This window comes from Stutzerimonas nosocomialis (genome assembly GCF_005876855.1).
Lineage (GTDB): Bacteria > Pseudomonadota > Gammaproteobacteria > Pseudomonadales > Pseudomonadaceae > Stutzerimonas > Stutzerimonas nosocomialis.
Window position 1 is genome coordinate 112,766 of record NZ_QLAE01000009.1, and the last position, 42,514, is coordinate 155,279.

General features: G+C 68.0%; 42 protein-coding genes (1 of these 42 only partly in view). 22 read left to right on the plus strand and 20 right to left on the minus strand.

Annotated elements, in window-relative coordinates; genetic code table 11:
* Positions 1-1,552: the 3' portion of a dihydroxy-acid dehydratase gene (ilvD, locus tag DN824_RS07985; protein WP_138407820.1), read on the plus strand. It extends 287 nt beyond the left edge of the window; only the last 1,552 of its 1,839 coding nucleotides appear in the window; its start codon lies beyond the left edge, outside the window; the stop codon is at positions 1,550-1,552.
* Between the two features lie 273 nt (positions 1,553-1,825).
* Positions 1,826-2,305 (plus strand): metallophosphoesterase family protein, encoded by a 480-nt coding sequence (locus DN824_RS07990; protein WP_138407821.1) that lies wholly within the window; start codon positions 1,826-1,828, stop codon positions 2,303-2,305.
* A gap of 3 nt (positions 2,306-2,308) precedes the next feature.
* Here DN824_RS07990 and DN824_RS07995 read toward each other — a convergent pair whose 3' ends face one another.
* Positions 2,309-2,824: a dihydrofolate reductase gene (locus tag DN824_RS07995; protein ID WP_138407822.1), complete on the minus strand. Its 516-nt coding sequence runs from the start codon at positions 2,822-2,824 to the stop codon at positions 2,309-2,311.
* Between the two features lie 145 nt (positions 2,825-2,969).
* On the opposite strand from DN824_RS07995, the gene DN824_RS08000 reads away from it, so the two are divergent.
* The 4 genes from DN824_RS08000 to DN824_RS08015 all read left to right on the plus strand — a co-directional run bounded on the left by DN824_RS08000 (position 2,970) and on the right by DN824_RS08015 (position 7,884).
* Positions 2,970-4,091, plus strand: a complete 1,122-nt coding sequence (locus tag DN824_RS08000) for a glycerophosphodiester phosphodiesterase (protein WP_138407823.1) — start codon at positions 2,970-2,972, stop codon at positions 4,089-4,091.
* A gap of 168 nt (positions 4,092-4,259) precedes the next feature.
* Complete coding sequence (locus tag DN824_RS08005; protein WP_138407824.1) at positions 4,260-5,639, plus strand: DUF2868 domain-containing protein; 1,380 nt, start codon at positions 4,260-4,262, stop codon at positions 5,637-5,639.
* Between the two features lie 21 nt (positions 5,640-5,660).
* Positions 5,661-7,034, plus strand: coding sequence for a GTPase/DUF3482 domain-containing protein (locus DN824_RS08010; protein ID WP_138407825.1), 1,374 nt, complete (start codon positions 5,661-5,663; stop codon positions 7,032-7,034).
* A 61-nt stretch (positions 7,035-7,095) separates the two neighbouring features.
* On the plus strand, positions 7,096-7,884 hold the full coding sequence (locus DN824_RS08015) for a universal stress protein (RefSeq protein WP_138407826.1): 789 nt from the start codon (positions 7,096-7,098) through the stop codon (positions 7,882-7,884).
* Here the strand turns inward: DN824_RS08015 and DN824_RS08020 are convergent.
* Positions 7,881-8,651, minus strand: a complete 771-nt coding sequence (locus DN824_RS08020; RefSeq protein WP_138407863.1) for a ParA family protein — start codon at positions 8,649-8,651, stop codon at positions 7,881-7,883. The two genes, DN824_RS08015 and DN824_RS08020, sit on opposite strands and share 4 nt — an antisense overlap.
* A gap of 433 nt (positions 8,652-9,084) precedes the next feature.
* Here DN824_RS08020 and DN824_RS08025 point away from each other — a divergent pair, with 433 nt between their 5' ends.
* From DN824_RS08025 to DN824_RS08045, 5 genes are read left to right on the plus strand one after another with little or no spacing between them, the layout of a single operon-like run.
* Complete coding sequence (locus DN824_RS08025; RefSeq protein ID WP_138407827.1) at positions 9,085-10,293, plus strand: ABC transporter substrate-binding protein; 1,209 nt, start codon at positions 9,085-9,087, stop codon at positions 10,291-10,293.
* Positions 10,290-11,102, plus strand: coding sequence for an ABC transporter ATP-binding protein (locus DN824_RS08030; protein WP_138407828.1), 813 nt, complete (start codon positions 10,290-10,292; stop codon positions 11,100-11,102). The genes DN824_RS08025 and DN824_RS08030 overlap by 4 nt, the downstream gene beginning before the upstream one ends.
* A complete protein-coding gene (locus DN824_RS08035) occupies positions 11,095-11,805 on the plus strand; it encodes an ABC transporter ATP-binding protein (RefSeq protein WP_138407829.1) in 711 nt (236 codons plus the stop codon). Before DN824_RS08030 ends, DN824_RS08035 begins: the two co-directional genes overlap by 8 nt.
* Positions 11,805-12,692, plus strand: a complete 888-nt coding sequence (locus DN824_RS08040; RefSeq protein WP_138407830.1) for a branched-chain amino acid ABC transporter permease — start codon at positions 11,805-11,807, stop codon at positions 12,690-12,692. The genes DN824_RS08035 and DN824_RS08040 overlap by 1 nt, the downstream gene beginning before the upstream one ends.
* Positions 12,693-12,703: 11 nt before the next feature.
* Complete coding sequence (locus DN824_RS08045; RefSeq protein WP_414718401.1) at positions 12,704-13,666, plus strand: branched-chain amino acid ABC transporter permease; 963 nt, start codon at positions 12,704-12,706, stop codon at positions 13,664-13,666.
* A 19-nt stretch (positions 13,667-13,685) separates the two neighbouring features.
* Here DN824_RS08045 and DN824_RS08050 read toward each other — a convergent pair whose 3' ends face one another.
* Entirely contained in the window at positions 13,686-14,693 is a 1,008-nt protein-coding gene (locus DN824_RS08050) for a zinc-dependent alcohol dehydrogenase family protein (RefSeq protein ID WP_138407832.1), read from the minus strand.
* Positions 14,694-14,721: 28 nt separating this feature from the next.
* Positions 14,722-15,657: a DMT family transporter gene (locus DN824_RS08055; RefSeq protein ID WP_241666672.1), complete on the minus strand. Its 936-nt coding sequence runs from the start codon at positions 15,655-15,657 to the stop codon at positions 14,722-14,724.
* Positions 15,658-15,746: 89 nt separating this feature from the next.
* Here DN824_RS08055 and DN824_RS08060 point away from each other — a divergent pair, with 89 nt between their 5' ends.
* Positions 15,747-16,661 (plus strand): LysR family transcriptional regulator, encoded by a 915-nt coding sequence (locus DN824_RS08060; RefSeq protein ID WP_138407833.1) that lies wholly within the window; start codon positions 15,747-15,749, stop codon positions 16,659-16,661.
* A 1-nt stretch (position 16,662) separates the two neighbouring features.
* Here the strand turns inward: DN824_RS08060 and DN824_RS08065 are convergent, their stop codons facing one another.
* The 3 genes from DN824_RS08065 to DN824_RS08075 form a co-directional block, all read right to left on the minus strand.
* Positions 16,663-17,457, minus strand: coding sequence for a thymidylate synthase (locus DN824_RS08065; RefSeq protein ID WP_138407834.1), 795 nt, complete (start codon positions 17,455-17,457; stop codon positions 16,663-16,665).
* 82 nt (positions 17,458-17,539) lie between these two features.
* The gene (gene lgt / locus DN824_RS08070) at positions 17,540-18,346 is read right to left on the minus strand and encodes a prolipoprotein diacylglyceryl transferase (RefSeq protein WP_138407835.1); all 807 of its coding nucleotides are present in this window, start codon (positions 18,344-18,346) and stop codon (positions 17,540-17,542) included.
* Positions 18,347-18,356: 10 nt separating this feature from the next.
* Positions 18,357-19,139, minus strand: coding sequence for a sulfite exporter TauE/SafE family protein (locus DN824_RS08075; RefSeq protein ID WP_138407836.1), 783 nt, complete (start codon positions 19,137-19,139; stop codon positions 18,357-18,359).
* Between the two features lie 140 nt (positions 19,140-19,279).
* Here DN824_RS08075 and DN824_RS08080 point away from each other — a divergent pair, with 140 nt between their 5' ends.
* Positions 19,280-20,080, plus strand: coding sequence for an NRDE family protein (locus DN824_RS08080; protein ID WP_138407837.1), 801 nt, complete (start codon positions 19,280-19,282; stop codon positions 20,078-20,080).
* Here DN824_RS08080 and ptsP read toward each other — a convergent pair.
* Together ptsP and DN824_RS08090 are read right to left on the minus strand one after the other, a co-directional pair.
* Positions 20,052-22,331, minus strand: coding sequence for a phosphoenolpyruvate--protein phosphotransferase (gene ptsP, locus DN824_RS08085; protein WP_138407838.1), 2,280 nt, complete (start codon positions 22,329-22,331; stop codon positions 20,052-20,054). The genes DN824_RS08080 and ptsP overlap by 29 nt on opposite strands.
* A 19-nt stretch (positions 22,332-22,350) precedes the next feature.
* Complete coding sequence (locus tag DN824_RS08090; RefSeq protein ID WP_174236484.1) at positions 22,351-22,830, minus strand: RNA pyrophosphohydrolase; 480 nt, start codon at positions 22,828-22,830, stop codon at positions 22,351-22,353.
* 217 nt (positions 22,831-23,047) lie between these two features.
* Between DN824_RS08090 and DN824_RS08095 the strand changes: the two genes are divergently transcribed.
* Entirely contained in the window at positions 23,048-23,704 is a 657-nt protein-coding gene (locus DN824_RS08095; RefSeq protein WP_138407840.1) for a histidinol-phosphatase, read from the plus strand.
* A 4-nt stretch (positions 23,705-23,708) separates the two neighbouring features.
* Here the strand turns inward: DN824_RS08095 and DN824_RS08100 are convergent, their stop codons facing one another.
* The 3 genes from DN824_RS08100 to ilvA form a co-directional block, all read right to left on the minus strand.
* The gene (locus DN824_RS08100) at positions 23,709-24,479 is read right to left on the minus strand and encodes an endonuclease (RefSeq protein WP_138407841.1); all 771 of its coding nucleotides are present in this window, start codon (positions 24,477-24,479) and stop codon (positions 23,709-23,711) included.
* 67 nt (positions 24,480-24,546) lie between these two features.
* Complete coding sequence (locus tag DN824_RS08105) at positions 24,547-25,749, minus strand: MFS transporter (protein ID WP_138407842.1); 1,203 nt, start codon at positions 25,747-25,749, stop codon at positions 24,547-24,549.
* A gap of 82 nt (positions 25,750-25,831) precedes the next feature.
* Positions 25,832-27,346, minus strand: a complete 1,515-nt coding sequence (ilvA, locus tag DN824_RS08110; protein ID WP_138407843.1) for a threonine ammonia-lyase, biosynthetic — start codon at positions 27,344-27,346, stop codon at positions 25,832-25,834.
* A gap of 157 nt (positions 27,347-27,503) precedes the next feature.
* Here ilvA and rpiA point away from each other — a divergent pair, with 157 nt between their 5' ends.
* On the plus strand, positions 27,504-28,175 hold the full coding sequence (gene rpiA, locus DN824_RS08115) for a ribose-5-phosphate isomerase RpiA (protein WP_138407844.1): 672 nt from the start codon (positions 27,504-27,506) through the stop codon (positions 28,173-28,175).
* A gap of 80 nt (positions 28,176-28,255) precedes the next feature.
* Here the strand turns inward: rpiA and DN824_RS08120 are convergent, their stop codons facing one another.
* From DN824_RS08120 to DN824_RS08130, 3 genes are all read right to left on the minus strand, one after another.
* Positions 28,256-29,173, minus strand: coding sequence for an SdiA-regulated domain-containing protein (locus DN824_RS08120; RefSeq protein ID WP_138407845.1), 918 nt, complete (start codon positions 29,171-29,173; stop codon positions 28,256-28,258).
* A 155-nt stretch (positions 29,174-29,328) separates the two neighbouring features.
* Positions 29,329-29,994, minus strand: coding sequence for a fumarylacetoacetate hydrolase family protein (locus DN824_RS08125; protein WP_138407846.1), 666 nt, complete (start codon positions 29,992-29,994; stop codon positions 29,329-29,331).
* Positions 29,995-30,065: 71 nt separating this feature from the next.
* A complete protein-coding gene (locus tag DN824_RS08130; RefSeq protein ID WP_174236482.1) occupies positions 30,066-31,457 on the minus strand; it encodes an FAD-binding oxidoreductase in 1,392 nt (463 codons plus the stop codon).
* 199 nt (positions 31,458-31,656) lie between these two features.
* Here DN824_RS08130 and serA point away from each other — a divergent pair, with 199 nt between their 5' ends.
* A complete protein-coding gene (gene serA, locus DN824_RS08135) occupies positions 31,657-32,886 on the plus strand; it encodes a phosphoglycerate dehydrogenase (protein ID WP_138407848.1) in 1,230 nt (409 codons plus the stop codon).
* 65 nt (positions 32,887-32,951) lie between these two features.
* Here the strand turns inward: serA and DN824_RS08140 are convergent, their stop codons facing one another.
* The 5 genes from DN824_RS08140 to DN824_RS08160 form a co-directional block, all read right to left on the minus strand.
* Complete coding sequence (locus DN824_RS08140) at positions 32,952-33,257, minus strand: hypothetical protein (protein ID WP_138407849.1); 306 nt, start codon at positions 33,255-33,257, stop codon at positions 32,952-32,954.
* Positions 33,258-33,322: 65 nt separating this feature from the next.
* Complete coding sequence (locus DN824_RS08145; protein WP_138407850.1) at positions 33,323-35,242, minus strand: autotransporter domain-containing SGNH/GDSL hydrolase family protein; 1,920 nt, start codon at positions 35,240-35,242, stop codon at positions 33,323-33,325.
* A gap of 228 nt (positions 35,243-35,470) precedes the next feature.
* Positions 35,471-35,800, minus strand: coding sequence for a hypothetical protein (locus DN824_RS22615; RefSeq protein WP_194150423.1), 330 nt, complete (start codon positions 35,798-35,800; stop codon positions 35,471-35,473).
* Positions 35,801-35,936: 136 nt separating this feature from the next.
* Positions 35,937-37,010: an AI-2E family transporter gene (locus DN824_RS08155; protein ID WP_138407851.1), complete on the minus strand. Its 1,074-nt coding sequence runs from the start codon at positions 37,008-37,010 to the stop codon at positions 35,937-35,939.
* 100 nt (positions 37,011-37,110) lie between these two features.
* Positions 37,111-38,805, minus strand: a complete 1,695-nt coding sequence (locus tag DN824_RS08160; RefSeq protein ID WP_138407852.1) for an OPT family oligopeptide transporter — start codon at positions 38,803-38,805, stop codon at positions 37,111-37,113.
* 321 nt (positions 38,806-39,126) lie between these two features.
* Between DN824_RS08160 and DN824_RS08165 the strand changes: the two genes are divergently transcribed.
* The 6 genes from DN824_RS08165 (at position 39,127) to csgH (ending at position 42,513) form a co-directional block, all read left to right on the plus strand.
* Positions 39,127-39,708, plus strand: coding sequence for a helix-turn-helix transcriptional regulator (locus DN824_RS08165; RefSeq protein WP_138407865.1), 582 nt, complete (start codon positions 39,127-39,129; stop codon positions 39,706-39,708).
* Positions 39,705-40,094 (plus strand): curli production assembly/transport protein CsgE, encoded by a 390-nt coding sequence (gene csgE / locus DN824_RS08170; protein ID WP_414718404.1) that lies wholly within the window; start codon positions 39,705-39,707, stop codon positions 40,092-40,094. The genes DN824_RS08165 and csgE overlap by 4 nt, the downstream gene beginning before the upstream one ends.
* Positions 40,091-40,507, plus strand: a complete 417-nt coding sequence (locus tag DN824_RS08175; RefSeq protein ID WP_138407854.1) for a curli assembly protein CsgF — start codon at positions 40,091-40,093, stop codon at positions 40,505-40,507. The genes csgE and DN824_RS08175 overlap by 4 nt, the downstream gene beginning before the upstream one ends.
* Before the next feature lie 25 nt (positions 40,508-40,532).
* Positions 40,533-41,387 carry a CsgG/HfaB family protein gene (locus DN824_RS08180; protein ID WP_138407855.1) on the plus strand — a complete coding sequence of 285 codons (855 nt, stop codon included), beginning with the start codon at positions 40,533-40,535 and terminating at the stop codon, positions 41,385-41,387.
* A 102-nt stretch (positions 41,388-41,489) separates the two neighbouring features.
* A complete protein-coding gene (locus DN824_RS08185) occupies positions 41,490-41,981 on the plus strand; it encodes a hypothetical protein (protein WP_138407856.1) in 492 nt (163 codons plus the stop codon).
* Positions 41,982-42,162: 181 nt separating this feature from the next.
* A complete protein-coding gene (csgH, locus tag DN824_RS08190; protein ID WP_138407857.1) occupies positions 42,163-42,513 on the plus strand; it encodes a curli-like amyloid fiber formation chaperone CsgH in 351 nt (116 codons plus the stop codon).
* Position 42,514 lies beyond the last annotated feature (1 nt).

Here is a 42,514-nt window from a genome sequence, read left to right on the forward strand (position 1 = left end):
GCGCGAGATCATCGCCGACTCGGTGGAGTACATGGTCAACGCCCACTGCGCCGACGCCATCGTCTGCATCTCCAACTGCGACAAGATCACCCCCGGCATGCTGATGGCCGCCCTGCGCCTGAACATCCCGGTGGTGTTCGTCTCCGGCGGCCCGATGGAAGCCGGCAAGACCAAGCTCGCCAGCCACGGCCTTGACCTGGTCGACGCGATGGTCATCGCGGCCGACAGCAACGCCTCCGACGAGACGGTCGCCGAGTACGAGCGCAGCGCCTGCCCGACCTGCGGCAGCTGCTCGGGGATGTTCACCGCCAACTCGATGAACTGCCTGACCGAGGCCCTGGGCCTGGCGCTGCCGGGCAACGGCTCGCTGCTCGCCACCCATGCCGACCGCGAACAGCTGTTCCTGCAGGCCGGCCGCACCGCGGTCGAGCTGTGCAAGCGCTATTACGGCGAGGGCGACGAGTCGGTCCTGCCGCGCAACATCGCCAGCTACCAGGCGTTCGAGAACGCCATGACGCTGGACATCGCCATGGGTGGCTCGACCAACACCATCCTGCACCTGCTCGCCGCCGCCCAGGAGGCCGAGGTCGACTTCGACCTGCGCGCCATCGACGCGCTGTCGCGCAAGGTGCCGCAGCTGTGCAAGGTCGCGCCGAACATCCAGAAGTACCACATGGAAGACGTGCACCGCGCCGGCGGCATCATCGGCATCCTCGGCGAGCTGGCCCGTGGCGGCCTGCTCAACACCGACCTGCCCACCGTGCACAGCCGCACCCTGGGCGAAGCCATCGAGAAATGGGACGTCACCGTCACCCAGGACGAAGCCGTGAAGACCTTCTTCAAGGCCGGCCCGGCAGGCATCCCGACCCAGACGGCGTTCAGCCAGTCGACCCGCTGGGACACCCTGGACGACGACCGCCAGAACGGCTGCATCCGCAGCGTCGCGCATGCCTACTCCCAGGAGGGCGGCCTGGCCGTGCTCTACGGCAACATCGCGCTGGACGGCTGCGTGGTGAAGACCGCCGGGGTGGACGAATCCATCCTGGTCTTCGAAGGCAACGCCAAGATCTTCGAAAGCCAGGACAGCGCGGTGAAGGGCATCCTCAACGACGAGGTGAAAGCCGGCGACATCGTCATCATCCGCTACGAAGGCCCGAAGGGCGGCCCGGGCATGCAGGAAATGCTGTATCCGACCAGCTACCTGAAGTCCAAGGGCCTGGGCAAGGCGTGCGCCCTGCTCACCGACGGCCGCTTCTCCGGCGGCACCTCGGGCCTGTCCATCGGCCACGCCTCGCCTGAAGCGGCGGCCGGCGGCGCCATCGGCCTGGTTCAGGACGGCGACAAGGTGCTGATCGACATCCCCAACCGCAGCATCAACCTGCTGGTCAGCGACGAAGAGCTGTCCCACCGCCGCATCGAGCAGGACAAGAAGGGCTGGAAGCCGGCCGCGCCACGCGCGCGCAAGGTGACCACCGCGCTCAAGGCCTACGCCCTGCTCGCCACCAGCGCCGACAAGGGCGCGGTACGCAACAAGGCCATGCTGGACGATTGACGACCCACCGGCCGCTTCCCCCACGGGAGCGGCCCGCCGGCGCGTCGCCCGTGACAGGCGACGCCCGCCTTCCAGCCGACTCGCAGAGACGCCCGCCTCCGATCGGCCATCGAAACTGTCCGAATCGAGCCTGCCGGACGCCGTCCGGGCGTCGTTCGCCGGGTATCGCGCCTGGCTGCGAGCCGCACGCGTCGTTGGGCTTGCATCGCTGCGCTTTAGGGCGTTTCATGCATAGCCATTGGCTACCTCTCCCCCGGCAAGACGGAGCTTCCCATGGATCTTCCGACCCACCGAGCGCTGCGCATCGGACTGATCGCCGACACCCACGGCCTGCTGCGACCCGAGGCCCTGGAACGCCTGAGCGGCTGCGATCACATCGTCCATGCCGGTGACATCGGCAAGCCGGAAATCCTGCAGGCGCTCGAACGCCTCGCGCCGCTCTCGGTCGTGCGCGGCAACAACGATCAGCAGGACTGGGCACAAGCGATTCCGGAGCGTCTGGTCATCCACTTCGGCCGGGTCTCGCTCTACCTGCTGCACGACCTCAAGGAACTGGACATCGATCCCGCCGCCGAGGGGATTCGCGTGGTCATCAGTGGCCATTCCCACAAGCCGGCGGTGGAAGAGCGCGACGGGGTGATCTACCTCAACCCCGGCAGCGCGGGACCGCGGCGCTTCAAGCTGCCGATCAGCCTGGCGCTGCTGCATATCCAGGGCCGCGACGTGAAACCCGAGCTGCTGACGCTGGGCTGAGCCTCAGCGGCGCTCCCACACCTCGCAGGCGTAGCCCGGACGGTCGTCCTCGGCGGCGTGTTCGTCGCGGCTGACGCAGCGCCACTGCGCCTCGTCCCAGGCTGGAAAGAAGGCATCGCCCTCCGGCGCCAGGTCCACCCGCGTCAGATAGAGACGCTGCACCTGCGGCAGCGCCTGCGTATAGAGCTGCGCCCCGCCGATCAGCATCTGCTCGCTGGCGCCCTGCTCGCGCCCCCAGGCATCGCCACGCGCCAGCGCCTCGTCGAGGCTGGCGAAGGCTTCGGCGCCTTCCGGCGAATAGCCCGTCTGGCGGCTGATCACCAGGTTGAGGCGGCCGGGCAGCGGGCGACCGAGGGATTCCCAGGTCTTGCGGCCCATGAGCACGGGCTTGCCGAGGGTGACGGACTTGAAGTACTTCAGCTCGGCGGGCAGGTGCCAGGGCAGGCGGTTGTCAACGCCGATGACGCCGTTACGGGCCACGGCAACGATGAGGGCGAGAGGCAGACGAGTGGTATTCATCGCGCGAGAATAGCAGAGTAGAGCGGGTGGCGAAGCGACGGGAAGCCGTCGCGTTCGTCAGAATGCAATGAACGCTCGTAAAAGCGTCAAGGGTTCGTCATCTTGCTGAGGCAGCCTTTGGGTTCCCACCCCAGGAGACGCCACCATGGCCGACAAGAAAAACGCTGTGCTCCGCAACTGGCTGGCCGCCTTCGGCCTGCTGCTACCGCTCGCCACCTTCGCCGCGCCCGGCGACAACGCCGCGGCCCTGCACAAGGACCGCGCGGACGCCGAACCTCTGATCGTCGCCCACCGCGGAGCCAGTGGCTACGTGCCCGAACACACACTGGCGTCCTACGCGCTGGCGGTGATGCAGGGTGCCGATTACGTGGAACCGGACCTGGTCATGACCCGGGACGGCCAGCTCGTCGCCCGTCACGACAACGAACTGGGGTTGACCACCGACGTCTCGCAGCGCCCGGAATTCGCCGACCGCAAGCGCACCCAGACGGTCGACGGCGTGAGCCTCACCGGCTGGTTCAGCGAGGATTTCACCCTGGCCGAGCTCAAGACCCTGCGCGCCATCGAACGTATCCCGCAGATCCGCCCCGGTAACGCCCGCCTGGACGGCGGCCTGGAGATTCCGACCCTCCAGGAGATCATCGACCTGGTCAAATCGCTGCAGCTGAGCCAGCAGCGCGTCATCGGCCTGTACCCGGAACTCAAGCACGGGACCCACTTCCAGCAGCTGGGCCTGGCGATGGAAAAGCCGCTGGTGCGCATTCTCCAGCGCAACGGCTACAACAGCCCCCGCTCGCCGGTGTACATCCAGTCGTTCGAAGTCGACAACCTCAAGGCCCTGAGCCGCATGACCTCGATCCGCCTGGTGCAGCTGTTCGGTTCCGGACAGCCCTATGACCAGCAGGTGCGCGGCACCGGCCTGACCTACGCGCAGATGGCCACCCCGGCCGGCCTCAGGGAAATCGCCCGCTACGCCGCCGGCGTCGGCCCGGACAAGAGCTACATCATCCCGCGCGATGCCAACGGCAACCTCGGCACCCCTACCCGCTTCGTCGCCGACGCCCATGCCGCCGGGCTGAAGGTCCATCCGTACACCTTCCGCGCCGAGAACGCCTTCCTGCCGACGAACCTGCGCAACGGCACCGAGCCGCAGGATCGCGGCGACATCGAAGCGGAAATCCGCGCCTTCCTCGATACCGGCATCGATGGCCTGTTCATCGACCAGCCGGACGTCGCGGTGCAGCTGCGTCAACGCCTGAACCCTTGACCGTCCCGTCGCGGCCAGGGACGGCCGCGCAGCGCTGGCCCGCCTGACGCCCTGTCGCCGGGCGCGACAAGCGCGGCGCGTACCACGTACTCTTTCGGCTGACCGGTGTCGGGACGATCACCTTCTCCCGACGGCGGTCCAACCGGACTACAGCCTGCGAGAGTACGCGTGCCCCATACCCCGCTCACTCCCCTTGATCGTCTCTGGCTGACCGAAGCCGTGCGCCTGCGCGAGGAGCATGCCGGTCCGCTGGAAGATGCCGAAGCCAACCGTCAGGCGCGCACCCTGGGTGGCGACCTGCCCACGCTGATCGAAAGCCGGGCGCTCTGGCTGGCACGCCGCGACGGCCTCGTCGAGGCGTTACGGCACTGGCGCCAGGGCGCCCGCCTGGCCGGCTTCGGCCTGGTGCTGCTGGCCCTGATGACCGGCGCCGGGCTCGGGCTTGCCGCGCTCGGAGACGGCCAGCGGCCGGTCAACGTGTTCTGGGCGCTGGGCAGCCTGCTCGGGCTCAACCTGCTGACGCTGATCGGCTGGGCGCTGGGCCTGTTCCTTGCCGGCGACGGCGGTGCCCTCGGCAGGCTCTGGCTGTGGCTCAGCGAAAAGCTGGCGCGCGATGCCCGCGCCGCCCAGCTCGCCCCTGCACTGTTGTCGGTGCTGCACCAGCGCCGCCTCGGGCGCTGGGTGCTGGGCCTCGGTGTCCACGGCCTCTGGACCCTGGCGATGGGCAGCGCCCTGGTCACCCTGCTCGCCCTGCTGGCGACGCGGCGCTACGGTTTCGTCTGGGAAACCACCATCCTCGGCGAAGCCACCTTCATCTCGCTGACCCAGGCCCTCGGTGCGCTCCCGGCCCTGCTCGGCTTCAGCCTGCCGGACATCGGGCAGATCCGCGCCAGCGGCGGCACCGGCGGGGTGGAAAGCGCGCGCCAGGCCTGGGCCGGCTGGCTGGTGGGCGTGGTGCTGATCTATGGCCTGCTGCCGCGCCTGCTGCTCGCGCTGCTGTGCCTGTGGCGCTGGCGGCGGGGCCGCAAGGCGCTGCACCTCGATCTGCAGCTGCCGGCCTACCGCCTGCTGCGCGAGCGCCTGCAGCCGCCGAGCGAGCGCCTGGGCATCAACGACGAGGCCCCCTCGCAGCTTCACGTGCCCACCGCCGGCAGCCACCTGGGCGGCGAGGCGGGCGCGCTGCTGGTGGCGATCGAGCTGGACGACAGCCGGCCCTGGCCGCCCCCGCTGCCCGCGGGCGTGGCTGACGCCGGCATCCTCGACGACCGCGAGCAGCGGCGCCGCCTGCTGGAGCAGATGAGCCGCTTCGTCCCGGCGCGCCTGGTGATCGCCTGCGATCCGCTTCGCTCGCCGGATCGCGGCACCCTGGCCCTGATCGGCGAGCTGTCGCGCTGCGCCGGCAGCACCCGGGTCTGGCTGCTGCAGGCACCCACCGGACAGGCGCTGGACAGCGACCGCCTGAGCGACTGGCACCAGGCGCTCGACACCCTGGGCCTGCCTCATGCGAGCACCTCTCCCCTGACCTGGCTGGAGACCGGCCATGACTAGACCCGTCGAAGGCGAACGCCCATGAGCCGCCCGCTGAAACTCGCCCTGGTCGGCCACACCAATGCCGGCAAGACCTCGCTGCTGCGCACCCTGACGCGGGACGTCGGCTTCGGCGAGGTCTCGCATCGCCCCAGCACCACCCGCCACGTCGAAGGTGCGCGGCTGTCGGTGGACGGCGAGCCGCTGCTCGAACTCTACGACACGCCCGGCCTGGAAGATGCCATCGCCCTGCTCGATTACCTGGAACGGCTGGAGCGACCGGGCGAGCGGCTCGACGGCCCCGCACGGGTCGCCCGCTTCCTCGAAGGCAGCGAGGCTCGGCAGCGCTTCGAGCAGGAAGCCAAGGTGCTGCGCCAGCTGCTGGCCTCCGACGCCGGGCTCTATGTGGTCGATGCCCGCGAGCCGGTGCTGGCCAAGTACCGCGACGAGCTGGCCGTGCTCGCCGCCTGCGGCAAGCCGCTGTTGCCGATCCTCAACTTCGTCGCGCTGCCGGGCCATCGCGAAGAACAGTGGCGCGAGGCATTGGCGCGCCTGGGCCTGCATGCCCTGGTGCGCTTCGACAGCGTGGCGCCGCCGCTCGACGGCGAACGCCGCCTGTACGAAAGCCTTGCGCTGCTGCTGGAGACGTCGCGCCCGCAGCTGCAGCGGCTGATCGAGGACCACGAGGCGCAGGCCGCCGCGCGCCAGGCCGAAGGCGAGCGCCTGATCGCCGAGCTTCTGATCGACGCGGCGGCCTGCCGGCGCAGCGTCGCCGTCCAGCCCGAGCTGGAACGCCAGGCCATCGGCGAGCTGCACGACGCGGTACGCGGCCGCGAACAGCGCTGCGTCGAGGCCCTGCTGCGGCTGTATGGGTTCCGTCCGCAGGACGCCTCGGCCAGCGACCTGCCGCTGCTCGACGGGCGCTGGGGGGACGACCTGTTCAACCCGGAAACGCTGCGCCAGCTTGGCGTCAGGATCGGTGGCGGCGTGGCGGCCGGCGCGGCGGCCGGCGCCGGGGTCGACCTGCTGGTCGGCGGCATCACCCTCGGCGCGGCGGCGCTGCTCGGCGCGGTGGTCGGCGGCGGCGCGCAGACCGCGCGCCATTACGGCAACCGGTTGCTGGGCAAGCTCAAGGGCCAGCGCGAGCTGACCGTGGACGACGCCGTACTGCGCCTGCTCGCCCTGCGCCAGCGCCAGCTGCTGCAGGCGCTGGCCCGCCGCGGCCATGCCGCGATCGACGCCGTGCGCCTGGAGGCGCCGCAGGACAAGGTCTGGCGCGAAGGCAAGCTGCCCGCCGCATTGCAGCGCGCCCGCGCGCACCCACGCTGGTCCTCGCTCAACCCCGGAGCCACGCTGCAACAGGCCGAACGCCAGGCCGCGCTGGGGGAACTGGCCGGCGAACTCGCCCGCGCCTGAGACGGTCGCATCGTTCAGGGCCTGGCCGAAGCCCGACACTCCGTCCGTCATGAGGTCTTGCATGGTTCAGCACATTCTCGTCGCCCACGACCTCAGCGCCGAAGCCGATCTCGCCCTGCGCCGCGCCGCCCAGCTGGCCCGCCAGGCCGGCGCCCGGCTGAGCCTGGTGCACGTCCTGGACGAGGCCACGAACCCCGCCTCGGCGCAGGCGTATCTGCGCGGTTGCCTGCGTGACTATGGCCTGCCCGAGGAGGAGCCGCGGATTCGCCAGGGGCGCCCGGTGGAGGAAATCCTCGCCCAGACCGCCGGGCTCGAGGCGGACCTGCTGGTGCTCGGCGCGCACCACCGGCAATCGAGCCAGGGGTTTGCCGGCACCACCCTCGAACGGGTGCTGCTGCGCTGTCCGGCCGCCGTCCTGCTGGCCATCAGCCCCAACCTCGCGCCCTACCAGCGCGCCGTCGCCGCGCTGGACTTCTCCGGTAGCGCCAGCCGCGCCTTGCGCTGCGCCTGGCGCCTTTTGCCGGCCACCGGCGTGCTGCATGCGCTCAACGTGCACGAGGTCGCGGAAGTCCATGGCGCCGACGAGGACGGCCTGGCACTGCAGCGCGAACTCTTCGGCCAGCTGATCGAGGATCTGGCCGCCGAGCTGGACGCCCCCCCGGGCCGCCTGACCCACGCGGTCCGCCAGGGCGAGCGCAGCAACTGCCTGGACGCCAGCCTCGCCGAACAGCGCCCGCAGCTGCTGGCCCTGGGCGGCCACAGCCGCGGCGAGCTGAGCAGCGCCCTGCTCGGCAGCCTCGTCCGGCAAATGCTGGAGCGGCCGCCGTGCGACCTGCTGATCGCGCCCTAGTGGCTTTCCAGCAGGTCGTGCAGCTCGACGAACTGCCGGGTCAGCTTGTGCCCCGGGTCCAGGTGCACCAGCGGCAGGCAGGCCTGGTGCGACTCGCGCATGCGCACCGAGCTCATCAGGTACACCGGCAGGACGGGCAGCCCCTCGGCCAATAGCTCGTCGATGATCTGCCGGGGCAGCGCGGCGCGTGGCTGGAACTGGTTGACCACGATGCCCTCGACCTCCAGCGCTTCGTTGTGGTCTTCCTTGAGGTCGTCGATCTCGGCCAGCAGGCTGTACAGCGCCTGGCGGGAGAAGCTGTCGCAGTCGAAGGGCACCAGGCACCGATCGGCGGCTATCAGCGCCGAAACGGTGAAGAAATTGAGCGCTGGCGGCGTGTCGATGTAGATCCGCTCGTAGTCGGCGGAGAGTTCGTCGAGCAGCTTTCGCAGCTTGTTGATCTTGTGCTTGGCCTCGAGCTTGGGCTGCAGGTCGGCCAGCTCCGCGGTGGCGGTGACGATGTGCAGCAGGTCGAAGGGCGTCTCGTAGATATCCGGACGGGCCTTCTTGGCCGCAGGCCCGGAGGACAGCGTCAGCTTGAAGAAATCGGCGATGCCGGTGGGGATGTCGTCCCCGGTCAGGCCGGTCAGGTAGTGGCTGGAATTGGCCTGGGCGTCCAGGTCCACCAGCAGCGTGCGGTAACCCTGGGACGCGCTGACCGCGGCCAGGTTGCAGGCAATGCTGGACTTGCCGACACCGCCTTTCTGATTGAACACCACGCGGCGCATGGTCATCTCCCCTTCGTCTGCGTTCCTGGAGTCTATACACACCACACGACAGCGATACGACCATGCGCCCGGTTGCACCCGGCAAAACCCCTGCTACGTTTATTCAGACCAATAACAATAATAGGGAACACCCCATGACCATCACGCCCCGCGAGCCCCGGCGACAGCCGCGCTACATCCCCAAGGCGCCAAGCCCCCGCCGTTCCGTCCCGCTCTTTCCTCCGCACTGCCCCCAGACCTGACGCCTCCGGCATGCGCACTCGATGCGTAACGCCCTCCGCCACCTGCGCGCCTGCGCCCGGCGGCCCGGCCCTGCCCGCGAACCGCTCCGACGAGCGGCGCGCAGGCCACGTTCATCCGAAACATCCCGCGGCAACCCCACGAACCGGGCTGCCGCGCCCTCTGTGTGTGCGGTTCATCTAAGGAGACACCCATGAAGCTTCTGGCAATCGCAACGGCAAGCGTGATCGCGGCAACCGGCGTCAGCGCCCAGGCCGCCGAGATTTCCGACGGCAAGGTGAAGATCGGCATCCTCAACGACCAGTCCGGGGTCTACGCCGACTTCGGCGGCAAGTGGTCGGTCGAGGCGGCGCGAATGGCCGCCGAGGACTTCGGCGGTTCGGTGCAGGGCGCGCCGATCGAGATCGTCACCGCCGACCATCAGAACAAGCCCGACATCGCCTCCAACATCGCCCGCCAGTGGTACGACCGCGAGCAGGTCGACGCCATCATGGAGCTGACCACCTCCTCGGTGGCCCTCGCCGTGCAGGGCATCTCCAGGGACAAGAAGAAGATCGACGTGGTGACCGGCGCCGCGACCGCCGAGCTGACCGGCAAGCAGTGCTCGCCCTACGGCTTCCACTGGGCCTACGACACCCATGCGCTGGCGGTCGGCACCGGCGGCGCGCTGGTGTCCCAGGGCGGCGACACCTGGTACTTCCTGACCGCCGACTACGCCTTCGGCTATTCGCTGGAGGAGCAGACCACCACCTTCGTCAACGCCAACGGCGGCAAGGTGCTGGGCTCGGTGCGCCATCCCCTGTCGAGCACCGACTACTCGTCCTTCCTGCTCCAGGCGCAGTCGTCCGGCGCCAAGGTCATCGGCCTCGCCAACGCCGGGCTGGACACCGCCAACGCGATCAAGCAGGCCGCCGAGTTCGGCATCGTCGCCGGCGGCCAGCGCCTGGCGGCGCTGCTGTTCACCCTTGCCGAGGTCCACGGGCTGGGCCTGGAAGCGGCGCAGGGGCTGACCCTCACCGAGAGCTTCTACTGGGACCGCGACGAGCAGTCGCGCGAGTTCTCCCAGCGCTTCTTCAAGCGCACCGGCCGGATGCCGAACATGGTCCATGCCGGCACCTACTCGGGCGTGCTGCAGTACCTCAAGGCCATCGACAAGGCCGGAACCGACGCCACCGAAGCGGTCGCCGCGGCGATGCACGAGATGCCGGTCGAGGACGTCTTCGCCCGCAACGGTCGCGTCGGCGCCAATGGCCGGCTGATCAGCGACGTCTACCTGATGGAGGTGAAGACGCCCGAGGAAAGCAAGCAGCCCTGGGACTACTACAAGGTGCTCGCCACCGTGCCGGGCGACCAGGCCTACATCAAGCCGGCCGACAGCGGTTGCCCGCTGGTCACGCCATGAGCCTGGCCAGCGTGAGCGACGCGGCGGTGCTGCCGCGGGACACCGCCTCGCCGCAGCCCTCCCGGGTGGTCCTCTCGGCGCGCGGTCTGCGCCGGGAGTTCGGCGGATTCGTCGCGGTGAACAACGTCGACATCGACGTCGAGCACGCGCGCGTCCACGCCCTGATCGGCCCCAACGGCGCCGGCAAGACGACGGTGTTCAACCTGCTGACCAAGTTCCTCCAGCCCACCAGCGGCAGCATCCGCCTGCTCGATCAGGACATCACCCGCAGCGACCCGGCGAAGGTCGCGCGGATGGGGCTGGTGCGCTCGTTCCAGATCTCGGCGGTGTTTCCGCACCTCTCGGTGCTGGACAACGTACGCGTCGCCCTGCAGCGCCAGAACGGGCTGGCCACGCAGTTCTGGCTGCCGCTGCGGGCGCTGGACCGGCTGAACGAGCGGGCCCTGCAGCTGCTCGAGTCGGTCGGCCTGCAGGAGGCGCGTCACCGCGCGGCGGCCGACCTCTCCTACGGCCGCAAGCGGGTGCTGGAGATCGCCACCACCCTGGCGCTGGAACCCAAGGTGCTGCTGCTCGACGAGCCGATGGCGGGGATGGGCCACGAGGACGTGCACACGGTCTCGGCGATCATCCGCGAGGTGGCGCGCGAGCGGGCGGTGCTGATGGTGGAGCACAACCTGAAGGTGGTCGCCGAACTGTGCGACCGGGTGACGGTGCTGCAACGCGGCGAAATCCTCACGTCCGGCGACTACCGCACGGTCAGCCAGGACGAGCGCGTCCGCACCGCCTACATGGGGACCGAAGATGACTGAGACCAGCCCGCTGCTCAAGGTCCGCGCGCTCAACGCCTGGTACGGCGAAGGACATGCCCTGCAGGGCATCGATCTGGACGTGCGGGCCGGCGAGACCGTGACCCTGCTCGGCCGCAACGGCGTGGGCAAGACCACCGCCCTGCGCACCATCATGGGCATCATCCGCAGCCGCACCGGCAGCATCGAGTTCGACGGCCGGGACATGATGCGCGTGCCGCTGCACCGCACCGCCCACGCCGGCATCGGCTACGTGCCCGAGGAGCGCGGCATCTTCGCCACCCTCACGGTGGACGAGAACCTCAACCTGCCACCGGTGGTCGCCCCCGGCGGCATGTCGCTGGAGGAGATCTACACGCTGTTCCCCAACCTCAAGGAGCGGCGCAACAGTGCGGGCACCAAGCTCTCCGGCGGCGAACAGCAGATGCTCGCCATCGCCCGCATCCTGCGCACGGGGGCCCGGCTGCTCCTGCTCGACGAACCCACCGAGGGCCTGGCGCCGGTGATCGTCCAGCGCATCGGCGAGGTGCTGGTCACGCTCAAGCAGCGCGGCATGACCATCCTCCTGGTGGAGCAGAACTTCCGTTTCGCCAGCAAGGTGGCCGACCGCTTCTACGTCGTCGACCACGGCCAGGTGATCGACCACTTCGCCGTCGAGCAATTGCCCGACCGCATGTCCATGCTCAACGAAGCCCTGGGGGTCTGATGACGACAATCTTCGGCGTACCGCTGCAGGCGTTTCTTGGACAGCTGCTGATCGGCCTGATCAACGGCTCCTTCTACGCCATGCTCAGCCTGGGCCTGGCGATCATTTTCGGCCTGCTCAAGGTGATCAACTTCGCCCACGGGGCGCAGTACATGCTCGGCGCCTTCGCCGGCTACCTGCTGCTGACCTGGCTGGGCATCGGCTACTGGCCGGCGCTGCTGCTGGCGCCCTTGCTGGTGGGGCTCGCCAGCGCGGCGATCGAGCGTTTCGCGCTGTCGCGGCTGTACAACCTCGACCACCTCTACGGGCTGCTCTTCACCTTCGGCCTCGCGCTCGCCCTGGAAGGCACCCTGCGCTACTTCTATGGCTCCTCCGGACAGCCCTATGCCGTCCCCAAGGAACTCGCCGGCGGCTACAACCTGGGCTTCATGTTCCTGCCCAAGTACCGCGCCTGGGTCGTGCTGGCCTCGCTGGTGATCTGCCTGGGCACCTGGCTGCTGATCGAGAAGACCCGCCTGGGCGCCACCCTGCGCGCGGCGACGGAAAACCCCACGCTGGTGCGCGCCTTCGGCATCAACGTGCCGCTGCTGCTGACCTTCACCTACGGGCTGGGCGCCGGGCTGGCGGGCCTCGCCGGGATTCTGGCCGCACCGATCTACCAGGTCAGCCCGCTGATGGGCTCGAACCTGATCATCGTGGTGTTCGCCGTGGTGGTGGTCGGCGGCATGGGCTCTATCCTCGGCGCGATCATCACCGGCTACCTGCTGGGCATTCTCGAGGGGCTGACCAAGGTGTTCTATCCGGAAGCCTCGAACATCGTGATCTTCGTGATCATGGCCATCGTACTGCTGGTCAGGCCTGCGGGCCTCATGGGGAGGGACGCCTGATGGATACCGTCATGACCGCTCCACGGCGTCGCCTGCGCGCGGAAACGGTGCTGATCGCCCTGGGCATCGTCGCCCTGGTGCTCGCACCGCTGTATTTCTACCCGGTGTTCCTGATGAAGGTGCTGTGCTTCGCGCTCTTCGCCTGCGCCTTCAACCTGCTGCTGGGCTACACCGGCATCCTCTCCTTCGGCCACGCGGCGTTCTTCGGCGGCGCGGCCTACTTCACCGCCCATGCGGTCAAGGAATGGGGGCTCTCGCCGGAGCTGGGGATTCTGGTGGGCGTCGCGGGCGCGGCGCTGCTGGGGCTGGTGATCGGCTTCCTGGCGATACGCAGGCAGGGCATCTATTCGACGATGATCACCCTGGCGCTGGCGCAGATGTTTTTCTTCTTCTGCCTGCAGGCGCCGTTCACCCATGGCGAGGATGGCATCCAGGGCGTGCCCCGGGGCCATCTGCTGGGGCTGATTGACCTGAACGAGCCGCTGAACATGTACTTCTTCGTGCTCGCGGTGTTCCTGCTCGGCCTGCTGCTGATCTGGCGCATCATCAATTCGCCCTACGGGATGATCCTCAAGTCGATCCGCGAGAACGAGAACCGCGCCATCTCCCTCGGCTATTCGGTGTATCGCTACAAGCTCGGCGCCTTCGTCATCTCCGCCGCCCTGGCCGGGCTTGCCGGCGGGCTGAAGGCGCTGGTTTTCCAGTTCGCGACACTGACCGACGTGAGCTGGCAGATGTCCGGCGAAGTGGTGCTGATGACGCTGCTCGGCGGCATCGGCACCCTGATCGGACCGGTGTTCGGCGCCGCCCTGGTGACCACCCTGGGCAACTACTTCGCGACCTCGGAGCTGCCGGTGACGCTGGTCACCGGCATCATCTTCATGCTCTGCGTGCTGGTGTTCCGGCGCGGCATCGTCGGCGAGTTCTACGCCTCGAAGCTGGGCCGCAAGCTCGAGCGCCGCGCGGGCGACTAGGTGTCGCCTGCGGCGCGGATCAGAACTCCAGGCAGATCTTGCCGAAGTGGGCGCCCTGCTCCTGGTGGCGGAACGCCTCGGCGATCTCCTCCAGGGCGAAGCGGCGGTCGATCACCGGCCTGAGCCCCATGGCATCGATGCCGCGGACGAAGTCCTGCTGCTCGCGGCGGCTGCCCACGATCAGGCCCTGCAGACGGGCCTGCCTGGCCATCAGCAGGGACGTGGGCACCTCGCCGCCGCGCCCGGTGAGCACGCCGATCAGCGAAATGTGTCCACCGATGCGCACCGCTTCGATCGACTGCGGCAGGGTGCCCGGCCCGCCCACCTCGACCACGTGGTCGACGCCGCGCCCGTCGGTCAGCGCCCGCACCCGCTTGCCCCATTCAGGCTCGGCCTTGTAGTTGATGCCGTGGTCGGCGCCCAGCTCGCGCAGGCGCTGGAGCTTTTCATCCGAAGACGAGGTGGCGATCACCCGCGCGCCCATCGCCTTGGCGATCTGCAGGGCGAACACCGAGACCCCGCCACTGCCCAGCACCAGCACCGTGTCGCCGGCCTTTAGCGCGCCATCGACCACCAGCGCCCGCCAGGCGGTGAGCCCTGCGGTGGTCAGCGTCGCCGCCTCGGCATGGCTGAAACCCTGAGGCGCACGGGTGAACCAGCTGGCCGGGCAGACCACCGCCTCGCGCGCATAGCCGTCGATGCCGTCGCCCGGAACCTGGCTGAAGTCCCCTACCGCCGGTGGCCCGTCCTGCCAGCGCGGGAAGAAGCACGACACCACCGAATCGCCGGTGGAAAATTCGCTCACGCCCTCGCCCACGGCTTCGATCACGCCGGCGCCGTCGGCCATCGGAATCCGACCGTCGGCGGCCGGCGACTTGCCGGAGACGACCAGGTAATCGTGGAAATTGAGCGAGCTGGCGTGTAGGCGAACACGAATCTCGCCAGGGCCGGGCTGACCCGGCTCGGGATGCTCGACCAGGCGCAGGCGGTCAAGACCGCCCGGCGCCTCGATGCTGATGGCTTTCATCGGCTTTCCTCCGTAAGGGTGGAAAGATTCAGACCGCGGCCCGGGCCCTGATGCTTTTCTTCTTCCGCCCGCCGGTGTCCTTTAGCCGCTCGCCAGGATGCGCGGGCGCGGCGGTGAGCCGCACCGCCCAGAGCGAAGCCAGCACCAGCAGCACGCCGCCGGCCCAGCCACTGGCGCCGAGCCGCTCGTCCAGCCACAGCGAGGCGAACAGGGCGCCGAACAGCGGCTCGGTGCCCATCAGCATCGACACCCGGGTCGGGCTGGAGGCGCGCAACGCGAAGTTCTGCACGAAGAACGCCAGCAAGGTGGCGAACAGCACCAGGTAAACCACCGCCAGCCAGAACACGCCACTGCTCGGCAACGCCGGCAGCCCGCCGGGCAGGACGAACGCGAGCGCCAGGCAGCCGACCGCCACCACCGCGCTCTGCACTGCCGTCAGCGCCAGCGCCGGAACCTCGCGGCCGGCGGTCAGGCGCTGGGTGAGGCAGACGAACCCCGCGCGCAGCAGCGCCGCGCCGAGCATCAGGCCATCGCCGAGCCCGAAGCGGATCGCCGCCCCGCCGGTCAGCAGCCAGACGCCGACCACCGCCAACGCGCAGGCGGCCAGCAACAGGGGCCGGGGACGACGGCCGAACAGCGCCCACTCGACGAAGGGCGTGAACAGCACGCAGAGGCTGATCAACAAGGCCGCGTTGCTCGCGCTGGTCAGCAACACCCCGTAGGTCTCGCACAGGAAGATCGCCAGCAGCAACAGCCCCAGCGGCAACCCCGGACGCAGCGCCGCTGCACCCGCACCACGCAGTGTCGGGGCCAGCAACAGGCAGGTCAGGCCGAAGCGCGCGGCGATGAAGCCGAGCACCGGATAGAACAGCAGCGCCTGCTTGGCCACCGCGTAGCTGCTGCCCCAGATCACCGCCACCAGCAGCAGCGCCAGTTCAGCGGCCTGCCGAGTCCCCATACGCATCATCGCGCCCTCGCACATGAACGGAACGCGATTGTTCCCCAGCCAGGCGGGCGCGATAATCCGACATTTCGGAACAGGATTTATTCCCCGTGAGCACAGATGAACTGGCCGCCCTGCTGCCGGGGTTGGCGGTCCTGGTGCAGGTGGTCGAGACGGGCAGCTTCTCGGCCGTCGCCCGCCAGCAGGGCAGCACCGCCTCGGCAGTGAGCCGGCAGATCGCCCGCCTCGAGCAGGCCCTGTCGCTGCGGCTGCTCGAACGCACCACGCGCAAGCTGCGCCTGACCGACGCGGGCGAGGAGGTCTACGGCCACGCGCTGGAACTGATGGCCGCCGCCCGCGCGGTGGCCGACGTCGGCGAGCGGCTGATGCAGAGCCCGCGCGGGCGGGTTCGGCTGAGCGTGCCGAAGGCGCTCGGGCGCTTCGTGATCAACCCGCTGCTGCCGCAATTCCTGCGCCGCTACCCGGACGTCGACCTGCAGGTGCAGCTCAGCGACCGCAGCCCGGATCTGATCGACGACCATTTCGACCTGGTGGTGAGGGTCGGCGACCAGCCCCCGGAAGGGCTGGCCGGCCGCCCGATCACCCAGGTACGCCAGCTGCTCTGCGCCAGCCCGGACTATCTCGACGCACACGGCGAGCCGCATCACCCGCAGGAGCTGTTGCGCCACAGCTGCCTGTTCCTCGCGGAAACGGCGGACGACCACCGCTGGCATTTCCGCCGCGGCGACGAGCAGGAGGTGGTGGCGGTGCGTGGCCGGTACGCCTGCAACCACAGCGAGGCGCGGATGCTGCTGGCTCGCGAGGGCCTGGGCATCACCTGCCTGCCGCACTTCACCGCGGCCGAGGCGTTGGCATGCGGCGAACTGCGCGAGGTGCTCCCCGAGTGGCGCTACACCGGCTCCTACCAGGGTGCGGCCTGGCTGCTGTGGCGGCCGAACCGGCAGTTGCCGCCGAGCCTGCGCGCGCTGATCGACTACCTGGCGCAGCAGCTCGACGGGCGCTGACTCAGACGGCGACCGGCGCCTTGATGTGCGGGTGGGCCTCGTAACCGACCAGTTCGAAGTCCTCGAAGCGGAAGGCGAACAGGTCCTTCACTGCCGGGTTGAGCTTCATGGCCGGCAGCGGCAGCGGCTCGCGGGTCAGTTGCAGGTCGGCCTGTTCCAGGTGGTTGGCGTACAGGTGGCAGTCGCCGCCGGTCCAGATGAAGTCGCCGGGCTGCAGGTCGCAGACCTGGGCGAGCATCAGGGTCAGCAGCGCGTAGCTGGCGATGTTGAAGGGCACGCCCAGGAAGATGTCCGCCGAGCGCTGGTACAGCTGGCAGGACAGCTTGCCGTCGGCCACGTAGAACTGGAACAGCGCGTGGCACGGCGGCAGGGCCATCTCGTCCACCAGGGCCGGGTTCCACGCCGAGACGATCAGGCGGCGCGAGTCCGGGTTCTTCCTGATCATCTCGACGAGCTTGGCGATCTGGTCGATGGACTCGCCATTGGGCGCCGGCCAGTTGCGCCACTGGTACCCGTAGACCGGCCCCAGGTCGCCGTTCTCATCGGCCCACTCGTCCCAGATCCGCACGCCGTGCTCCTTGAGGTAGGCAATGTTGGTCGAGCCCTGCAGGAACCACAACAGCTCGTGGATGATGGACTTGAGGTGGCATTTCTTGGTGGTGACCAGCGGGAAGCCTTCGCCGAGGTCGAAGCGCATCTGGTAGCCGAACACGCTGTAGGTGCCGGTGCCGGTGCGGTCGCTCTTGAAGGTGCCGTGCTCGCGCACGTGGCGCATCAGGTCGAGGTACTGTTTCATCGAGGGCACTCGGGAAAAGGGGCTGGGCGAATAGTAAGGCGCCCGGCCCCGGTTGTCGCGCGCAGGGGCCGGGCGGCGCGGCTCAGGCGATGGCCTTGGGTGCGTTGTGGCGGTAGCCCCAGAGCATCATCCCGGCGCCGAGCAGAATCATCGGCACGCAGAGTACCTGGCCCATGGTCAGCCAGCCGAAGGCGAGGTAGCCGAGCTGGGCATCCGGGACGCGGACGAACTCGACGATGAAGCGAAAGATGCCGTAGCAGATGGCGAACAGGCCGGAAACCGCCATGGTCGGTCGCGGCTTGCGCGAATAGATCCAGAGAATCACGAACAGGGCGACGCCTTCGAGGGCGAACTGATAGAGCTGCGAAGGGTGCCGCGGCAGCTGGGCCGGATCGCTGAAGCGCGGGAATACCATCGCCCAGGGCAGGTCCGTGGCCTTGCCCCAGAGTTCGGCGTTGATGAAGTTGCCGATCCGGCCGGCCCCCAGGCCGATCGGCACCAGCGGTGCGATGAAGTCCATCAGTTCGAAGAAGCGCTTGCCGTTGCGCCTGGCGAAGATCCAGGTACACAGCAGCACCCCGATCAGGCCGCCGTGGAACGACATGCCGCCCTTCCAGATCTGCAGGATCAGCGTCGGGTCGTTGAGGTAGGCGGCCAGATCGTAGAACAGCACGTAGCCCAGGCGCCCGCCGGCGATCACCCCCAGCGCCACCCAGAACACCAGGTCGGAGAGTTTCTCCTTGCTCCAGGTCGGATCGAACGCCGCCAGCCGGCGCGAGGCCAGCCACCAGGCACCGCCGATACCGATCAGGTACATCAGGCCGTACCAGTGAATCTGCAACGGGCCGAGGGATACGGCAACCGGGTCGATATTGGGATAAGGCAGCATCCCGCTCTCCTCAGATCAAGAAATTGATGCCCACGCCAAGCAGCAGCAGGGCGAACAGACGCTTGAGCACCCGCGACGACAGGCGATGGGCCAGGTTGGCGCCGATACGGGCGAAAAACATGCTGGTACAGGCGATGCCGACCACGGCCGGCAGGTAGACGAAGCCCAGGCTCCAGGACGGCAACCGCGGGTCTTGCCAGCCTACTACCATGAAACTCAAGGCACCGGCGATCGCGATCGGCAGGCCTGTGGCCGCGGAGGTCGCCACGGCCTGCTGCATCGGCACGCTGCGCCAGGACAGGAACGGCACGGTCAGCGAGCCGCCACCGATGCCGAAGATCGCCGACGCCCAGCCGATCACCACGCCCGCGGCGCTCAGGGCCGGCCGGCCCGGTACGTCCCGCGTGCCGCGCGGTTTGAAGTCGAGCCCCATCTGGATGGCCATGGCGATGGCGAACACACCGATGATCTTCTGCAGCATCGGGCCCTGGATGGCCGCCGCGGTGAGGCTGCCGAGCGCGGCGCCGACCACGATGCCCAGGCTCATCCAGAGCACCAGCGGCCACCGCACCGCGCCCTTGCGGTGGTGCGCGAGGATCGAGTTGATCGAGGTGAAGACGATGGTGGCCAGTGAGGTGCCGACCGCCAGGTGGGTGAGCACTGCGGGGGCGAAGCCGTGGGCGCTGAAACTGAAAACCAGAACAGGGACGATGATGAGCCCGCCACCGACGCCGAACAGCCCGGCCAGTACGCCGGCGAAGCCCCCCAGCACCAGGTAAAGCACGAACTCCATGGAGCGCCCCCAAAAAGCAAAGCGGCATGTTAGCGGAAACCGGCGTCCGGGGCTGCTGCCGATCGCTTCGCCAGCCGCTGGGCTGGCGCGTGCCGCCGGTTTTCGTCTAGCCTCGGGCTTTCCCTCCGATGGCCGTGCCCATGTGCCTGATCGTTTTCGCCTGGCGCCCTGACCACCCGCTGCCACTGGTGGTCGCGGGCAATCGCGACGAGTTCCGTGCCCGCCCGACGCAGCCGCTGGCGGTCTGGGACGACGCCCCTCAGGTCGTCGCCGGGCGGGACCTGCGGGCCGGCGGCACCTGGATGGGCGTCGCGCCGGGCGGCCGCTTCGCCGCACTGACCAACATCCGCGGATCGGGCCGGCAAAGCGGCCCGCTGTCGCGGGGCGACCTGCCCGAGCGCTTCCTGCGGGGCGACCAGGCTCCGCTGGCCTATCTGCAGGAAGTCGCCAGCCAGCGGGAGCAGTACGCCGGCTTCAACCTGCTGGTCGGCGATGCCGGGACGCTGTGCTACCTCAATGCCCAGGAAGGCATCCCGCGAGCGCTGCTGCCCGGGGTGTACGGGCTTTCCAATGCCGCGCTGGACACCCCCTGGCCGAAGCTGCTGAACGCCCGCGAGGCGCTGCACAGGTGTCTGGCCGAACCGCGCCTCGAACACCTGCTGGAGCTGCTGGCGGACTCGCGCAAGATCGCCGATGCGCAATTGCCGCAGACCGGCGTCGGCCTGGAGATGGAGCGGCTGCTGTCGAGCGTGTTCATCGACAGCCCCGACTACGGCACCCGCACCAGCACGGCGCTGATTCGCCATGGCGCGGATCGCTTCGAGATCATCGAACGCAGCTTCGCCAGTGGCGGCAGGGTCACCGGTGAGGTCGGCTTCGACAGCGCATGGGGGTCGGAGGCAACGGCCCTGTCTAGCTCTGGATCACCACGGACGGCTTGACCAGCCGGCTCAGGCCCAGGCTGCGCAGCGCCAGCTGCAGGGTGCTGTAGATGACCTGAGGGTTGTCGATGCACATGACCTTGGCCAGCAGGGCATGGGCCGTGGGCATGTCGACCTGGCGCAGCAGCCACTTCACCTTCGGCAGGTTAGTGGCGTTCATCGACAGGCTGTCGAACCCCATCGCCATCAGCAGCACGGCCGCCGCCGGGTCGCCGGCCATCTCGCCACAAATGCTCACCGGCTTGCCTTCGGCATGGGCGCCGTCGACCACCAGCTTGAGCGCCTGCAGCACCGCCGGATGCAGGAAGTCGTAGAGGTCGGCGACCCGCGGGTTGTTGCGATCGACCGCCAGCAGGTACTGGGTCAGGTCGTTGGAGCCCACCGAGATGAAATCCACCTGCTGCGCCAGCTCGCGGATCTGGTAGACCGCCGCCGGCACCTCGATCATCACGCCGATCGGCGGCAACGGCACGTCGGTGCCCTCGTCGCGTACCTCGCCCCAGGCCCGGTGGATCAGGTGCAGCGCCTCTTCCAGTTCGTGGGTGCCGGAAATCATCGGCAGCAGGATGCGCAGGTTGTTCAGCCCTTCGCTGGCCTTGAGCATGGCGCGGGTCTGCACCAGGAAGATTTCCGGATGATCGAGCGTGACCCGGATGCCCCGCCAGCCGAGGAAGGGGTTCTGCTCGTTGATCGGGAAATAGGACAGGCACTTGTCGCCACCGATGTCCAGGCTGCGCATGGTCACTGGCAGCGGGTGGAAGGCAGCGAGCTGCTCGCGGTAGATCGCCAGCTGTTCCTTCTCGCTGGGGAAGCGCTCCTTGATCATGAAGGGCACTTCGGTGCGGTACAGCCCGACACCCTCGGCGCCGCGCTCCTGGGCCCGCACCACGTCGGCCATCAGCCCGGTGTTGACCCACAGCGGCATGCGGTGGCCGTCCGGCGTCTCGCACGGCAGGGTCCGCAGCACGTCGAGCCCTTCGGAGATCTGCCGCTCCTGCTCCACCACCGCGGCGTACTGGTCGCGCAGGACCGCGCCGGGATTGGTGATGATCTCGCCCCGGTAGCCGTCGACGATCAGGTTGATGCCGTCGACCTTCGAATACGGCAGGTCGACCACGCCCATGACGGTCGGCACGCCCATCGCCCGGGCCAGGATGGCGACGTGGGAGTTGCTCGAGCCGAGTACCGAGACCAGGCCGACGAGCTTGCCCTCGGGCACCTCGCCGAGCATGGTCGGCGACAGCTCCTCGCTGACCAGGATGGTCTTGTCCGGGTAGGTGAGGCTCTGCTGGCGCTCCTGCTGCAGGTAGGCGAGCAGGCGGCGGCCGATGTCCTTGACGTCGGCGGCGCGCTCGCGCAGGTAGGCGTCGTCCATCAGCTCGAAGCGCTTGACGTGATCGGTCACCACCTGGCGCAGCGCGCCCTGGGCCCACTGGCCGGTGCGTATCACCTTGCTCACTTCGCCGCCCAGGGCGGAATCGTCGAGCATCATCAGGTAGACGTCGAACAGCGCGCGCTCTTCCTTGCGCATCTGCGTGGCGAGCTTGTCGGAAAGGATGCGCATGTCGGCGCGCACCGCCTCGAGGGCGGTATTGAACAGGGCGAGCTCGGCCTCGATGTCGCTGACCGTCTTGTCCGGCACCACTTCCAGATCCGCGGGCGGCAGCACCACCACGGCGGTGCCCACGGCGGCCCCTGGCGCACCCGGCACGCCGACGAAGCGCGCTTCCTGGATGCCCTTGCCCTGGCGGCCCAGGCCGCGGATCGAACCGGTCGCCTCGGCATGGGCGATGACCCCGGCGAGCTGCGCGCTCATGGTCACCAGGAAGGCTTCCTCGCCTTCGTCGAACTGACGGCGCTCCTTCTGCTGGATGACCAGTACGCCCATCACGCGGCGGTGGTGGATGATCGGCGCGCCGAGGAAGGAGGCGTAGCGCTCCTCGCCGGTCTCGGAGAAATAGCGGTAGCGGGGATGTTCGGAGGCATGCTCGAGGTTGAGCGGCTCCTCGCGCGAGCCCACCAGGCCGACCAGGCCTTCGTTGGGCGCCATGCTGACCTTGCCGATGGCCTTCTTGTTCAGGCCCTCGGTCGCCATCAGCACGAAACGGTTGGTTTCCGGATCCAGCAGGTAGACCGAGCAGACCTGGCTGCCCATGGCCTCCTTGACCCTCAGCACGATGATGCCCAACGCCGCCTTGAGGTCCTTGGCGGCGTTAACTTCCTGGACGATCTTGCGCAGCGTGCCGAGCATGCTCAGGGCGATTCTCCCGTCAGTCCCGAGCCAGCAGGCGCGGAGCGAGTTCTTTTAAGGCGCGCCGATAGACCTCGCGCTTGAAGGTGACTACCTGGCCCAGCGGGTACCAGTAGCTGACCCAGCGCCAACCATCGAACTCGGGCTTTCCGGTGACGTCCATGCGCACGCGCTGCTCGTCGGAGAGCAGCCGCAGCAGGAACCACTTCTGTTTCTGGCCGATGCACAGGGGCTGGCTGTGGGTGCGCACCAGCCGCTGCGGCAGACGATAACGCAACCAGCCGCGGGTGCAGGCGAGTATTTTCACATCCTGCCGCTCCAGCCCGACTTCCTCGTTGAGCTCGCGGTACAACGCCTCTTCGGGCGTCTCGCGGTCGTTGATGCCACCCTGGGGGAACTGCCAGGCGTCCTGGTTGATCCTCCGCGCCCACAACACCTGACCGACATCATTGGTCAGGATGATGCCGACATTGGGGCGAAAACCATCGGAATCGATCACCGCTGCAACCTCGGAAAAACGCATGTTCCGGCATTGTTCCACAAAAATGCGCGAAGTCGGAAGCACAGATATGGCCGCCCGGCCGAGCGTCTGACGGAGCGTGCCGACGCGCGCTCCGGAGCCTGGCGTCGACAGACGCGACGCAGCCGGTGGAGGAGTCTTCAGCCGCCCCGGCCGAGCCGTTATGCTTAGCCACTTTGCCCCCGAGGAATCCTCCGTGCGCCTGGCTCTTTTCGATCTCGACAACACCCTCCTGGCTGGGGACAGCGACCACGCCTGGGGCGAGTACCTGTGCAACAGCGGCCTGGTCGACGCCCAGGCCTACCGCGCGCGCAACGATGCCTTCTACCAGGACTACCTGGCGGGCACGCTGGACGTGCTGGCCTACCAGAACTTCTGCCAGGAACTGCTGGGACGCAGCGAGATGGCGCAGCTGGAACAATGGCACCAGGCGTTCATGCGCGAGTACGTCGAACCCATCGTCCTGGCCAAGGGCGAAGCGCTGCTGCGCAAGCACCACGACGCGGGCGACCAGGTGGTGATCATCACCGCCACCAACCGCTTCATCACCGGGCCGATCGCCGCGCGCCTGGGCGTCGACACCCTGCTGGCCACCGAATGCGAGATGGCCGACGGGCGCTACACCGGCCGTTCGACCGACGTGCCCTGCTTCCAGGAGGGCAAGGTCACGCGCCTGGAGCGCTGGCTGCGCGAGACCGGCCACAGCCTGGACGGCAGCTACTTCTATAGCGATTCGCGCAACGACCTGCCGCTGCTCGAGCGGGTCAGCCATCCGGTGGCGGTCGATCCGGACCCGGTGCTCAGGGAAATCGCCCAGTCGCGCGGCTGGGAAATCCTGACCCTGCGCGACTGACGGCTCAGCGCAGCTGGCGCAACGCGTCGAGCAGCAGCTCGCGCAGCCGATCGACGACATTGGCGCCAGCGCAGCGGGACGGATCGTAGGGGCCGACGTAGGGATTCTCGCGCCCCATCACGCAGCTCACCTCCTGGTTGCGCCAGCGTTCCCAGTCGCTCACCGGATACAGGCGGTTCCAGGCTTCGTAGGTGCGCCGGTCACGCGAGGACAGCCGCAGATCGTACTGGTCGGCCATGTACAGGTAGATGCGCGCCGCCGGCCCGCGCGCCTGCTCGGGCGGCATGGCGACCTTCTCGCCGAACGACACCACCATCGGGCAGGCGCCGTACTGGCTGGGTTTGGCGTCAATCATGCCCAGGGCGAAGTTGGAGCGGTCGCCGTTCACCTCGCCGATGCTCGGCACCAGGTTGTGCAGGTCGGCCTCGGCGGCGCTGAACACCGGGTCGCCCGCCGCGCAGCTCTTGCGGCCGCCCTCCTTCCAGCACTGGCGCTGTCGGCCGATCACCCAGGCGGGCACCACGTGCTCCCATTCGAGCTGCTGCGCGCGCACCGGCTGCTTGCGCGGGGTGTAGCCGCAGCTGGCCAGGTCCACCGTGCTGCCGCTGTAGCGGCAACCGCAGTAGAAGGTGACGGGCTGCTCGTCATAGATCGACCGGGCGATCTGCTTGGCCTCGTTGAAGGTGCGCGGCGGCTCCGGCTTCTCTGCGATGAACAGGACGGTGAGAACCGAGAGGCCGAGGCCAATCAGCGTGGTAAGGGTCGCACGGCGCATGGGGGAGCCTTCCAAAAAAGTGGCGCATGATAGCGCCCGCTCCGCTTGCTGCAACCTCGGCGGCCGCTCAGCGCCTGCCGACCAGCCAGAGCCCCGCCAGCACGGCGAACAGCAGCGCGCCGCCGCCATACAGCCAGGCGAAACCCGCCGCATGCCCCACAAGCAGGAAGGCCATTGCCGGGCCCAGGGCGGCCCCCAGGTCCTGGCCGATGGAATAGCGCGTCATCATCCGCGAGACGTCGCCGCGCCGGGCGAGATCGGCGGCCAGCGCATCGTTGAGCGTGGTGAGCGCGGTGCAGAGGAGCATCGCCAGCAGGCACAGCGGCAGCCAGACCGGCAGCGGCAGGCCGACCCCCAGCGAGGCGAAGACCACCGCCATGGCGCCCAGGGAGCCGACCAGCAGCGGAACGCGCCCGCGTGGCCCGTCGCTCCAGGCGCCGAGCCGCGCGCCGAGCCAGGTTTCCCAGCTCCAGCGCGCGGCCTGCAGCAGGCCGGCCAGCGCCGCCGCGCTGAGCAGCAACCCGAGAAGGTCGATCTCACTGCCGTAGTAGTGCTCGATCAGCGCGCTCAGGGTCGCGGCCAGCACGCCCTGCACCAGCAGCGCGATGCAGAATCCGCCCAGCTGGATGCGCCGCCAGGCCAGCGCCGACACCTGTCCCGGCGCCAGCGGCGCGTGGGCCGAAACCGCCGCCGGGCGATCCGGCAGGCGGAAGTACATCAGCAACAGCGGCACGCCGAGCAGCGATACCGCGGCGAATGCCAGCGCCAGCGCCTGCAGTCCGTAAACCGGGACGAGCAGGCCGCCGATCAGCATCCCGGCCAGACTGCCCAGTCGATACAGGCCGTTATACAGGCCCATCGCCCGCCCGCGCTGGTGGTCCGCGGCGCAATGCACCACCGCCGACAGGCCGCCGATGCGAAAGAACGACCAGCCGATGCCCCAGAGCGCGCGCAGCAGCAGCCAGGCCAGGAAGCTGCTGGCCAATGCATAGCCGAACATGGAGACGATCCCGATGACCACCGCCAGCACAAGCCCGGTGCGCACCGAGAAATGCCGGTAGAACAACCCGACCAGCGGGTTGAACGGCAGGCGGATCAGCCGGTTGATCGACAGCAGCACGCCCACCTGCCACAGCGCATCGAGCCCGGCCTCGCGCCAGTAGAGCGGCAGGGCGATATAGAGCATCGAATCGCCGGTCAGGCACAGCGCCGTGGCCAGCGCCACGGTGACTATCGAGGATGAGCCGTCCGGCTGCGCGGCCCGGGCCATCAGCCGGCGCGCCCCCAGAGGCGAGCCGCACGGGATGTCGCGCCGGCGCCGACCCTCGCGGCGCCGTGGGGCAAGCCGGGCATCACCCCAGGAACAGCCGGTAGGCCGGGTTGTCGCTTTCGTCCCAGTAGGGGTAGCCGATGGCGTCCAGCGCGGCCGGCACCAGGTGGCGCTCGTCGTCCGGCACCTGCAGGGCGGCCACCACGCGGCCATCGGCCGCGCCATGGTTGCGGTAGTGGAACAGGGTAATGTTCCAGCGCCCGCCGAGCTTGTCGAGGAAGTTGAACAGCGCACCCGGCCGCTCGGGAAACTCGAAACGCAGCACCATCTCCTCGCTGACCCGCGCCGCATGGCCACCGACCATATGGCGGATGTGCAGCTTGGCCAGCTCGTTGTCGGTCAGGTCCTGCACCGGGAAGCCCTGGCTGCGCAGCTTTTCCACCAGCGCCACGCGCGGATCGTTTTCCGGGTGCGTCTGCACGCCGACGAAGATGTGCGCTTCCTTGTCGGTGTGGTAGCGGTAGTTGAATTCGGTGATCTGGCGCTTGCCGATGGCCTCGCAGAACGCCTTGAAGCTGCCCGGCTGCTCCGGAATGGTCACCGCGATGATCGCCTCGCGCCGCTCGCCCAGCTCGGCGCGCTCGGCCACATGGCGCAGGCGGTCGAAATTGACGTTGGCGCCCGAGTCGATGCCCACCAGCACCTGGCCGCTCACCCCGTCGCGCTCGACGTACTTCTTCATGCCGGCCACCGCCAGGGCTCCCGCCGGCTCGGTGATCGAGCGGGTGTCGTCGTAGATGTCCTTGATCGCCGCGCAGATTTCGTCGGTGCTGACGGTGATCACCTCGTCGACGTGATCCTTGCAGATGTCGAAGGTGTGCTGGCCGATCTGCGCCACCGCGACGCCATCGGCGAACAGCCCGACCTGCGGCAACACCACGCGCTCGCCGGCGGCCAGCGCCTGCTGCAGGCAGTTGGAGTCGTCCGGTTCGACGCCGATCACGCGGGTCTGCGGATAGAGGTATTTGACGTAGGCGGCGATCCCGGCGATCAGCCCGCCCCCGCCCACCGGGACGAACACCGCGTGCAGCGGGCCCTGGTGCTGGCGCAGGATCTCCATCGCCACGGTGCCCTGCCCGGCGATCACGTAGGGGTCGTCGTAGGGATGGATGTAGACGTAGCCCTTTTCCTCGACCAGCTTGAGCGAATAGGCCAGCGCCTCGGGGAAGGCATCGCCGTGCAGCACGACCTCGCCGCCGCGGGCCCGCACGCCCTGTACCTTCAGCTCCGGCGTGGTACGCGGCATGACGATGGTGGCCTTGATCCCCAGCTCCCTCGCGGCCAGTGCCAGGCCCTGGGCGTGGTTGCCCGCCGAGGCGGTGACCACGCCGCGGACGCGCTCCTCGGGCGCAAGCTGGGCAAGCCTGTTGTAGGCGCCGCGAATCTTGAAGGAAAACACCGGCTGCAGGTCTTCGCGCTTGAGCAGCACCTGGTTGCCAAGCCGCTCGGAAAGCTGGCGGGCCGGTTGCAGGGGCGTTTCCACCGCGACGTCGTAGACGCGCGAGGTGAGGATCATCTTGACGTAGTGTTCGAGCATCGGGGCTTTCTTGGCGGCGTTTCGAGGGTCATCGAGTCTACTCCAGCGGCCGAGGCCGCGACCACAGCGAATCGGCCGTCGTCCGTCCCGCCGTGCAGACCGGCCACCGGCGCAAGGCTATAATCGCCCATTCGCCTTCATCCCCCGTGGAACCGCCATGAATCAGGACCAGCTCAAACAGGCCGTCGCCCAGGCCGCCATCGACCACATCCGCCCCTCGCTCACCGACAAGAGCATCATCGGCGTCGGCACCGGCTCGACCGCCAACTACTTCATCGACCTGCTGGCCCAGCACAAGGGGTTCTTCGACGGCGCCGTGGCGAGCTCCGAAGGCACCGCCGAACGCCTGAAGAAGCACGGCATCCCGGTCTATGACCTGAATTCGGTGTCGGACCTGGAGTTCTACGTCGACGGCGCCGACGAGGCGAACGACCATCTCGAACTGATCAAGGGCGGCGGCGCGGCGCTCACTCGCGAGAAGATCGTCGCGGCCGTGGCGCGCACCTTCATCTGCATCGCCGACGGCTCCAAGCGCGTCGAGCGCCTGGGTGCCTTCCCCCTGCCGGTGGAAGTCATCCCCATGGCCCGCAGCCACGTGGCGCGCGAGCTGGTGAAACTGGGCGGCGACCCGGTCTACCGCGAAGGCGTGGTGACCGACAACGGCAACGTGATCCTGGACGTTCACAACCTGATGATCGGCTTCGCCCCCGAGCTCGAACAGAAGATCAACAACATCGTCGGCGTGGTCACCAACGGCCTGTTCGCCAACCGCCCGGCCGACCTGCTGCTGCTCGGCACCAGCCAGGGCATCCAGACCCTCACCCGCTGAGCGAACCGCCGCACGCGCATAAAAAGGCGGCCTCGTGATACGAGGCCGCCCTGCAGGCGAAGCCCATCGTGGCGAGCCGGTCAGTTCGCCTGGGCAGTTTTGCTGAAGGTGTAGAAGAGGTTCGGTTCGCTGACGATGTACACCGTGCCGTCGGGGCCCATGGTCATGCCTTCGGCCTGGGGCACGGTGTCATCGAGCCCATGGTCGCCGCCACGCAGCGAAAGCCGGCTGATAGGCCGACCATCCCGATCGAGTTCCACCACCATCCGGGATTCGTCCGAGAGCACCAGCATGTGGTCGTACTTCTCGTTGTAATGCAAGCTGGAGAGGTCACGCACGAACAATCGCGCATCACGCTCGGCGTCTTCGCTGACCTTCACATCCATCACCTCGCCGGCACCGGTCTGCGGAAAGCCCTGGATCTCGTAGATTCGCACCGGATCACGCTCCTTGGCGACGAACAGGCGCTGCCCCTTGCGATCGTACGCAAGGCCCTCGAAACCCTTGTTGCCGTTACGGTCGATGGCCAGCGCCAGCTGCTGTCCACCGGCGGCATCGACCACCTGGGTGTCGTCGTCGACCCGGACCATCAGCAGGCGCTGCGTGCGCTCGTCGCTGATCACGTAGAGCCCGGACTCCACGTATTCGATCGCCTCGGGATCGCCGAATCCCTCCAGGGGAATGTCGCGCAGCACCTCCCCGTCGAGGCTCAGCTCCAACCAGCGGGGATTGGCGTTGGTCACGGCCACGAGGGTGTTGCGGTCCGGGTTGAAGGTCAGCGCCGAAAGGTCGTCGTCGATACCCTCGATGGCCTTGCCCTGAATCACGACCTGATAATCACGCAACCATACCGAGCGGTCTTTCCACTGGGCGGCGTGCTGCCATTGACGGAATTCGAACCAGCTCTGCTCGAAGAAGCGGTAATGCTGACCGGCGGCGACCACCAGCAGGAGGGCTGCAGCGACAAGAATCAGAAGAACGTTACGGCGACGCGGCATTGTCGGAGACTCGTTGAAGGGGCCGCATTATTAACACAACGAGACTGAATCGAAACTGAATGCTGAACCCTGCGCCAAAGCGCGGGAAACCGGACGGGCCGAACGAGGCCCGGCGGGCGGCGCGACCGAGCGCGCCGCCGCGGGTATCGGGACGCTTAGAGCACCCGGCTCTCGAAACGCGACAGACCCACGAGCTCCAGCACCAGGCTGTCGCCCTGCTTGAGCGGGCCGACGCCGGCCGGGGTGCCGGTGAGGACCACGTCGCCCGGTTGCAGGCTGAAGTTGGCGCTGATGTGCTGCAGCAGCGGCAGGATCGCGTTGACCATGTCGCGGCTGGTGCCGTCCTGGCGGACTTCGCCGTTGATGGTCAGGCGGATGCCGATGTCGGTCAGCGACTCCACCGCATCGCCCGGCACGAAGGGCGCCAGCACGCAGGCGCCGTCGAAGCTCTTGGCCAGCTCCCACGGATGGCCCTTCTCTTTCAGCCGCGACTGCACGTCGCGCAGGGTCAGGTCCAACGCCGGGGCGAAACCGGAGATGGCGTCGCGGACTTCTTCTTCATTGGACCGACGCGACAGGGGCTTGCCGATCAGCACCGCGATCTCGGCCTCGAAGTGCACTTCGCCGCGGTCGTCGGGGATGCTGAAGCCGCCTTCGAGCGGCACGGTGCAGCTGCCCGGCTTGATGAACAGCAGGGGTTCGGTCGGCACCGGGTTGTTCAGCTCCTTGGCGTGGTCGGCGTAGTTACGGCCGATGCAGACGATCTTGCCCAGGGGGAAGTGGATGGGTGTGCCGTCGATGTATTGGTGTTTGTAGGTCACAAGGGCAACTCCGGAGGTGAAGAGGCAACGACGGTGGCCGGCGCATCGTTCGGCGCGGCCACCGTGCAGGGTCAGGCGAAGATCTTGCCGGGGTTCATGATCCCGTTCGGATCGAACACCGCCTTGATCGCTTTCATGTAGTCGATCTCGGCCTGCGAGCGACTATATGCCAGGTAATCGCGCTTGGTCATGCCCACGCCGTGCTCGGCGGAAATCGACCCGTTGTAGCGCTCGACGGTCTCGAACACCCACTTGTTCACCGTCGCGCACTTCTCGAAGAACTCCTCCTTCGACAGCGCCTGCGGCTTGAGGATGTTCAGGTGCAGGTTGCCGTCGCCGATGTGGCCGTACCAGAGCACTTCGAAATCGGGGTAGTTCTGGCTGACGATCGCGTCGATGTCGGCGAGGAAGGCCGGGACTTTCGAGACGGTGACCGAAATGTCGTTCTTGTACGGGATGAAATGCGAGATGGTTTCGGAGATGTACTCGCGCAGTTTCCAGAGGTTCTGCAGCTGCTGCTCGCTCTGGCTCATCACGCCATCGACCACCCAGCCTTCGTTGACGCAGCGCTCGAAGGTGGCCAGCGCCTGGTCGGCACGCTCGTCGGTGGTGGCTTCGAACTCCAGCAGCGCATAGAACGGCGCGCGGGTATCGAAGGGCGCAGGCACGTCGCCGCGGGCGAGGATCTTGTCCAGGCACCTGTCGGAGAAGAACTCGAAGGCAGTCAGGTCGAGCTTGTCCTGGAAGGCGTGCAGCACCGGCATGATGGAGTCGAAGTCCGGCGTGCCCAGCACCATGGCGGTGAGGTTGGTCGGCTGGCGCTCCAGGCGCATGGTGGCCTCGACGACGAAGCCCAGGGTGCCCTCGGCGCCGATGAACAGCTGGCGCAGGTCATAGCCGGTGGCGTTCTTGATCAGGTCCTTGTTCAGCTCCAGCAGGTCGCCCTTGCCGGTGACGACCTTCAGGCCCGCCACCCAGTTGCGGGTCATGCCGTAGCGGATCACCTTGATCCCGCCCGCATTGGTGCCGATGTTGCCGCCGATCTGGCTGGAACCGGCCGAGGCGAAATCGACCGGGTAGTACAGCCCCTTCTCTTCGGCGAAGTTCTGCAGCTGCGCGGTGACCACGCCCGGCTGGCAGACCACGGTGCGATCGGTCGCGTTGAACTCGACGATCTGGTTCATGTAGTCGAAAGACACCACCACCTCGCCGTTCGGCGCCACCGCCGCTGCCGACAGGCCGGTGCGCCCGCCCGAAGGCACCAGCGCGACCTTGCGCTCGTTGGCCCAGCGCACGATGGCCTGAACCTGCTCGACGCTCTTGGGGAACACGATCGCCGAGGGCGCTGGCGCGTATTGCTTGGTCCAATCCTTGCCGTACGTAGCCAGCGAATCGGCGTCGGTGAGCACTTTGCCGGGCTCGACCAGGGTTTTCAGCTCATCGATCAGGACAGGGTCGGTCATGACGGAAACTCTCATACGATTCATGGTCACCCTGAGTACGCTTCACCTCAGGGGTGGGGGTCTTTCGCGGGGTCCGTATGCTAGCATACGCCCCCTTTGCAACGTGCCTCGAACGGCCTGCAGAGCCGTCATCGCGCCGGCTCCGGCTCAGCCCCGCGGCCCACTCGCCCCTCTCCCTCCGGCCTAAGGTTTTATGCAGATGAGCAAGACCTCCCTCGACAAGAGCAAGATCAGATTCCTTCTTCTCGAAGGCGTGCACCAGTCCGCCGTGGACACCATCAAGGCCGCCGGCTACACGAACATCGAATACCTCACCAGCTCGATTCCCGATGCGGTCCTGAAGGAAAAGATCGCCGACGCGCACTTCATCGGCATCCGTTCGCGTACCCAGCTCACCGAGGAAGTGTTCGACGCGGCCAAGAAGCTGATCGCCGTGGGCTGCTTCTGCATCGGCACCAACCAGGTCGACCTCGAGGCCGCCCGCGAGCGCGGCATCGCGGTGTTCAACGCCCCTTACTCCAACACCCGCTCGGTCGCCGAACTGGTGCTGGCCGAAGCCATCCTGCTGCTGCGCGGCATTCCGGAAAAGAACGCCTCCTGCCACCGCGGAGGCTGGATCAAGAGCGCGGCCAACTCCTTCGAAATCCGTGGCAAGAAGCTCGGCATCATCGGCTACGGCTCGATCGGCACGCAGCTCTCGGTGCTGGCCGAGGGCCTGGGCATGCAGGTCTACTTCTACGACGTGGTCACCAAGCTGCCGCTGGGCAACGCCCAGCAGATCGGCTCGCTGCACGAACTGCTCGGCATGGCCGACATCGTGACCCTGCACGTGCCGGAAACGCCCGCCACCCAGATGATGATCGGCGAGAGCGAAATCCGCGCGATGAAGAAGGGCGGCATCCTGATCAACGCCGCCCGCGGCACCGTGGTCGACCTCGAGGCGCTGGCCGCCGCGATCAGGGACAAGCACCTGATCGGCGCCGCCATCGACGTGTTCCCGGTCGAGCCGCGCTCCAACGACGACGTGTTCGAAAGCCCGCTGCGTGGCCTGGACAACGTGATCCTCACCCCGCACATCGGTGGTTCCACCGCCGAGGCGCAGGCCAACATCGGCCTGGAAGTGGCGGAAAAGCTGGTCAAGTACAGCGACAACGGCACCTCCGTGTCCTCGGTCAACTTCCCGGAAGTGGCGCTGCCGTCGCACCCGGGCAAGCACCGCCTGCTGCACATTCACGAGAACGTGCCGGGCGTGATGAGCGAGATCAACAAGGTGTTCGCCGACAACGGCATCAACATCTGCGGTCAGTTCCTGCAGACCAACGAGCGGGTCGGTTACGTGGTCATCGACGTCGATGCCGAGTACTCGGACCTGGCGCTGGAGAAGCTGCAGAAGGTCACCGGCACCATTCGCAGCCGCGTGCTGTTCTAAGCACACCGGCTGGACAACAAAGGGAGGCCCTCGGGCCTCCCTTTTTCGTTCCGCTCCCGGACGCCTCAGGTACCCGTCGCACTGCCGCCGGGCGCCGCCGCACCGCTGCCCGACCCCGACGGATTGCCGTCGCGCGGCTCGGGCAGCGGCTCGACCTTCCGCTCCGGGCTCGGCTCGCCGATCCGTTCGCGCTCCTCGCGCGGCGGTGCCGAGCCGCCCTCCTGCTTGCGCTCGATGACCTCCTGGCGCGGCTCGGTGGTATCCAGCGGGCCGGAACGGGCTTTGCCCGGCTGGGTCGCGCCGGTATTGGCGAGCGCCACGGCACTGGCCAGCAGGGTGATCGAGGCGATCCACAGTCGCAGCGCTTGCATGACCGGCTCCTGTATCAGGCGGATGTTATCCGTTCGGCAACACCCGTCCGGGTTGGTTTCCGCGACTACAGATCCCAGCTCAGCGCCACCCCGACGCCCTGCTCGTAGTCATCGTTGCCGCGGTAGTCGTAGTTGATCCTCAGCGACAGGTTGTCGGCCAGGGCATGGGCGAGCCCGAGACCGAAGCGCGTCTGCCCGCTCGGCGGCGCATAGCCCGCCAGGGTGAAGCGGTTGCCCGGCACGCTGGTCAGGCCCATGCGCAGGTCACGAGCATCGTCCTTGCGCTCGGACTCGCGCGCCACTTCACCGGTCAGGCGGGTGGCATCGCCGATCCGGTAATCGAGAAACAGCCCGGCCGACAGTCGTAGCGAACGCTCGACCTGATCGTCGAAGGCGATGGCCGTCGAGCGGCCGCTCTTCTCGGCATAACCGTCAACCTCGACACGCTGATAGTCGACCCCGACGAAGGGGCCCGCGGCCAGGCGCTCGTCCGGCTGGAACAGGTTGAAGCCGGTCCGGGCCGCCGCGCCCCAGATCCAGCCCTCGGTATCGCCCTTCTCGCTGCGCTGGGCGATGCCGAGGGCGAAGGTGCGCTTGAGGTCATCGTATTCCAGCCGCCCGGCGGACAGGCTGATCTGGGCGAACAGGCGTTCGCGCTCGTAGCGGGCGAAGCCGGTTGCCAGCAGGCTGCGCATGTCGTAGCGCGAATCGTCGCTGCCGAGCTCCAGACGGTTGTCGCCGAGCCCGAGGCTGATGCCGGCCAGCCAGTGTTCGGTGATGCGATTGCTGGCGGTGATGTCCAGCGTCAGGCTGCGCCCGTCGCCGCTTGGGTTGGCGCCACCGGCGTCGAAGTTGGGCCGACGATAGCCGCCCTGTACCGACATCGACCAGCCGCCTACCGGCTGCCAGTCGCCCCGGCGCAGCGCCAGTTCGTTGTCCAGCTGGCGCAGGTGGCCGCGCAGCGAGGAGAACCCCATTTCCGGCAGCAGGCTCACTTCCCAGGGCGCCGACAGCAGCGCGTAGAGGTAATCGGCCGAGAGGTCCTGCACCGCGGCGGTAGGGTGGACGCCGTCGTTGAACATCAGCCGGCTCGGGTCGGGCGCGGTGCCGCCAACGCCATAGACGGGATGCTCGAGGCAGTTGTCGGCGACGAAACAGTAGTCGGTCTGCACAACCGTGGGGTCGAACCCGAACGTGGCCAGATCGCCCCGCACCTCGCCGAGCAGCGCGTTGAAATTCAAGCGGATCACATTGCCGCCCAGGGCGGCGAGCTGCTCGTCGAGCGCGGCGTTGAACCATTCGGTGCGTGCGGTCCACAGCGGCCGTGCGCCACTGGCAAAGCCCAGAGGCGTGGCGCCGACGTCCGGCAGGTCGGACACCATGATGTAACGCGCGCCCGCCGCCTGCAGCGCGGCCACCCCTGCGACCAGGTCGCCGGCGACCAGCGCGGCACTCGCCGGGTCGACGTTGCGGTCTTGGAAGATGTCGTTTCCGCCGCCGTTCACGTAGAACAGCGTGTCGGGATCGACACGTGGCATGTCCACCAGATAGCCATTGCGCGAACGGCTCAGCGGGCCGGCCGAGACCACCGAGCCGCCCGCGTCAACGATGGAGGCCAGGATCTGATCGGTGCGGTAGCCACCGACGGCATAGTTGGTGCCATCGGGGTTGCCGGTCAGCAGCGCCGGCAGCAGCGGCGTGGAGGGCAATGCCGAAAGGCCGAGCCGCGAGGCCAGCAGCTGGGTGCTGACCTGATCGTAGTATTCGCCGTTGCCAGCCTCGTAGGTCGGCCCGGTACGGTTGGTGAAACGCAGGCCGCCGAGCGGGTTGCCGCCCAGCAGCGGCCCGCCGACATCGGGAAACTGCCCGCTGTCGCTGAGCGAATCGCCGAAGATCACGAATTGGGAATAAGGGCTGGCCTGGGTCAGTGCGGGGCTGGCCGCCATGATGAGGGCGGCAGCCAGGGGTTTGAAAAAACCTCGCATGCAATACGCTCCATTATTGTTATTCGATGCGTCATCCAGCAGGCGCGCCGCAACTGCAGCCCCACCGGGGCAACGCGCCGCACACCCGGCGGGGTGTGCTTTCAAACTAGCTCATGAATGGGAAGTACAGGGCCCATCGTCGGCAAGAAAGCGGCGATCCGGCCTGCCTGTATCAGGAAGGCAAAAGAAAGCCCCGGCCGAAGCCGGGGCTCGAGGGCGTTACGCCACTCAGTTGCTGGTGCCGGTGCCCGTTCCGGTCCCGGTTCCAGTACCGCCCATGCCGGTTCCGGTACCCGTTTCGGTTCCCATGGTGCCGGTGCCGGTTCCAACGCCCGAGCCGGTGCCCGGTGCGCCGGTCTGGGTGCCGTCGACACCGCCGGTCCCGGCGGGCCCGGTTCCGGTGGCGCTGCCCGCGCCGGTCTGGGTTCCGGCAGCGCCGGTGCCGGTGGTGCTGCCGTGTTCCATCGAGTCGTGACTACCGCTACCGGCGCCGCCGGCAAAGGCGGCGGTGGACATCAGGCCGGCAAACGTCAGGGCGGCGATCTTGGTCATTTTCATGGTCGTTCTCCGTCAAGTGGATGCCCTAATTCCGGCAGCCGCCCGCGCAAAGGGTTTCACCCCTCAGCTTTGCAAAACGTGTCGATTCGGCCCAACCCACGGGCCAGAGCGGCCGGCCCGATGGCCACCGGTCGGGTCAGGCTTCGGCCGTGCGCTGCGGGCGGTCGCCGAGCAGATCCTCGACGTAGAACCGCCGGATCATCACCATGCCCACCGCCGCCAGCGGCGTCGCCAGCAGCAGCCCGAGGGTGCCGGCCAGCAGCCCGAACAACAGCTGCATGCCGATGGTGATCGCCGGCGGCACCGACACGATGCGCTTCTGCAGCCAGGGCGTCAGGCCGTAGCTTTCGATGGCCTGCACCAGCAGGTAGAGGCCCACCACCCAGAGCACGGTATCCATCCCTTCGAGCGACGCCAGCAGCAGCGCCGGGACCACCGCCAGCACCGGCCCGACGTTGGGGATGAACGACAGCAGGCCGGCGATCAACCCCAGCACCAGCGCCAGCTCGATGCCGAGCAGCCACAGGCCGAGGGTGGTCAGCACGCCGATCAGGAGCATCTCGAACAGCTTGGCGATCAGCCAGGACTGCAGGGTCGAACCGGTTTCCCTGAGCACTTTCCCTGCCCGCGGCCGATAGCCCGGCGGAACGAGCATCAGCAAGCCGTTGAAATACACGCCAGGGGTCAGGCTCAGGCAGATGCCGAGCACCAGGGCGATACCGAAGCCGGCCAGCGCCCCCAGGGTGGACGACATGACCTGCGCCACCGTGCCGAACACCCCGCCGCCTCCGCCCGAGACGGCCGCCTCGATCTGCTCGCGGCGCTCCATCAGCCAGCGGTAGCTGGGCGAATCCTCGGCACGCGTCTGCAGCCGCTCGATCGCCTGGGGCAACGAGTCGGACAGCGCATCGAACTGCTCGGCGATGCTCGGCGCGATCAGCACGCCGGCGAGTGCGGTCAGCCCCAGCAGCGCCACGAAGAAGGTCGCCAGGGCCGCCTTGCGCGGCATGCCGGTCTTGTCGCGAATCCAGCAGCTGATGCCATGGAACATCACCCCGAACAGCACGGCGGCGAACAGCATCAAGAGAAAATCGAAGGCCAGCCAGCCGACGATGCAGAGCACCACCACCAGTGCCAGGACGCACGCCTGAATGAGGGTTCGGGTCGCTACCGCCTTGCCTTCGTGTCGCTGCCCCTCGGGCGCCGCCATGCCGTTCTCCTCTGCCTGGCGAGCGAGCCCAGGGGCGCTCGCCGATTACGGGTGTGAAGTTACGACCGGGCGGGGTATCGGAAATTCAGGCGAGCCGGGCTCAACGCAGCAACGCCCAGAGCGAGGCGCCGACGCCGGTGATGCTTTCACCGGCCACCAGGCCCGCCGCCGCGGCGATCACGAAGCGCTCGGCGAGGCTGCGCCAGCGTGACGCCACCAGCCAGGCCAGCACGGCGCCGAAGGTCATCATCAGCGAGATCGAGGCCGGGATGATGAACGCCAGCCCGAGCGCCGCGGAGCTGGGCAGCCAGCGCAGACGATCCGCCGGCAGCAGCGCCTCGAGCGCACCGAGGGCGATGCCGCACAGGGCCCCGGCGAGCATCGCCCAGCGGATGTCCATCGCCAGCGCGCCGAGCCCTCCGGTCAGCGCCTCGGCCACGGCACGCCAGGTCGCCACCGCGGGCGCAGGCCATTCGTTGGTCACCAGCATCCCTTGCGGATCGGGAATCAGCGCCTTGTACACCAGCACGCCCACCAGGCTGCCCATGAGGATGCCCAGGCACTGGGCGATCACCTGGCGCGACGGCGACGCACCGATCACATGGCCGACCTTGAAGTCGTTGAGCAGGTCGGTGCACTGGCCCGCCGCGCCGCCGGCGGTGTTGGCGCTCATCAGGTTGATCGCCACCTGCCCTGGCGCCATCACCCCGAAGCTCAGCTGCGAGAGCTGGCCGATGGCACCGATCGGCGGAATCCCGGTCGCCCCGACCACCCGGGCGGCGACCATCGCCAGCAGCACGGCCAGAGGAATCGACAGCGCCGCCATCACCGGATTGATGTCGAACAGTCGGGTCTGCAACACCACCACCAGCACGGCGGCGCTGAGCAGGCCCAGCGCCGGCAGCCCGGCCGGACGCCGCCAGGCGCCGCGCCGCGACCGCTCGCGGCGCTCGCGCAGCAGGCGCAGCCCGAGCGAGGTGAGGGTGGCGCAGACCATCAGGCTCACCCCCGGCCAGAGCAGCCATTCGATCAGGACGGCGAATTGCGGCCCCTCGGCACCGGCCGGCAGGCCGACCGCGCCCAGGCCGAGCAGCGCGGGAGCGATCACCCCCCAGGCCAGCACGGCACCGAACAGCAGCGAGAGGCCGACCCGCAGGCCGATGATGCCGCCGAACCCAACCAGCAACAGCGACGGTTCCAGGGTGAAGGTCAGGCGTTCGAGCGCCGCGTTCGGCGCCCAGCGCGGCAGGCTCAGCACGAACACATCGATGGCCTTGAGCAGACCGGCCAGCAGCGCCGCGCCGCCGAGCACCGCCAGCCGCCGCAGCGCCTCGCGGCCGTGGCTGTAGATCTGCTGCATGGTTTCCAGCGTGGCCATGCCTTCGGGAAAGCGCAGCCCCGAGTCGACCACCAGCGAGCGGCGCAAGTACCAGGCGACCCAGATGCCGAGAAAGCTCACCGAGAACACCCAGGCGATCAGCGGCAGCGTGTCGAGCTGCTGGCCGGTGAGCAGCGTGTAGGCCGGGATCGGCGCCACCAGCCCGCCGGAAATGATCGAAGCGGCCGACGAGGCGGTGGTCTGGGTGATGTTGCTCTCGCGCAGCGCCCATTTCGGTCGGCCCAAGGCGCCGGCCAGCAACTGCCAGAACGCGAAGCCGACCAGCAGGGCGATGATCGACATGTTGAACGACCAGCCGATCTTGAGTCCCGAATAGATGTTCGACGGGGTCAGCAGCGCGCCGAGCAGCAGCCCGGTGGCCAGGGCGCGAACGGTCAGTTCACGGGACTCGCTCATATGCATTCCAATCAACTTGGTCCGGTGAACCCTAGCCCACAAAACGTGCGCCAAATAGTCGACATGACAGGCAACGGTGGCGTTTAGCCATTGAAGCCATTGAGGAAATTACCTTTCGTCGGCTCGCCAGAACTCGACCTAGAGCCAGTTCCCAAGCCGCCTAAGATGTCTGAACTTAGGCGTAATCTGTTTGTCGCTTATGAACTCTAATAATTCAGCCAGCATGTCTGGTAAAGGCGCCAAGCCATGGATGCTCCCGTAAAAACCGCTTCGATTCCGACCTCGACCGTGACCCTGGTAACCAGCAACGAGCTGCTGGGCCTGTTCTTTCGCCACTTTCTCGGCGAGCACAGCCAGGTGCAGTTGTGCGTCGCCGCGTTCGGCGGCAAATGCCAGCGCACGGATCTCTGGCTGCTCGACGCCGGACAATGCGAACCCCAGGCGCTTGGCGAGTTCATCGAACAGCACGATGACGGCGCGCCCTTCGCCCTGGTCAACATCACCCCCGCGCAGGCCGAGTGGCTGGTGGACCGGCACCCCACCATCCGCGGGGTGTTCTACAGCCAGGCCACCCGCGAGCAGCTGCTGAGCGGCATCATGGCGCTGATCGAAGGCGGCGACTGGCTGCCCCGCGCACTCATGGAGCGCATGCTCGCCGAGCTGCGCCGCGCCCGGCAGCAGGCCGAAAGCAAGACCGAACTGACCCTGCGCGAGCGCGAGATCCTGAGCCTGGCCGGCAAGGGCCTGTCCAACGCCGAGATCGCCGCGCAACTGTGCCTGAGCCCGCACACCATCAAGAGTCACATCCACAACCTGTTGCGCAAGCTCGGCGCCAGCAATCGCGCCGAGGCGGCCTTCCTGCTGCGCGATCGCCTGGACTGGAGCGAGTCGTGTCGCGCCTGATTCGCGCCGGCCTGCTCCTGCTGGCGCTGGCGGCGCCGTCCGCCGGCGCGCAGGAAGAGGAAGCCGAGGTGTATGGCCTGGTGGTCGACAACACCATCACCCGCTTCGGCCACGACTTCCACCGCTACTTGAGCGCCCGCCTGCAGGACACCAGCCCGATGGACTTCGACCTGGTGGTTCGCGAGCGTCCTTCGGCCCGCTGGGGCAGCCTGGTGTGGGTCGAACACAACCGGAACATTCTCTATCGACGCTTCCTGCAACCCAACGTGGCGCAGATCGAGGAGATCGCCACCCAGGCCGCCGACCTGGTGCTCGAGGAAATCAACCGCGCAAAACTGCAAAGCCTGCTGCAAGACACCTTCGACATGGAAAGGGATGAACTATGAGCACCCATCGCACCCTCCTGCCGGCCTGCCTGATGGCGCTCGGCGCCCTGGCCTTCGAGGCCACCGCCACCGAGCTGGTATACACGCCGGTGAACCCGTCGTTCGGCGGCAACCCCCTCAACGGCGCCTATCTGCTCGGTAACGCGCAGTCCCAGGACGACAACAAGAACCCCGACGCCCTGTCGCGCTCGGCGACCACCACCTCGGCGCTGAGCCGCTTCACCAGCCAGCTGGAGTCGCGCCTGCTCTCCCAGCTGCTCACCGACGTCAGCGACGGCAAGGGCGGCGGCAGCCTCACCACCAACGACTTCATCGTCAACATCGTCGATCTGGACGGCATGCTCACGGTGCAGATCACCGACCGGCTGACCGGCGAAATGTCGGAAATCATCATCAACGGCGTCGCCCCATAACCCGCGCAGAAGGCGTTCGAGCAAAATGAACAGGACGATCACTGCAGCGTTACTCGTGACGCTGCTCGGCGGGTGCGCGCTGCGCGAACCGATGCCGGCCGACCAGGGCGAGACCCCGACCCTCACACCCCGAACCTCGACCTACGAGGACCTGCTGCAACTGCCGCGACCGAGCGGCCGGCTGGTCGCGGCGGTCTATGGCTTCCGCGACCAGAGCGGGCAATACAAGCCGGGACCGGCGAGCTCCTTTTCCACCGCGGTGACCCAGGGCGCGGCGAGCATGCTGGTCGATGCCATGCAGGCCAGCGGCTGGTTCATCGTGCTCGAGCGCGAGGGCCTGCAGAACGTGCTGACCGAGCGCAAGATCATTCGCGCCTCGCAGAACAAGCCGAACATCCCGGAAAACATCCAGGCCGATCTCCCCTCGCTGCAGGCGGCCAACATCATTCTCGAAGGCAACATCGTCGGCTACGACACCAACGTGCGCACCGGTGGCCTGGGCGCCCGCTACCTGGGCGTCGGCGCCTCGCAGGAATACCGGGTGGACCAGGTCACGGTGAACCTGCGCGCGGTGGACGTGCGCAGCAGCCAGGTGCTGGCCAACGTGATGACGTCCAAGACCATCTACTCGATCGCCCGCTCGGCCAGCGTGTTCAAGTTCATCGAGTACAGGGAACTGCTCGAAGCCGAGGCCGGCTACACCACCAACGAACCGGCGCAGCTGTGCGTGCTGTCGGCCATCGAAGCCGCCGTGGCGCACCTGGTGGCCCAGGGCATCGAGCGCAACCTCTGGCGCGTCGCCGACGGCCAGGTACTGGAGAACACCTCGCTGAGCAAATACCTGAGCAGCTCGCTGGTCCAGGCGTCGCCGAGGAATTAATCCCGGCACGCCCGCCAGCCCGCCCGCTTTACACCGTGTGGCGGATGCGCCCCGACGCCGCGTCGGCCACAATCAACACCTTGCGTTTCGAGGGACCATGCGATGAACAGTCTCTGGATCAGAGCCGGCCTGCTCGGCGCCGCACTGCTGTCGAGTTCGACGCTGCTGGCCTCCGACGACCTGGTCGACAATGGCGATCTCTTCGGCAGCAGCAGCTTCACCGTCGGCAGCAGCATCCCGGGCCTCGGTACGCCTCCGCCCGACGGGCAGAGCGCCCTGGTGCAGCAGCAGGGCACGCAGAACGTCGCCACCCTGGAGCAGAGCGGCCAGGGCCTGCTGGGCGACATCGTCCAGCAGGGCAGCGACCAGGAAGCCTACATTCTTCAGCAGGGCACCAACTCGGTGGCCAGCATCCTGCAGTCCGGCTACGGCAACGCCGCCAGCATCAACCAGACGGGCGACGGCAACGAGGCCGCGATCGTCCAGCACGGTGCCTACAACAATGCGGGCATCAACCAGTACGGCGATGGCCTGCAGAGTTCGGTCATCCAGTTCGGCGACGGCCAGACCATCCAGATCAACCAATACCGCTGAGCCTGCCCGCCCGCGGTCTCGCCAGACCGGCGAGACCGGCGCGGCCCCGGCGGTCATGCCGCGGTAACGGCCAGCCGTCACCCTGACGCAGGCCCAACCCGACCATCGAGGACATCGCCATGAGCACCGTCATTTTCGTCAGCGGCGCACCAGCGCGGCTCCCTGGGGCCGGGCGGTGCGGATGTTGAGCATGGCCCTGGGCGGCTGGCTGATCGCCGCGGCGCCCGGCGGGGTCGAGGTGCAGCTGCAGCTCGAGCCGGTCGAACAGGAGCGGGTGGAACTGGCGCTGTGCCTGCGCGGCAGCGGCCAGCGGGTCGACTATCGGCTGACCGTGAGGGCCAGGGGTCTGGCCGGTACCAGCCAGACCAGCCAGGGCGGCCAGCTGACCCTGTCGGACCAGCCCCAGTGTCCGCTGCGCAACCGGCTCGGCATCAGCCCCGGCGCGCATCTGGACGCGGAGCTGCAGTGGTCGGTCGATGGCGTCGAACAGCCGCCGCTGCAGCGCTCCTACCCCGACCAGCACGACGCCTAGC

What these genes read in the sequence shown, in the direction of transcription:
- DN824_RS08010 (WP_138407825.1), top strand. Translation starts at nt 5,661, where the DNA reads ATGAGCCGCCCGCTGAAACTCGCCCTGGTCGGCCACACCAATGCCGGC.
- DN824_RS08050 (WP_138407832.1), bottom strand. Translation starts at nt 14,693, where the DNA reads ATGAAAGCCATCAGCATCGAGGCGCCGGGCGGTCTTGACCGCCTGCGC.
- DN824_RS08025 (WP_138407827.1), top strand. Translation starts at nt 9,085, where the DNA reads ATGAAGCTTCTGGCAATCGCAACGGCAAGCGTGATCGCGGCAACCGGC.
- DN824_RS08155 (WP_138407851.1), bottom strand. Translation starts at nt 37,010, where the DNA reads ATGGCGGCGCCCGAGGGGCAGCGACACGAAGGCAAGGCGGTAGCGACC.
- DN824_RS08080 (WP_138407837.1), top strand. Translation starts at nt 19,280, where the DNA reads ATGTGCCTGATCGTTTTCGCCTGGCGCCCTGACCACCCGCTGCCACTG.
- DN824_RS08000 (WP_138407823.1), top strand. Translation starts at nt 2,970, where the DNA reads ATGGCCGACAAGAAAAACGCTGTGCTCCGCAACTGGCTGGCCGCCTTC.
- DN824_RS08140 (WP_138407849.1), bottom strand. Translation starts at nt 33,257, where the DNA reads ATGCAAGCGCTGCGACTGTGGATCGCCTCGATCACCCTGCTGGCCAGT.
- csgH (WP_138407857.1), top strand. Translation starts at nt 42,163, where the DNA reads ATGTTGAGCATGGCCCTGGGCGGCTGGCTGATCGCCGCGGCGCCCGGC.
- DN824_RS08075 (WP_138407836.1), bottom strand. Translation starts at nt 19,139, where the DNA reads ATGGAGTTCGTGCTTTACCTGGTGCTGGGGGGCTTCGCCGGCGTACTG.
- DN824_RS08040 (WP_138407830.1), top strand. Translation starts at nt 11,805, where the DNA reads ATGACGACAATCTTCGGCGTACCGCTGCAGGCGTTTCTTGGACAGCTG.
- serA (WP_138407848.1), top strand. Translation starts at nt 31,657, where the DNA reads ATGAGCAAGACCTCCCTCGACAAGAGCAAGATCAGATTCCTTCTTCTC.
- ilvA (WP_138407843.1), bottom strand. Translation starts at nt 27,346, where the DNA reads ATGCTCGAACACTACGTCAAGATGATCCTCACCTCGCGCGTCTACGAC.
- DN824_RS08180 (WP_138407855.1), top strand. Translation starts at nt 40,533, where the DNA reads ATGAACAGGACGATCACTGCAGCGTTACTCGTGACGCTGCTCGGCGGG.
- DN824_RS08145 (WP_138407850.1), bottom strand. Translation starts at nt 35,242, where the DNA reads ATGCGAGGTTTTTTCAAACCCCTGGCTGCCGCCCTCATCATGGCGGCC.
- DN824_RS08065 (WP_138407834.1), bottom strand. Translation starts at nt 17,457, where the DNA reads ATGAAACAGTACCTCGACCTGATGCGCCACGTGCGCGAGCACGGCACC.
- lgt (WP_138407835.1), bottom strand. Translation starts at nt 18,346, where the DNA reads ATGCTGCCTTATCCCAATATCGACCCGGTTGCCGTATCCCTCGGCCCG.
- DN824_RS08130 (WP_174236482.1), bottom strand. Translation starts at nt 31,457, where the DNA reads ATGACCGACCCTGTCCTGATCGATGAGCTGAAAACCCTGGTCGAGCCC.
- rpiA (WP_138407844.1), top strand. Translation starts at nt 27,504, where the DNA reads ATGAATCAGGACCAGCTCAAACAGGCCGTCGCCCAGGCCGCCATCGAC.
- DN824_RS08175 (WP_138407854.1), top strand. Translation starts at nt 40,091, where the DNA reads ATGAGCACCCATCGCACCCTCCTGCCGGCCTGCCTGATGGCGCTCGGC.
- ptsP (WP_138407838.1), bottom strand. Translation starts at nt 22,331, where the DNA reads ATGCTCGGCACGCTGCGCAAGATCGTCCAGGAAGTTAACGCCGCCAAG.
- DN824_RS22615 (WP_194150423.1), bottom strand. Translation starts at nt 35,800, where the DNA reads ATGAAAATGACCAAGATCGCCGCCCTGACGTTTGCCGGCCTGATGTCC.
- DN824_RS08030 (WP_138407828.1), top strand. Translation starts at nt 10,290, where the DNA reads ATGAGCCTGGCCAGCGTGAGCGACGCGGCGGTGCTGCCGCGGGACACC.
- DN824_RS07995 (WP_138407822.1), bottom strand. Translation starts at nt 2,824, where the DNA reads ATGAATACCACTCGTCTGCCTCTCGCCCTCATCGTTGCCGTGGCCCGT.
- DN824_RS07990 (WP_138407821.1), top strand. Translation starts at nt 1,826, where the DNA reads ATGGATCTTCCGACCCACCGAGCGCTGCGCATCGGACTGATCGCCGAC.
- DN824_RS08120 (WP_138407845.1), bottom strand. Translation starts at nt 29,173, where the DNA reads ATGCCGCGTCGCCGTAACGTTCTTCTGATTCTTGTCGCTGCAGCCCTC.
- DN824_RS08055 (WP_241666672.1), bottom strand. Translation starts at nt 15,657, where the DNA reads ATGCGTATGGGGACTCGGCAGGCCGCTGAACTGGCGCTGCTGCTGGTG.
- DN824_RS08020 (WP_138407863.1), bottom strand. Translation starts at nt 8,651, where the DNA reads ATGCGCCGCGTGGTGTTCAATCAGAAAGGCGGTGTCGGCAAGTCCAGC.
- DN824_RS08105 (WP_138407842.1), bottom strand. Translation starts at nt 25,749, where the DNA reads ATGGCCCGGGCCGCGCAGCCGGACGGCTCATCCTCGATAGTCACCGTG.
- DN824_RS08035 (WP_138407829.1), top strand. Translation starts at nt 11,095, where the DNA reads ATGACTGAGACCAGCCCGCTGCTCAAGGTCCGCGCGCTCAACGCCTGG.
- DN824_RS08160 (WP_138407852.1), bottom strand. Translation starts at nt 38,805, where the DNA reads ATGAGCGAGTCCCGTGAACTGACCGTTCGCGCCCTGGCCACCGGGCTG.
- DN824_RS08045 (WP_414718401.1), top strand. Translation starts at nt 12,704, where the DNA reads ATGACCGCTCCACGGCGTCGCCTGCGCGCGGAAACGGTGCTGATCGCC.
- DN824_RS08100 (WP_138407841.1), bottom strand. Translation starts at nt 24,479, where the DNA reads ATGCGCCGTGCGACCCTTACCACGCTGATTGGCCTCGGCCTCTCGGTT.
- DN824_RS08185 (WP_138407856.1), top strand. Translation starts at nt 41,490, where the DNA reads ATGAACAGTCTCTGGATCAGAGCCGGCCTGCTCGGCGCCGCACTGCTG.
- DN824_RS08015 (WP_138407826.1), top strand. Translation starts at nt 7,096, where the DNA reads ATGGTTCAGCACATTCTCGTCGCCCACGACCTCAGCGCCGAAGCCGAT.